Annotated in this window: 44 protein-coding genes and 1 pseudogene (1 of these 45 only partly in view); 28 read left to right on the top strand and 17 right to left on the bottom strand. The window is 41.8% G+C overall.

Features of this window, described 5'->3' with window-relative positions; all coding sequences use genetic code 11:
• Window positions 1-921 (bottom strand): sugar MFS transporter (locus tag C2M30_RS16645; protein WP_442792813.1); only part of this gene is annotated, 921 nt, incomplete at its 3' end.
• Between the two features lie 461 nt (window positions 922-1382).
• Here C2M30_RS16645 and C2M30_RS16650 point away from each other — a divergent pair.
• The 4 genes from C2M30_RS16650 (at window position 1383) to C2M30_RS16665 (ending at window position 10852) form a co-directional block, all read left to right on the top strand.
• Complete coding sequence (locus tag C2M30_RS16650; protein WP_105172506.1) at window positions 1383-4037, top strand: glycoside hydrolase family 16 protein; 2655 nt, start codon at window positions 1383-1385, stop codon at window positions 4035-4037.
• Window positions 4038-4097: 60 nt separating this feature from the next.
• Entirely contained in the window at window positions 4098-7055 is a 2958-nt protein-coding gene (locus C2M30_RS16655) for a TonB-dependent receptor (protein ID WP_105172507.1), read from the top strand.
• 90 nt (window positions 7056-7145) lie between these two features.
• Window positions 7146-9995, top strand: coding sequence for a ligand-binding sensor domain-containing protein (locus C2M30_RS16660; protein WP_105172508.1), 2850 nt, complete (start codon window positions 7146-7148; stop codon window positions 9993-9995).
• Window positions 9992-10852, top strand: a complete 861-nt coding sequence (locus C2M30_RS16665) for a sensor histidine kinase (RefSeq protein ID WP_105172509.1) — start codon at window positions 9992-9994, stop codon at window positions 10850-10852. The genes C2M30_RS16660 and C2M30_RS16665 overlap by 4 nt, the downstream gene beginning before the upstream one ends.
• A gap of 49 nt (window positions 10853-10901) precedes the next feature.
• On the opposite strand, the gene C2M30_RS16670 is transcribed toward C2M30_RS16665, so the two are convergent.
• Together C2M30_RS16670 and C2M30_RS16675 are read right to left on the bottom strand one after the other, a co-directional pair.
• On the bottom strand, window positions 10902-13439 hold the full coding sequence (locus tag C2M30_RS16670; RefSeq protein ID WP_105172510.1) for a glycoside hydrolase family 3 protein: 2538 nt from the start codon (window positions 13437-13439) through the stop codon (window positions 10902-10904).
• The gene (locus tag C2M30_RS16675; protein ID WP_105172511.1) at window positions 13432-14688 is read right to left on the bottom strand and encodes a sugar MFS transporter; all 1257 of its coding nucleotides are present in this window, start codon (window positions 14686-14688) and stop codon (window positions 13432-13434) included. The genes C2M30_RS16670 and C2M30_RS16675 overlap by 8 nt, the downstream gene beginning before the upstream one ends.
• 178 nt (window positions 14689-14866) lie before the next feature.
• Between C2M30_RS16675 and C2M30_RS16680 the strand changes: the two genes are divergently transcribed.
• The 3 genes from C2M30_RS16680 to C2M30_RS16690 are packed head-to-tail and all read left to right on the top strand — an operon-like array spanning window position 14867 to window position 18815.
• Window positions 14867-16207 carry a GH1 family beta-glucosidase gene (locus C2M30_RS16680; protein ID WP_105172512.1) on the top strand — a complete coding sequence of 447 codons (1341 nt, stop codon included), beginning with the start codon at window positions 14867-14869 and terminating at the stop codon, window positions 16205-16207.
• A 42-nt stretch (window positions 16208-16249) separates the two neighbouring features.
• On the top strand, window positions 16250-17260 hold the full coding sequence (locus tag C2M30_RS16685) for a LacI family DNA-binding transcriptional regulator (RefSeq protein ID WP_105172513.1): 1011 nt from the start codon (window positions 16250-16252) through the stop codon (window positions 17258-17260).
• On the top strand, window positions 17250-18815 hold the full coding sequence (locus C2M30_RS16690) for a sugar porter family MFS transporter (protein ID WP_105172514.1): 1566 nt from the start codon (window positions 17250-17252) through the stop codon (window positions 18813-18815). The genes C2M30_RS16685 and C2M30_RS16690 overlap by 11 nt, the downstream gene beginning before the upstream one ends.
• A 4-nt stretch (window positions 18816-18819) precedes the next feature.
• Here C2M30_RS16690 and glsB read toward each other — a convergent pair whose 3' ends face one another.
• The 4 genes from glsB to C2M30_RS16710 all read right to left on the bottom strand — a co-directional run bounded on the left by glsB (window position 18820) and on the right by C2M30_RS16710 (window position 21353).
• Window positions 18820-19737 carry a glutaminase B gene (gene glsB, locus C2M30_RS16695; RefSeq protein ID WP_010558638.1) on the bottom strand — a complete coding sequence of 306 codons (918 nt, stop codon included), beginning with the start codon at window positions 19735-19737 and terminating at the stop codon, window positions 18820-18822.
• Between the two features lie 116 nt (window positions 19738-19853).
• Complete coding sequence (locus C2M30_RS16700) at window positions 19854-20717, bottom strand: DNA alkylation repair protein (RefSeq protein ID WP_105172515.1); 864 nt, start codon at window positions 20715-20717, stop codon at window positions 19854-19856.
• The gene (locus C2M30_RS16705) at window positions 20718-20948 is read right to left on the bottom strand and encodes a hypothetical protein (protein WP_105172516.1); all 231 of its coding nucleotides are present in this window, start codon (window positions 20946-20948) and stop codon (window positions 20718-20720) included.
• Window positions 20949-21032: 84 nt separating this feature from the next.
• The gene (locus tag C2M30_RS16710) at window positions 21033-21353 is read right to left on the bottom strand and encodes a hypothetical protein (protein ID WP_100915660.1); all 321 of its coding nucleotides are present in this window, start codon (window positions 21351-21353) and stop codon (window positions 21033-21035) included.
• A gap of 34 nt (window positions 21354-21387) precedes the next feature.
• Between C2M30_RS16710 and C2M30_RS16715 the strand changes: the two genes are divergently transcribed.
• The 5 genes from C2M30_RS16715 to C2M30_RS16735 all read left to right on the top strand — a co-directional run bounded on the left by C2M30_RS16715 (window position 21388) and on the right by C2M30_RS16735 (window position 25742).
• Window positions 21388-21864, top strand: coding sequence for a GNAT family N-acetyltransferase (locus C2M30_RS16715; protein ID WP_158683513.1), 477 nt, complete (start codon window positions 21388-21390; stop codon window positions 21862-21864).
• On the top strand, window positions 21861-22169 hold the full coding sequence (locus tag C2M30_RS16720) for a putative signal transducing protein (RefSeq protein ID WP_105172518.1): 309 nt from the start codon (window positions 21861-21863) through the stop codon (window positions 22167-22169). The genes C2M30_RS16715 and C2M30_RS16720 overlap by 4 nt, the downstream gene beginning before the upstream one ends.
• Before the next feature lie 288 nt (window positions 22170-22457).
• Complete coding sequence (locus C2M30_RS16725) at window positions 22458-23090, top strand: glycine-rich domain-containing protein (protein ID WP_105172519.1); 633 nt, start codon at window positions 22458-22460, stop codon at window positions 23088-23090.
• 96 nt (window positions 23091-23186) lie between these two features.
• Window positions 23187-24602: a mannose-1-phosphate guanylyltransferase/mannose-6-phosphate isomerase gene (locus C2M30_RS16730; protein WP_105172520.1), complete on the top strand. Its 1416-nt coding sequence runs from the start codon at window positions 23187-23189 to the stop codon at window positions 24600-24602.
• Between the two features lie 546 nt (window positions 24603-25148).
• On the top strand, window positions 25149-25742 hold the full coding sequence (locus C2M30_RS16735; protein WP_105172521.1) for a hypothetical protein: 594 nt from the start codon (window positions 25149-25151) through the stop codon (window positions 25740-25742).
• A gap of 302 nt (window positions 25743-26044) precedes the next feature.
• Here C2M30_RS16735 and fghA read toward each other — a convergent pair whose 3' ends face one another.
• Window positions 26045-26884 carry an S-formylglutathione hydrolase gene (gene fghA, locus C2M30_RS16740; protein WP_105172522.1) on the bottom strand — a complete coding sequence of 280 codons (840 nt, stop codon included), beginning with the start codon at window positions 26882-26884 and terminating at the stop codon, window positions 26045-26047.
• A gap of 66 nt (window positions 26885-26950) precedes the next feature.
• Window positions 26951-28099 carry an S-(hydroxymethyl)glutathione dehydrogenase/class III alcohol dehydrogenase gene (locus C2M30_RS16745; RefSeq protein ID WP_100915655.1) on the bottom strand — a complete coding sequence of 383 codons (1149 nt, stop codon included), beginning with the start codon at window positions 28097-28099 and terminating at the stop codon, window positions 26951-26953.
• A gap of 182 nt (window positions 28100-28281) precedes the next feature.
• Here C2M30_RS16745 and C2M30_RS16750 point away from each other — a divergent pair, with 182 nt between their 5' ends.
• Entirely contained in the window at window positions 28282-29157 is an 876-nt protein-coding gene (locus tag C2M30_RS16750; protein WP_010558648.1) for a LysR family transcriptional regulator, read from the top strand.
• A 54-nt stretch (window positions 29158-29211) separates the two neighbouring features.
• On the opposite strand, the gene C2M30_RS16755 is transcribed toward C2M30_RS16750, so the two are convergent.
• Entirely contained in the window at window positions 29212-29661 is a 450-nt protein-coding gene (locus tag C2M30_RS16755; RefSeq protein ID WP_105172523.1) for an RDD family protein, read from the bottom strand.
• Between the two features lie 457 nt (window positions 29662-30118).
• Here C2M30_RS16755 and C2M30_RS16760 point away from each other — a divergent pair, with 457 nt between their 5' ends.
• The gene (locus C2M30_RS16760) at window positions 30119-32200 is read left to right on the top strand and encodes a S8 family serine peptidase (RefSeq protein WP_105172524.1); all 2082 of its coding nucleotides are present in this window, start codon (window positions 30119-30121) and stop codon (window positions 32198-32200) included.
• A gap of 124 nt (window positions 32201-32324) precedes the next feature.
• Here the strand turns inward: C2M30_RS16760 and C2M30_RS16765 are convergent, their stop codons facing one another.
• Complete coding sequence (locus C2M30_RS16765) at window positions 32325-34331, bottom strand: winged helix-turn-helix domain-containing protein (RefSeq protein ID WP_105172525.1); 2007 nt, start codon at window positions 34329-34331, stop codon at window positions 32325-32327.
• Between the two features lie 117 nt (window positions 34332-34448).
• Between C2M30_RS16765 and C2M30_RS16770 the strand changes: the two genes are divergently transcribed.
• The gene (locus C2M30_RS16770) at window positions 34449-35330 is read left to right on the top strand and encodes an alpha/beta hydrolase family esterase (protein ID WP_105172526.1); all 882 of its coding nucleotides are present in this window, start codon (window positions 34449-34451) and stop codon (window positions 35328-35330) included.
• Window position 35331: 1 nt separating this feature from the next.
• Window positions 35332-36141: a hypothetical protein gene (locus C2M30_RS16775; RefSeq protein ID WP_105172527.1), complete on the top strand. Its 810-nt coding sequence runs from the start codon at window positions 35332-35334 to the stop codon at window positions 36139-36141.
• An 85-nt stretch (window positions 36142-36226) separates the two neighbouring features.
• Here the strand turns inward: C2M30_RS16775 and C2M30_RS16780 are convergent, their stop codons facing one another.
• Window positions 36227-39280, bottom strand: a complete 3054-nt coding sequence (locus C2M30_RS16780) for an efflux RND transporter permease subunit (RefSeq protein ID WP_105172528.1) — start codon at window positions 39278-39280, stop codon at window positions 36227-36229.
• Between the two features lie 11 nt (window positions 39281-39291).
• Window positions 39292-40392: an efflux RND transporter periplasmic adaptor subunit gene (locus C2M30_RS16785; RefSeq protein WP_105172529.1), complete on the bottom strand. Its 1101-nt coding sequence runs from the start codon at window positions 40390-40392 to the stop codon at window positions 39292-39294.
• A gap of 133 nt (window positions 40393-40525) precedes the next feature.
• Between C2M30_RS16785 and C2M30_RS16790 the strand changes: the two genes are divergently transcribed.
• Both C2M30_RS16790 and C2M30_RS16795 read left to right on the top strand, forming a co-directional pair.
• The gene (locus C2M30_RS16790; RefSeq protein WP_158683515.1) at window positions 40526-41149 is read left to right on the top strand and encodes a TetR/AcrR family transcriptional regulator; all 624 of its coding nucleotides are present in this window, start codon (window positions 40526-40528) and stop codon (window positions 41147-41149) included.
• Window positions 41150-41402: 253 nt separating this feature from the next.
• Window positions 41403-41837: a hypothetical protein gene (locus C2M30_RS16795; RefSeq protein WP_105172531.1), complete on the top strand. Its 435-nt coding sequence runs from the start codon at window positions 41403-41405 to the stop codon at window positions 41835-41837.
• Window positions 41838-41844: 7 nt separating this feature from the next.
• Here the strand turns inward: C2M30_RS16795 and norR are convergent.
• Window positions 41845-43430 (bottom strand): annotated as a pseudogene (norR, locus tag C2M30_RS16800) (nitric oxide reductase transcriptional regulator NorR).
• Window positions 43431-43612: 182 nt separating this feature from the next.
• Between norR and C2M30_RS21855 the strand changes: the two are divergent.
• From C2M30_RS21855 to hmpA, 3 genes are read left to right on the top strand one after another with little or no spacing between them, the layout of a single operon-like run.
• Window positions 43613-43897 (top strand): hypothetical protein, encoded by a 285-nt coding sequence (locus tag C2M30_RS21855; protein WP_234004763.1) that lies wholly within the window; start codon window positions 43613-43615, stop codon window positions 43895-43897.
• An 8-nt stretch (window positions 43898-43905) separates the two neighbouring features.
• On the top strand, window positions 43906-45123 hold the full coding sequence (locus C2M30_RS16810) for an NnrS family protein (RefSeq protein ID WP_105172532.1): 1218 nt from the start codon (window positions 43906-43908) through the stop codon (window positions 45121-45123).
• Window positions 45124-45179: 56 nt separating this feature from the next.
• Window positions 45180-46370, top strand: a complete 1191-nt coding sequence (gene hmpA, locus C2M30_RS16815) for an NO-inducible flavohemoprotein (RefSeq protein ID WP_105172533.1) — start codon at window positions 45180-45182, stop codon at window positions 46368-46370.
• Window positions 46371-46472: 102 nt separating this feature from the next.
• On the opposite strand, the gene C2M30_RS16820 is transcribed toward hmpA, so the two are convergent.
• Window positions 46473-47195 (bottom strand): LytR/AlgR family response regulator transcription factor, encoded by a 723-nt coding sequence (locus tag C2M30_RS16820; RefSeq protein ID WP_105172534.1) that lies wholly within the window; start codon window positions 47193-47195, stop codon window positions 46473-46475.
• Window positions 47196-47197: 2 nt separating this feature from the next.
• Window positions 47198-48295, bottom strand: a complete 1098-nt coding sequence (locus tag C2M30_RS16825; RefSeq protein ID WP_105172535.1) for a sensor histidine kinase — start codon at window positions 48293-48295, stop codon at window positions 47198-47200.
• A 242-nt stretch (window positions 48296-48537) separates the two neighbouring features.
• Between C2M30_RS16825 and C2M30_RS16830 the strand changes: the two genes are divergently transcribed.
• From C2M30_RS16830 to C2M30_RS16840, 3 genes are read left to right on the top strand one after another with little or no spacing between them, the layout of a single operon-like run.
• On the top strand, window positions 48538-49521 hold the full coding sequence (locus tag C2M30_RS16830; RefSeq protein ID WP_105172536.1) for an SDR family oxidoreductase: 984 nt from the start codon (window positions 48538-48540) through the stop codon (window positions 49519-49521).
• 18 nt (window positions 49522-49539) lie between these two features.
• Window positions 49540-50883, top strand: a complete 1344-nt coding sequence (locus C2M30_RS16835) for an NTP/NDP exchange transporter (protein ID WP_105172537.1) — start codon at window positions 49540-49542, stop codon at window positions 50881-50883.
• A 33-nt stretch (window positions 50884-50916) separates the two neighbouring features.
• On the top strand, window positions 50917-51708 hold the full coding sequence (locus C2M30_RS16840; protein ID WP_105172538.1) for a class I SAM-dependent methyltransferase: 792 nt from the start codon (window positions 50917-50919) through the stop codon (window positions 51706-51708).
• 123 nt (window positions 51709-51831) lie between these two features.
• Here the strand turns inward: C2M30_RS16840 and C2M30_RS16845 are convergent, their stop codons facing one another.
• Window positions 51832-52674 carry a LysR family transcriptional regulator gene (locus C2M30_RS16845; RefSeq protein WP_040136537.1) on the bottom strand — a complete coding sequence of 281 codons (843 nt, stop codon included), beginning with the start codon at window positions 52672-52674 and terminating at the stop codon, window positions 51832-51834.
• A gap of 141 nt (window positions 52675-52815) precedes the next feature.
• On the opposite strand from C2M30_RS16845, the gene C2M30_RS16850 reads away from it, so the two are divergent.
• The 4 genes from C2M30_RS16850 to gcvP form a co-directional block, all read left to right on the top strand.
• Window positions 52816-53412, top strand: coding sequence for a hypothetical protein (locus C2M30_RS16850; RefSeq protein WP_105172539.1), 597 nt, complete (start codon window positions 52816-52818; stop codon window positions 53410-53412).
• Between the two features lie 250 nt (window positions 53413-53662).
• Entirely contained in the window at window positions 53663-54745 is a 1083-nt protein-coding gene (gene gcvT, locus C2M30_RS16855) for a glycine cleavage system aminomethyltransferase GcvT (protein ID WP_105172540.1), read from the top strand.
• A gap of 52 nt (window positions 54746-54797) precedes the next feature.
• Window positions 54798-55187: a glycine cleavage system protein GcvH gene (gene gcvH / locus C2M30_RS16860; RefSeq protein ID WP_010558681.1), complete on the top strand. Its 390-nt coding sequence runs from the start codon at window positions 54798-54800 to the stop codon at window positions 55185-55187.
• 242 nt (window positions 55188-55429) lie between these two features.
• A protein-coding gene (gene gcvP / locus C2M30_RS16865; RefSeq protein ID WP_105172541.1) for an aminomethyl-transferring glycine dehydrogenase crosses the window boundary here: on the top strand, window positions 55430-57671 show its 5' portion. Its footprint extends 650 nt past the window's final position; only the first 2242 of its 2892 coding nucleotides appear in the window; it begins with the start codon at window positions 55430-55432; the stop codon falls past the right edge of the window.

A 57671-nucleotide genomic window follows, 5' to 3' on the forward strand; every position in this document is an offset into this window, starting at 1 on the left:
CGCATTAAAGGCTAATACTTTTCCACCAGATACTTTTTGCATCACGGCAGCGCCAATAAAGCGACCAACCATAGCACCGCCCCAATAATAAGCGATGTATTTCGCAGCGGTTGCCTCTGTCATCTGGGTTGCACTGGCACTTGAAATGTAATTGATTAAGGTACTGCCAATCGCCACTTCTGCGCCCACATAAACAAAAATACCGATAGCACCAAGCACTAAATGCTTGTGTTGCCATGCCGAGCCTTGAGTAACTTGCTGAGTTTCTTGATTGGTAATTTTAGGTAACTTTAATACTAAAAAGATAAGCGCTAATACTAATAAAGATGCCGCTAAAATTAAATAGGGTAACTGTACAGCGGTACCATCATGACTTTGGTTTGCGCTATCAGCAGAGAAGAAAAGTGCCGCGCCAAATAATGGCGCTACTGTTGTACCTAATGAGTTAAATGCTTGGGTTAAGGTTAAACGAGAAGGCGCTGTTTTAGGGTCACCTAACGCACTGACATAGGGGTTTGCTGATACTTGTAAAATCGTGATACCACTGGCTAATACAAATAAGGCCATTAAGAAAAGCGCATAGATGCCTGAGGTTGCAACAGGGTAAAACAACAAACAGCCCACACAGGCAATGGCTAACCCGGTCACAATGCCTTTTTGATAACCGATTTTCCCGACTAACTTACCGGCAGGTAGCGAGATAATAAAATAGGCACTAAAAAAGCAAAATTGAATAAGCATTGCTTGAGTGTAATTAAGGGTAAAAGCTTCTTTTAGATAGGGAATTAAAATGTCATTAAGACAAGTAATAAAGCCCCACATAAAGAAGAGGCTAGTTAAAGCAACGAGCGCAAACTGAGTGTTTGAGGTGTTGCCAACATCAACCTGAGCGGTTTGATTAATTGGGGTAGGTGAGCTCAATGTTATTTCCTTTAATATGTTGTCAGTTTTTTGTAATTTTTAATATTAAAACGCTAAAGTATACAATATAAAACAAGCTGAAAAGCATTACATACGATTGCATTAATTTTATAAACACAACATATTGATTAAATAGTATTTTATTGTGCTAAATATCATTAAATTACAGGTTCCTTTAATTCCATTTAATTCATCTTTTATAACGTTTGCTCTACTTTTGACCGGAAACTGCTGGTTTTGGGCTAAAAGAACGATGCAATAAATGCATTAAAAAAGAAGCATTGTTTAACTTAATTGTAAAAAAATTTGATCTTTTGTACGCAGTGACTTAATTTAAATGAAAGCGCTTACATTTCCGTGCTTTTATTTTTAATCAAAAATGAAAGCGCTTACATTTGTTTTTACAGAATGTACGACAACTAACTATATTAAAAATAAAATCCTCTATCGGGGCGAAGATCATGAAACACGCAGCGAGACATATAGCTTCCTATGCGTTGGGATTATCGGCAATAGCTTTAACGGGCTGTGGTGATAGTACCAACACGGATACAGATCTTACCAAAGTTGACCCAAGTCAGCCGGTAAGTGATTGGGTAATGGTTTGGAATGATGAATTTGACGGTACCAGTATTGATGCCAATAAATGGCGTCATGAAGTAAATTGTGCCGGTGGTGGCAACAACGAAAAGCAATGTTACACCGACAGTGATGAAAACTCCTTTGTTGCGGATGGCATGTTGCACATAGTGGCAAAACCTGCCCCAGAAGGAAGTGAAAAACCTTATACTTCAGCGCGTTTAAATACGCGCTACAAAGCCGATTTTAAATATGGCCGTTTTGAAATGCGTGCGAAACTCCCTGCTGGGCAAGGTGCATGGCCTGCGTTTTGGATGATGCCAACCGATGAAGTTTATGGTGGTTGGCCGCGCTCGGGCGAAATTGACATTGTTGAGTCGGTTAACCTAAAAGCCAGTACTGCAGAAGGGCAGGCTGAGGCATATGTGCATGGCACACTTCATTACGGTCGAGAATGGCCTAACAATGCAAGTTCAGGCAAAGCCTATTTGCTACCCGATGGTATGAACCCTGCTGACGATTTCCATGACTATGCTATTGAATGGCAAGAAGGTGAAATTCGCTGGTATGTTGATAATTACCTTTACGCAACGCAGCGCCAGTCTGAAGTGCGTTACAACAGTAAAGATGAAGCGGTTGGACTTGCACACAAAGGCTGGTTTACGGAATATTTTGACCAAGTAACCGGTGAGCTAAAAACGTTCTGGACAAGTGCGCCTTACGACCAGCAGTTTTACATGATTTTAAATTTTGCTGTAGGTGGTGATTGGCCAGAAAATGTCAATGAACTTGGTATTGATGAAGCGGCGTTTGCAAACGGCAACACCTTTGAAATTGACTACGTACGTGTGTACGAATGTGCAGCAAATCCGGACACTGGTAAAGGGTGTGAAACGGTGCGCCCAGGTTATGACAAGCTAGATGATGCACTCGTTGAAGGTGCCGCCCCAACACCGACATTACCGCCAGTGGGTGGTAATACAAATGTAATGATCTTTGATGGTGTACTTAACCCTAACTGGCCTGCGTGGGATTGTTGTGGCGGTTCAACACCTAGCATTGTGAGCGATGAAGAGCGCGGTGACGTAATGCAGTTTACGGTGGGCAATCAGCCAACAGTAAATGGTTTTATCTCGCGCGATGAGTTTATTACCGATGCTGAAGGTAAGGCATCACCGTTTGACGCCTCTGGTGTGATTGAAACGGGATCTGTTAGTTTCAAAATGAAAGTGACTAGTGCGCCAAGCAATCCAGATGCAACTTGGATGTTTAAAATTGAAAGTGTTGGTGCAAGCACCGCCTATGAAGTGCCACTTAACACCAGTGTTGAAGGTGTCGACCCAGTGGTTGGCCAATGGCAAGACTACACTTTCCCAATCAGCGTATTGGCTGAGGCGGGAATGGATATTAGTGCGCTAGATGTAATTATGATTTTCCCAGCATGGGGCACAGGTGAAGGCGCTGAATACCTTGTTGACGAAGTACAAATCGGTGCGCCAAGCACGTCACCAGAGTTAGTACTGTTTGCTGATGGTGAAAACCCAGATTGGCCGATGTGGGATTGTTGTGGTGGCTCAACGCCGACTGAAGAACTTGACGACGATGCCCATGGTTTAGTCGCTGAATTTAAAATTGGAGCAAGTCCAACAGTAATGGGCTTTATTACCCGCTCAGCAAATGGCGGCGGCGATAAACCTTTCGATGCATCAATAATTATTGAAAATGGTGTATTGAGCTTTGAAATGAAAGTAGTGGATGCACCGCTAAGCCCAGACGCTTCTTGGGTAATCAAACTAGAATCTGATAATGCAGCCAGTGCAGTTGAATTACCCATTACTGATGCAATTGAAGGCGTGGCGCCAATGACAGGGCAATGGCAAACATACACATTCCCAATTAAAACGTTAGTGTCGAAAGGCCTTGATGTTAGTGCGATTGACGTGGTGATGATTTTCCCTGCGTGGGGCACAGGCGAAGGTGCAACTTACCGTGTTGATAATGCAAAAATTTACGATCCAACAGCAACAAAACCTGCGGGTGATGAACTCACACTATTTATGAATACCGTTGCTGAAAATTGGCGTATTTGGGATTGCTGTGGTGGTTCAACGCCGACAGAGGAACAAGACGATGATGCACACGGCACGGTTGCGCAATATGTAATTGGTGCACAGCCAACGGTGATGGGCTTTTTTGCCGAAGATGGTGTGTATTTTGATGCCTCTAACTTACTTGAAACGGGTGTAGTTCGTTTTGAAATGAAAGTGGTTGATATGCCGGTTAATCCTGACAGTCAGTGGCTTTTCAAAATTGAATCAGGTGATGCATCCACTGCTGTTGAATTGCCACTATCGGCCAGCCTAGAAGGTGAAACACCGCGCACAGGCGAGTGGCAAACGTATACCTTTACGATGCAAGAGCTGTTTAGCCGAGGCTTAGATATTAGTGCTATTGATGTGGTCATGATATTCCCAACGTGGGGAACGGGTGAAGGTGCGGTTTATCGCGTTGATAACGCAGTAATTACAAATCCGTAACGATTATTGGTGGCAAGCGTTTCGCTTGCCTAAAGTCAAATCAAGATAAGTAGAAAGATTATGAAAACAACAAGCTATAAGAAAAGCCAAGTAGCAATGTTAGTGGCTGGCTTACTAGGTACAAGTCTTGCGACGCCAATATACGCAGAGCAATTAGCGCAAAACGAAAATGCGGAAAAAGGCGTTGAAGTTATTGAAGTTAAAGGGATCCGAGGCAGCTTAATTCGTGCAATGGACCTAAAACGCGAAGCGTTTGGTGTAATGGACGCGATCAGCGCTGAAGAAATGGGTAAATTCCCAGATACAAACTTAGCCGAATCACTGCAGCGCATTACCGGCGTATCGGTTAGCCGCTCAAATGGCGAAGGCAGTGAAATTACCGTACGTGGTTTCGGACCGAGCTTTAACTTGGTTACGCTTAACGGCCGTCAAATGCCGGGCACGGGTAACTCGCGTTCATATAAACTTGAAAACCTCGCCGCAGAAGGTGTTAGCACGTTAGAAGTGTATAAAACCGCGCGCGCAGAAAAGCCAACTGGGGGGTTAGGGGCAACGGTAAATATTGTTACCGCTAAACCATTCCAACGCCCAGGACAGCAATTAACCGCAACTGTAAAGGGGATTTACGATAGCTCAAATGAAAACGGTGACGATGTAACACCGGAAATTTCAGGCATTTACAGTAATACTTTCTTTGATGATAGGTTTGGCTTTGGCGTGTCGTTTTCACGTCAAGAGCGTGATTTTCAGCGCCAAGAAGCGAATATCCAAGGCTGGCAAGCTAATGTTGATTTACCAACACTTGAAGAGGGGACGTTTGTTGATCCGCGAGCGTTAGACAGTGAAGGCAACCGCATTGGTAACCACTTCTTTCCAAAAGATATGAATTACAGCATTGCAGATGTAGAACGTGAACGTAGCAATGCACAAGTGACCTTTCAATATGAACCTATCGATGGTTTAGTTGCCACATTGGATTACACCTATACCAATGCCATTACGGCAACCGAAATTGCAGGTTGGGGCATTTGGAATGAGTTTGGCGGCAATATTAACGGCTATGAGTTAGACCAAAATGGTACCGCTGTTTTTGCCGATATCAGTGGTAACGATGGTTCATTTACTGCAAGTAAAGACACCACAGAAGTCGATTCAAAATCAATTGGTTTAAACCTAGTGTGGGAGATCAATGATGATTGGAAAGTGGAGCTTGATTATCACGATTCAAGCAATGAAACCGACAATGGTAAAGACAAAGGGTTAGGTAGCTCTGGTCAAGTTATTCTCGGTTCAGATCAGCTGGTTAATAAAGTATATGACTACCGCACTGGCGATATTCCACATGCAATGATCAACTGGCGAAACGGATCAAACGAATTACTGCCAAGTGAAATAGATTCTAACTTTAGCCAGTTCATTCACTCGCCAGGTAAGTCTGAAATAGAGCAGCTACAACTGCACACTACATGGTTTAATGAAACCTTTGATATTCCACTCGTCACGGTTAAGTTTGGCGGTACATTTACCGACCAGACAATGAGTGGTTCTAATGCGTGGAGTGGTTTGCGAGGTGGCCCAGGCTTTAATCCATCGTTTACTGAAATTTTTCCAGACAGTATGTTTACACGTCATGATACCAGTGATCTATTGGATGAATTTGCTGGTGGTGGCAGTGATTTAAACCCGCATTATTACTACAGTTACGATTTCGATGAAGCGGTTGCACGTCAACTTGCTTATCTAACCGAAGATATTATGGGCGGCGATGTTTACTCAATTGACCCGTATTTTGACGGTATTGATGCACAGGGCGCCGTTACCGAAGAAACCGTGGCATTTTACCTGCAAAGTGATTGGCAGTTTGAGATTGCAAACTATGAAGCGCAGCTTATTGTTGGCGTGCGTTATGAAGATACCGACGTAACCAGCAATGTGCGTCAACGCGTTGAAACCCAAGTGAACTGGGAAAGTGCTTCAGAGTGGATTATGCAGTATGAAGCCGGCGGCAGCGACAATTTCCTTGAGCAAACAGGCGGGTACGATGTATGGCTACCTATGATGGATTTACGTGTAGACCTGACTGATGACTTAGTCACACGTTTTTCTTGGGGTAAAACGATGTCTCGCGCGCCACTTGGTGATTTAGCTGGGGTTCGCTTACTAAGCGGTAGTCCAAAACCAGGTGCTCGCACAGGTTCGCAAGGTAATACTAACTTGTTACCGTTTGAGTCAACAAACTTAGATTTATCACTTGAGTATTACTACGGCGAAGGCAGTTATGCCTCGATCGGCTATTTCAGAAAAGACGTGGATAACTTTATTCAGACCACGATTACCGAAACGACTATCGACGGCTTAAACGATATTTACAATGGTCCACGTTATTTACAGGCGATTGCTGATATTGAAGCCCGTGGTGAGCAAGCAACCAGCACCGCTATTTTTGAGCAAATGTTGGCAAATGGTCACGGTAATTCAGAGGGTAAAATTGAACCAGCTGCAGGCGACCCATTAATTGTGTGGAATATTAGCCAACCAACCAATACCGACAGTAAATCTGTTGATGGTATTGAATTGGCTGTTCAGCACTTAATTGGTGATACCGGCTTCGGTTTAGGCGTAAATGCTACTTTTGTTGATGGTGATGTCGAGTTTGATGTTAACAGCCTAGTGCAGCAGGCGCCGCTTACAGGCTTAAGCGACTCGGCAAACTTCCAAGCGTTTTATGAAAAACATGGCTTGTCGGTGAAACTTACTTATGCATGGCGTGATGCATACTTAATAGGTGTTGGCCAAGCACAAGGTTCATCGGATGCGCCACCGCAATTTGCGAAAGAATTCGGTCAAATTGATATGAGTGTGAACTACGATATTAATGAAGATTTCACAGTGTTCTTTGAAGGTATTAATTTGAACAACGAAACCGAGCAAGGTTATGGTCGATATGAAGAGCAATTCTTATTTGCTCGCCAATATGGTCCACGTTACACCTTTGGTATGCGTTATTCTTTTAACTAGTACTCCCTTGTTGTCAGCAAGCCGCATTTCGATGCGGCTTTTTTGTGGCCAAAATTTGACGGATTTTGTAACGCTAACCATTATTAATTAATGACAAAAATGGTGATTACGCGCCTGCAACGCGCTTCAAAACAAGACCTTTTCGCACACATTGCTGGCGTTACTTTGTTGCTATTAAGTTTACTGCCAACGTTACTAAGCGCTGCGCCAAAACATACGGTAGTATTTGATGATATTGCCCAAGTAATGCAGCAATATGATTTTGACAATGGCCTCAGCCAAGCTTCCGTTACTGCAATCACGCAAGACAAATTTGGTTATATCTGGCTCGGTACGCAATCGGGGCTAAACCGCTTTGATGGTAAGCGTTTTAAGCACTTTTTTCCCGCACAACCACTTTCCAATGAACTCGCTGGTGGGTTTATTACATCGCTTTGTAGTCAAACAAATTATTTATGGGTAGGCACACAAACAGGGTTGTCACGATATCACCTTGAAACCAGTGAATTTGAACGAATAAACATTAATAAAGAAGATGATTCGGTTGAGCGTATTAAAAACCTATCGTGTAACCATGACAGCTTAGTGATCACCACCGATGACGGTGAGTTATATGTATATCAAGCTGAAACAGGGTTGCGGTCCGGCAACGACATTTTTGCAAAATATAATGTTAGCGCAATTCATTTAGCGCAATCGCGATGGTTTGCAGTTACAAACAAGGGTATTGTTACTAAACAAGTTGGTGCAGCGCAAAGTGAGTTATTACTGCCAGGCAACATAGAACAAATCGCGGTAAAAAATAACGCTTTGGTATTAATAGATGATGCACAGCAGGTGTGTTTTTATCAATCGTCACCGTTACAGCAAATGTGGTGCAAATCGTTACCTATTTCTCAGATGGCAGAGGTATTTCAACTCAGTTTACTCGAGCATGATTTACTTATTGCATCAAGCCAAGGCGCTTTTCAGTTATCGTACAAAGGTGAGATTTTACACCACTTTAAGCGCCAACAAGGTAACCAAAAGGGGTTGGCCGAAAACACGATTCTAACCATATTTAAAAGCCAAGAAGGCGACATTTGGCTTGGTACCGAAACTCAAGGTTTGTATCACTATCGTGAGTTAAGTAACGCATTTGGTCATGTTTACAATTTTAAGAACACCGCGCGCAATAGCGATTTTTATGATGTGAGAAGCTTTGAATTTGATGCCAGTGGTACCTTGTGGATTGGTACTTCTAAGGGCATTTATTTATATTCAAATCAGCGCTTTTTTGCCGCCGAAAGTATTTATCCATCGCTTAAAACGTTTAACACTACCTTCATTACCGACTTAACCATTTTTAACGACAATGTGTGGATTACTAGTCGCGGTGCGGGCTTGGCCAAGTTTGATTTAACCACAGGGCAAACGTGGCTAGTAAAACCTAAAATAAACAACCAAGAAGTCGAAAGCTTTAACTCCGTAATTAGTTTTAAAGGCGAGCTCGTTTTTAGCTCTCGTAGCCAAGGTTTGCTCACGTTTAACCCCAACACCAAGCAGTTTAGCCATTTTATTAAAAATAACGAAAATGCGCCTGAGCATGCAACAGGGCTATACACCGATGGGGAACATTTATGGTTCGGCAGTATTGGCATGGGGTTATTTAAATTTGATGGGAAAACGTTAGTTTCGATGAATCAAACACATGGCTTAAGTTCCGATCTAGTTTTTATGATCGAAAAAGATGCGCAAAACCGCATATGGGCTGCTACCGATAAGGGCCTGAGTATTGTAAATCAAGATATGACGTTAGCGCGCATTGTTGAGCGTAAACATGGTCTTGCCAATAATGCCATTTGGGCACTTGTAAAAGACAATAATGGCAATTTTTGGGCAGGAACCAGTGGCGGGTTAAGCCATATTCAAAGTGATGATTTTACGATTCGTAATTATTTACGCAATGATGGCATTCAATCAAACGAATTTAATTTTAATGCGGCATTAAAAACCCAAGACGGTCGCTTATTTCTAGGCGGAGCAAACGGCTTTAATCAGTTTTATCCAAATGCAATTGAAAGCGCCCGTAAAAAACCAAATGTGCAATTAAGCTCAATTAAGGTACTTGAAAATGAGCTCACGCCGATTAACGCCAAAGAGCTTTCTACTGTACCAGAGCTGACGCAATCCCTTACACTCAAAGCCAAGCAAAACATTCTCTCGCTTGCGTATTCATCAACAAGTTTAGCGTCTGATCGCCTCTCTCATCTCTACTATCGCGTGATTGGCTTAAGCGATAAATGGATCAAACTCGAACAAGGACGTAATCAAATTGATTTAATTAATCTCACGCCGGGTGATTACACAATAGAAGCCTATTTGGTTGACCGGTTTAATAATGCCTCTGCTGCACACCAACTAAAACTAACTATCGTGCCGCCGTGGTGGGCATCGAATGTTGCGAAAATAAGTTACCTGCTTTTTGCATTGTTAATTGGCTCCTTAATTGTGTATTCACGGGTTAAACGTTATCGCCAAGTGCTCAGTGATAACAACAAAATGAAGCAATTGAACGAACGTTTTGAAATAAGCCTTTGGGCCAGCGGTGATGATTTATGGGATTGGCATATTGCCAACAATACCATTCACCGTTTTAGTGTGAATAGCCAACTTGATTTTGGTGAGTTAACAGATGCCGTGCTGTTAGATGAGTTATATCGTTACGTGCATCCAAAAGACTGTATTTTACTGGAAGATAAGTTAGAGCGATGTATTTCGGGTGAAATTGATAGCTACGAAATAGCCATTCGAGTTAAAGAAAAATCAGGTAAATTTCGCTGGGTACGTGATAGAGGAAAAGTCGTAAGCAGAAACAGTGCAGGTGTTGCTGAGCGCATTGCAGGCGGAATTCAAGACATTCAAAAGTTAAAAGAAAATGAGCTCGCCCTTGAAAATTGAATCAGTCGTTAGAAGAGAAAGTGCAAGAGCGTACAGTGCAACTTGAACAAAATAACCAGCAATTGCTGCAAACCTTAGATGAGCTTGAAAAAATGCAGCAAGACTTAATTGAAAGCGAAAAAATGGCGTCGCTGGGTAATTTAGTGGCTGGTGTTGCCCATGAGATTAACACGCCACTTGGTATTGCCATTACCGGTGTATCATCAAATCAAGAAAGCATTGAACTGATCGAATCACAACTGACCAATAAAACCCTAAATCAGGCGACGCTAATAAACGAAATTGCAAAACAGCGCGAAGTTTACCAATTGGTGCAACGCAATTTAGAGCGCGCCGAAGCGCTGATCGCTAACTTTAAACAAGTGGCGGTTGATCAGTCTTCAGAGCAAATGCGCGAAGTACATGTACGTGAATACCTTGAACAATTGCGTACATCGTTAGCACCACTGACTAAAGGAAAAGATATCACTGTATCGATTGCATGCCCCGAGAGTTTAGTCGTGGAAACCTATCCCGGCGCATGGTATCAAGTGATGTCTAATCTTATACAAAATTCGGTAACACATGGTTTTGAAGGTCTAAACAAAGGCAATATTGCGATTTCCATAACACTTAATAACGGCAAGCTTGTAGTACTGTATCAAGACGATGGTAAAGGTGTTTCAGAAGAAGTGCGAGAGCGTATGTTTGAACCTTTTGTTACCACTAAGCGTAATCAAGGTGGCAGTGGCTTGGGAATGCACATCGTTTATAACTTAGTAACTCAGTTACTTAATGGCGAAATCACTAGCCGACGCGTTGAAAACCAAGGCGCGGTATTTGAAATTGAATGTTTTGTGAATGTAATTAGTGAATAAAGCCCCTTTCATGTCAATTGAAAAGGGCTTTAATGTGGGGGCAGTTAACTTACTGACACATTTGTATTGCAGGTGTCTCTGATTGTGTAATCTTAATGTTAGCAAGTGATAGCGTTAGTGCATTCGATGAACCAATTTCGAACGGTACAACTAGTTGATTAAACTTAATGCCTTGCTGAGTAAAGCACGCTAAATCAACGGAAAGGCTATGCCATTGACCATCTGCTTTAGCGCTTAGCAAGTGAGTAATATCCATTTTGCTATGGCAGCTTCCTGGTACATCTGCGGTGCCTTCACAATTCATGGTTAGCCACACATCTTTAATGTTTTGGTTATCAAGTTTTATATCAAACACAAGCTGTGCTGTATCTGATACTAAATTGCTTAAGTCTTCACGGAAGTGGCTTTTACTGGCAAAGCGAAGACCAGCAGGTTGCTCGCCACTGATTGAAATTTTGCGCGCATCTTCTTGAATTACTTTATCAATGGTACGGTAATTAATACCGTCAAGATTCAAAGTGCTTGAGGTGATTTGTTCGCTATGGTCGCCTGAGAACAACCATGCTTGCCATGGCTTTTTCACTTCACCCTCAAGAATAGACACACTCTTTACATCGCCCGCTTTACGCTCAAATTGCTCAGGTAAGTCGTTTGGTAGAGTCGTATTTGATTTTGATGTTAATCCATAACCGTAGGCAAATAACGGTTTTTCATCGGTGGTTTTATAAAAATCAATGTGCTGATTTGGGTTCATAGGCCAGCTAAATGGCAGTTTGCCCTTAAAATCAACATTCACGCTGTTATTTGCTTTACGAAGTAGCACATCGGCAATCGCCGCACCTTCTGAGCCAGGTAGCCATGCTGCAACAAACGCAGTTGAGGCATTGAATTCAGCATTAACCCACATTGGGCGGCCGCTAATAAACACAGCTACAACTGGGATATCCGCAGCTTTAAATTTGTTAAGTAAGGCAAGATCGCGTTTTTCCCCAGCTTGATACTCAAGGGTTGCGCGGTCACCATGGCCTTCGGCATAAGGCTCTTCACCAAATACCACAATCGCAACATCTGGCTTCTCTGAGTAACTGCCATCAAGGCTGTAATCGAGTATACCGCCTGCGGCAGTTACTTGGCTGCGTAAGCCATCCAGAATTGATGAACCACCTGGAAAATCACTATTTTGGTTATTCGTTCCTTGCCATGTGATTGTCCAGCCGCCTGATTGTTTGCCAATATTATCGGCTGCATCACCTGCCACTAAAATGCGCTGTTTAGGTGATAACGGTAAGAGTTGCTGGTTGTTTTTCAGCAATACTAGCGATTCACGCACTGCTTGTGCAGCTACGTCACGATGCGCTTTTTGGCCAATTAACTCTGTTTTACCTGAAAGTGCTCTGTCTTTTGGGCGTGGCTTATCAAATAAACCCGCGCGGAATTTTACGCGTAAAATACGGCGCACGGCGTCATCAACACGCGATTGTGCAATTTTGCCAGCGTTTACTTGTGCAATGGTATTTGCCATTAATGCTTTCCAATCAGAAGGCACCATAAAAATATCAAGGCCGGCATTAATTGATTGTGCGCAACTTTCATTGCTACAACCTGCCACTTGCCCATGACCATTCCAGTCGCCCACTATAAAGCCATCAAAGCCCATTTTTTCTTTGAGTACATTGGTGAGTAGGTATTTATTCCCATGCACTTTTTTGCCATGCCAGCTGTTAAATGATGCCATTACAGATTGCGCACCAACATTTAAACCGCCAACATAGCCCTGTGCGTGAATATCAAGTAAGTCTTGTTCAGACGATAGGTTATCGCCTTGGTCGTCACCATCAACCGTGCCACCATCACCGACAAAGTGTTTTACGGTACTAATTACACGTTCATTGCCTAAAAAGTCTTTACCCACTTCGCCTTGTAAGCCTTTTACCACTGATGCTGCGTAACTTTTCACAAGCGCTGGATCTTCAGAGTAGCTTTCATAAGTACGGCCCCAGCGGTCGTCTTGCACAACGGCAACGGTTGGTGCAAACACCCAATCAATACCGGTTACCATCACTTCTTTTGCTGTGATTGCCGCGATTTGCTCCATCAACTTTGGGTTATTTGCTGCACCTAAACCAATATTGTGTGGAAATAACGTTGCCCCAATTACATTGTTATGGCCGTGCACTGCGTCTGTGCCCCACATAGTCGGGATCGTAGACCCATCGAGTGAGTCGTCAATTGAGGCCATATACATATCGTCTGCGAGCTTAATCCAGTCTTCTGGTGTAGCGTGTTTATCGCCATTAGGGAACGAACCGCCCCCATTTAGATAAGAGCCAAAACCATAACGGCGCATATCTTCAACGGTGATATTGCGGATTTCAGGTTGGATCATCTGTGCGATTTTTTGCTCTAGCGTCATTTGCGCTAGCAGCGCATCAATTTTACTCTCAAGCGCTGCATCGTATTTCACAGGGCTTGTGATTTTTGGCCAAATATCGTTTTTAGTGTTTGTTGGTTTGGCATTATCATTGCCCGACATACAGCCGCTCAACGCCAAACAAAGTGCTGAGAGCGAAAATAGCTGTTTATTCATTGTTTTGTCCTTGAGTAGTTGATGGCACATGTCCTTTCACACCGTAGAATACGATAAATACGTAACATACAGCAGGAATAATAAATGAGAGCGTAAGACCAATCGTATCAGCGGCCATACCTTGGAACACAGGAATAATGGCGCCGCCCACGATGGCTAAACATAAAATCCCTGAACCTTGTGAGGTGTGCTCTTTTAAGTTGTTAATCGCAAGACTAAAAATAGTTGGGAACATAATTGAGTTACATAAACCCACAGCGAGCATGGTCCACATGGCAATTGGGCCAGAACTTAACATTGATACCACAATCAATACGATAGCAAGGGCTGCGTTAAAGGCCAGCACTTTACCACCAGATATTTTTTGCATTACGGCAGCACCAATAAAGCGACCAACCATAGCACCACCCCAATAATAAGCGATGTATTTAGCAGCGGTTGCCTCTGTCATCTGGGTTGCACTGGCACTTGAAATGTAATTGATTAAGGTACTGCCAATCGCTACTTCTGCGCCTACATAAACAAAAATACCGATAGCACCGAGCACTAAATGCTTGTGTTGCCACGCAGAGCCTTGAGTAACTTGAGGGGTTTCTTGATTTGCGATTTTAGGTAACTTTAATACTAAAAAGATAAGCGCTAATACCAATAATGACGCAGCTAAAATTAAATAAGGTAACTGTACAGCGGTACCATCATGACTTTGATTAGCGCTATCAGCAGAGAAGAAAAGTGCAGCCCCAAATAATGGCGCTACTGTGGTACCTAATGAATTAAATGCCTGCGTTAAGGTTAAACGAGAAGGCGCTGTTTTAGGGTCACCTAACGCACTGACATAGGGGTTTGCAGAGACCTGCAAAATCGTAATACCACTGGCTAATACAAATAAGGCCATTAAGAAAAGCGCATAGATGCCTGAGGTTGCCACAGGGTAAAACAACAAACAGCCTACACAGGCAATGGCTAACCCGGTCACAATGCCTTTTTGATAACCGATTTTCCCGACTAACTTACCGGCAGGTAGCGAGATAATAAAATAAGCACTAAAAAAGCAAAATTGAATAAGCATTGCTTGAGTGTAATTAAGGGTAAAAGCTTCTTTTAGGTAGGGAATTAAAATGTCATTAAGACAAGTAATAAAGCCCCACATAAAGAAGAGGCTAGTTAAAGCAACGAGTGCAAACTGAGTGTTTGAGGTGTTGCTAGCCTCGACTTGCATAGTCTGATTTATTGGATTGGGTGAGCTCACGATGATCTCCAGTTGATTTTTTTGTTGTAAGCGCTTACATTTAAATCATGTAAGCGCTTACATTTATAGTTTGATAATTGCAGAAAGCATTTAAAATATCAAATATAAATCAGGTTTTGATTCGCTTTTAGGTAAGTGCTAACAAGTAAAATAGCCATAAAACAAGGTGTTAAATACCATGAAGCATTTTCGCTTAGCCACAACGAGTAATATGATGCAGCCAGATTTCATTTTTGGTGTGGCAACATCGTCGTATCAAATTGAAGGTGCTCGAAATACTCGATTAAAGGCAAACTGGGATTCCTTTTGCGAAAAAGATGGCGTGATTGCAGATAGCAGTAATGGTGATGTAAGTTGCGAACATATTGCGCACTGGCAACAGGATGTTGCAATAATGGACGATATTGGTGTCGATGCATATCGCTTATCATTGTCATGGTGTCGCGTTATGTTGGAAGACGGTACGGTAAATCTTGAGGGTGTTAAGTTTTATATCAACTTGTTTCAAGCGTTAAAAGCACACGGTATTAAGATTTTTGTTACCTTTTATCACTGGGATTTACCAGATTACCTTGATAGCCAAGGGGGTTGGTTAAATCGTCAAACTGCTTACGAATTTGCCAATTATGTAGAAACAATCACCCCTTACATTTCACCGTATGTTGATTCTTTTGCAACCTTAAACGAACCTTTTTGTTCAGCGTATTTAGGCTATGAACTAGGCATTCATGCGCCTGGGCATACCAGCCAAAAGGCCGGTAAAATTGCTGCGCACAATTTACTGTTAGCACATGGCTTAGCGATGGAAGTATTAAACCGTTTAAGCCCAAGTACTGAAAACGGCATTGTGCTTAATTTCTCGCCGTGTTACCCATTAACCAATTCAGACCAAGATGCACTTGCCTGTCGTCACGCCGATGAGTATTTAAACTTGTGGTATTTAACGCCGCTACTTGAAGGGCGATATCCAGATATTGCTGACTTATTGCCAGATGATGTAAAACCAGAAATTGCCGAAGGCGATATGGCAATTATTGCTCGACCGCTCGATTTTATAGGTATTAACTACTACACCCGCAAGGTGTACCAGGCGGGAAACAATGTGCTGTTTAAAGAAGTAAATACAAATGAATACGCAAAAACAGCAATGGGCTGGGAAGTTGTACCAAGTGCTTTTTTTGATTTACTGACTGACTTAAATAAACGCTTTGAATTACCAAATATTTATATCACTGAGAATGGCGCGGCGTTTGATGATGACATTTTGGATGGTGAAGTGAATGACTTGGCACGTATTGATTACATTGACGAACATTTATTGGCGGTTGAACAAGCAATTCAGCATGGGGTGCCAATAAAAGGCTATTTTGTGTGGAGTTTATTAGATAACTTTGAGTGGTCAGAAGGGTATACTAAGCGCTTTGGCATAGTGCATGTTGATTATAAAACGCAAAAACGCACATTAAAGCAAAGCGCACTTGCGTACAAAGCACTAATAAACGCTAGAAATTCAAACTAATAACCATTAAATTTATTGAATGTAGACACAGTTTTCTTTTTTATGGCAACTATTTACGAAGTATCAAAAGCCGCTGGCGTATCATTAGCGACCGTTTCACGAGTGATTAACGGTAACGCCCGAGTGAGCGAGCGCACAAAAGAAAAAGTGCACAAAGCAATGGACGCGCTTGGCTATAAACCTAATGCGATTGCACAGTCACTCGCCTCTAATCGCACCAATAGTGTAGGATTATTGGTGTCAGAGCTGCATGGTTCATTTTTTGGCGACATGATGAGCTCAATTGAATCTATGTTGCGTGATGCCGGAAAACATGTGGTGATCACCGCAGGTCACAGTGAAGCTGAAAAAGAAAAACAAGCTATTGAGTTTTTGATTAGCCGTCGTTGTGACGCTTTAATTTTAAACGCCGAGGCAGTATCTGAAGACTATTTAAAATCGTTACTCGATAATAATATCGAGATCATTTTGATCAACCGCGATATCGAATCTTTGCAAGAGCGTTGCATTGTACTTGATAACCAATTAGGTGGTTACTTAGCGACCAAAGCGGCAATTGAACAAGGGCATACTGAAATCGCCTACATCAGCGGTCCTCATTTTAAAGAAGATGCACAGCAACGTTTAGCTGGCCATAAACAAGCACTAAAAGAGGCTAATATCTCATTTGATAGTGACTTATGTTTTGAAGGTGGTTATCACGAATCGGAAGGGCAAGAAGGGTTTAACGTGCTGCGCTCGGCCAATGATTCGTTTACCGCACTGGTTTGTGCAAATGATGAAATGGCGTCTGGCGCAATGACGGCTGCCCGTGAAAATGGGCTAAGTATTCCTGAAGACTTATCGATTATTGGCTTCGACAATGTGTTATTTGCCCGTTATTTATATCCAAAACTGACCACAGTAGACAACCCGATTGCAAAAATGGGTGAAATGGCAGCGAATTGGGTACTTAGTAATATTTATCAGCAAAAAATTAATACAGAAATCACACGTTTGTTTAAGCCTGAATTAGTGGTTCGCGACTCGCTTGGAGCTGTGCGTGCTGGCTAATCGGATCTCTCCCTCAGCCAAGTTTGCGCTTATTGCGTCGTTTGGTGGGTTTGTATTTGGTTTTGATGCCTCGGTTATCTCCGGTGCAATTGGCTTTATTTCAGAGCAATTTTCTCTCGATGAATGGCAACAAGGGTTAGTGGTGAGTGCGCCCACATTAGGTGCGATTATTGCCAGTTTTTTTGCCGCGTTTTTAAGTGACCATTTTGGCCGCCGGAATACCTTAATTGCGGTGGCCTTGTTATATATTGTTTCCGCATATTTTTCTGCAATCGCCAGTGATTTTGAAAGCTTAGTACTGGCGCGTTTTATTGGTGGTTTAGCGTTTTGTTCTCTGCTTATCACGCCCATGTATATCGCTGAGATTAGTTTGGCGAAATCGCGCGGTAGGTTAGTGTCTATCAACCAATTGAATATTGTAATTGGTTTATCGGTGTCGTATTTTTCAAATTACTTTTTACTGCAACTGGGTCATTCAGAAGGTAACACGTTAACGCTTTTTGGTACGCAGGCTGAAACTTGGCGCTGGATGTTAGCATTAGAATTAGTGCCAGCGACAGTGTGGTTTTTCGCATTATTTTTGCTGCCAAAAAGCCCGCGTTGGTTAGTGCTTAAAAATCATCAAGCCGATGCAAAAGCGGTACTTAATCGGTTATTTTCTAAAATGGAAGTGGATGCGCAGCTACAAGAAATTAGCGTAATTGAACACCAACAAAGCGCGTTTTTTACCCGTTTAAAAGGGCTTTTCACAAGTAAGGTGCGACTGGCTTTGTTAATGGGAATTACCCTAGCGATTGCACAGCAGATATCAGGCATAAACGTTATCTTTTTTTATGCGCCGGTGATTTTTGAGCAAAGTGGTATCGGCACCGATGCCGCGTTTTTACAAGCAAGCTGGATCGGTGCGATTAATGTGCTATTTACCCTTGTTGCGCTGATCACCATTGACCAATTTGGGCGAAAGCCATTACTAACCGTTGGTTTGGTGGGAGTATGTGTCAGTATGTTTATTTGCAGTTATGGTTTTAAACAGGCAACGTATCAAATTAATGATAAAGATGTCGTTGCGTTAGTGACAACTCACCAAAACCTAAAACTCTCAAATTTGTCACCTCTTTTATCTAAAATCTATACATCTGACATTGCGTTTAAAAATGCAGTTATCGAAGCGATTGGTGAGCAGCAATATAGGCAAGTGGGCAGTGAATTGTTAATGCGCGCGACTGACATCAATGCAGGTCTTGTGCTTTTTGGTATAACGGCCTTTGTAGCATCGTTTGCGATGTCGTTAGGTCCTGTGATGTGGGTGTTCTTTTCTGAGGTATTTCCGAGCGAATTGCGCAGTATCGGTATTTCGCTGTTGGCACTCATTAATGGGTTTGTGAGCTTTTTAGTGCAGCTGGTTTTCCCGTGGGAGCTGGCAACCTTAGGGGCGGCAACCACATTTTTAATTTATGGTGTGTTTGCTCTGTTTGCACTGCTACTCATTATGCGCTTTTTACCCGAGACAAAAGGCCAGCCGTTAGAGTATTTGAGCCAGCCAAAAGAGCGTTAATCGCTTAGAAAAGCTGTATTTCCATTTCTTTCGCAAATAGTTCTAGGGCATGTAAGCCGGCTACCGAGTTACCATATTGGTTTAATTCAGGTGACCAAACAACCACAGTGTAGCGCTCAGGCACTACGGCTAAAATCGCACCACCGACACCTGATTTACCTGGCATACCAATACGATAAGCGAAATCTCCCGCAGCATCATACAAACCACTAGTAAACATTAAAGAGTTCATTTGTGAATTTTGCTTACGTGAAATAAAGGTCTCTTTTGTGGTTTGTGAAACCCCTTTATTGGCTAAAAAGCTAAAGGTTTTAGCCAGTTCTACTACGTTCATTTCGATGGCGCAGTATTTACAGTAATTACTAAGCACAGCGTCTACATCGTTATCAAAGTTATTAAATGACTTCATTAAGTTTGCCATTGCCGCATTACGAAAGCGATGCTTAAACTCTGATTTTGAAACCGATTTATTAAAGTTAATTTTGCTATTGCCTGAAAGCTGACGCACCGTTTCTAAATAATGATGCAGTGGGGCACTTACTCGTGATTGCAGTGCGTCACAAACAGCAAGCGCTCCTGCATTGATAAATGGATTGCGCGGTACGCCGTTTTCCATCTCAAGCTGAATTAGCGAGTTAAACGCGGTGCCAGATGGCTCTTTTCCAACACGCTGCCACAGTGATTCGCCATAACGTTGTAGCGCGAGCGAAAGGGTTAATACTTTTGAAATAGACTGAATGCTAAAGCGTGTTTTGGCATCACCAGTAGTGTAGATTTCACCATCGACAGTGAGCACCGCCATAGCAAATTGCTGAGGCTTAATTTTGGCAAGTTCAGGAATGTAATTTGCAACTTGGCCTTGACCAAACAAGCTTCGACATTCTGAATTTATAGTGTTAAGCAGCGACGTAATCTGATCCATTGTAAAACCTCTAACTCTGGCATTAAGCTCATCACTATAAAGGAGTTTAGCGAGTTGTCACCAACGAAAAGAACTTATTTGAACCAATTAATATAGCTAATGAGCAAAGGTGCGTGTTATTTAGCGGCAATTCTTAGTGTCAGTGCGCGAGCATGGTCTTTTTTGGCATAATAGCGAACAGCATGACGAATAAGCCATTTGAGCTCAGTGTTAGCTGAACCTACCCAAGAATCAAGCAGATCGAAAACCAGCTCCGGATGGTCTTTGGCAATATCTCCTAAACTATTGGCTACGCTGCGCCTAACGTACAAGCTGGCGTCGTCTTTTAAATGGCACAAGAAGGGTAAAATGGGCGTTGGATCGCTAATAATCGCAGGTAATCGTTTTCCCCAAGGTAGTTTTGGCCGAGTACCTTCTGACACTAAACGGCGAATATGTCGGTTGCTATCAAATTGCCATTCATTCAGGGTTTCAAGGGTACGCGCTTGTTGCGTTATTAAAAAAGGCCGAATGCAAAACTCAGCGCTAAAACGTTGAGTAAGCTGATATTGCGCTTGCATTGATACATCGAACGGGTCGCTTCCATCATTGTATTTTGCATCTAAGCCGTAGTTTGCGATGTAAAAGCTAAAAGGTAAGTAATAAAAGCCCGCCAGTCCGAATTCTTCTGAGTTTTCGTCAGCATCAATCAAGGTACGTAATAAAATATCAATCGCAGTTTGGTAATGTGCGGGAAGGTATTGATGCAATGTGGCTGCGATAAATTGGCCTTTTGCCATTAATGCCAAATCACTCGGTGCTAAACGACAGGCTTCAACAAACTGCGTGCTATTAAATTTGTCATAGACTAGTTCGATATTGCGCGCCAGAAAGCAAATGGCGTTATCATTTAGTAGGTCGGCTAACGAGCTGCCTTTTGCGATAGCGCGCGGCGCACTGGGAATGCTCGCTGTAGTAAATGATGGCAGTTGTACTGACATTTAAGGTTGTTCGCTATCGCTTTCTTTTTGGTCGTTTTTTAGTGCTAATTTAAACGCTAAAATAACCAATGCAAACATTAAAAACGGCAGTGCTGCAAGACTGTATTCTGCCCACGCTTTATCGTAAAAAATGGGTTTCATAATAAAGTGTCCGGCAATTACCAAAACGATGGCAACCAGTAGTATTGGAATTGTGATTAATTCGCTTTTAATTTGTCCCTTGCTTCGCATAAGAACACTTTGTAAGTTATGAATAATCCGTAGTTTATCTGCTTTTTTGTTAAAACAATATAATGTAAATCAAGTTTGTGGTGTTCACTTTATAAGTGAATACATTTTTTTGATTGACGCAGGTGAAATTCCACCCATCATGTCATCGTTAGTTAGCGCAAAAAGAAAGTCGTCGATTTCATTGGTATCGATTGCTGTTTGATTGATTAGTACGGTAGCCCACAGTGTTAAATCATCGTCATCAATTTGCGCTGAGATATATAAATTAAGTGCATGTTTTAGATGTTGTTTATAAACTTTTAGCGGCAAGATTTGTTGCTGTGTTTGTTGAGCAAGTACACGATATGCATTATTAATATCGCTGCCGTAAGTAATGAGTTGATTTAATGCTTGCTCGTAGGTCATTTCACTTTCTTAAATGGATAAAGGAATCGTTAAATTGCAACAGACAGTCATAATTAGAAAAGCCGAACATCAAGATGTTACAGCGGTGCTTAATGTACGAAAACAAGCAATTTTGGCTGGCTGTAAAGATGCGTATGATAGCACACAACTTGATTTGTGGACCGGCGTTAGCGCCGATAAAGTGATCACCGACATGATTGTAAATTCATTTTATGTGTCAGAAATGGGCAACGAAATTGTTGGCACTGGTAAAGTAGACCTTACGACAGGACAAATCGATGGCATTTTTGTTTTGCCGTCGCATTTTGGTTTGGGATTAGCGCGCGCTATGTTGACTTTTTTAGAGCAAAAAGCAAAAGCGCACGGTTTAACAACGCTATTTCTTGACGCCACACTAAATGCGGTAAATGCTTACAGTGCCTATGGTTTTATTGCTGATACGCCACGCAACTATGAATCGCCAACCGGTGCAGTGCTGCGTTGTGTGCCAATGCAAAAGGAAATTAAATGACACTTGTATACACCCATGAAAATTTGACCTTAGTGGTTAATGTAAGTACTGCATTGCAAAATGCCGGTATTAAAACGCAAATTAAAAATCAGTATGCAGCGGGTGGGCGTGGCGAAATTCCTTGTTTTGAGACTTGGCCCGAGGTTTGGGTAGCGTCAAAGTTTCAAGTGAAGCAAGCGAAAGAGATAGTGGCGCAGATCACGTTAGAGAGTACACAACCTGATTGGCAATGTACTCACTGTACCGAGCTAAACGGGGCAGCATTTGATTTTTGTTGGCACTGTGATAGCCCTAAACCACACTAAGTTTATTGCCATCTATGATCGCCTAGCGATACCGCTTACGTGATTGTTACACTACGCTAAACACATTTCACATACAGCGACACAAATAGCGCATTCCGCGCTGTATAAGTGTGAACGCTTCAAAAATACCACTTTGTAATATTTTAACTTATTGAATATTAACAATAAATTCAATTGTAATTAGCTCTTTACAATTAAAAGTAAAATAGTTGTTACTTTTTATGTAAATTAGGTTAATAATATAAGTACTATATCTTTCGTAGTTTTAAAAAAGCAGTTTGAGGCATTATGTCTGCATTTATTATTATTTGTATGTTGCTTAGTATTATCAGTACCTTATATTTTGCGATTGGTTCTAAAAGTAGTCAGCAAAAATATATTGAGCATGTTGAATTTCCAAGCGCAATTAAGCAAACATTGCGTGCAAAGTACAGTTTGCTTTCTGATGAGCAATGTGAACTAGTATTAGCGAATTTACGCGAGTATTTTTTGATTTGTCATATGGCAAAAGGGCAGCCAGTTGCAATGCCATCAAAAGCGGTTGATCTTGCGTGGCATGCGTTCATATTACACACGCGAGAGTATAAAACATTCTGTAAAAAAGCATTCGGTCGATTTTTACATCACACACCTATATCGGCATCGACAAATAGCCAAGACGTTGATGCAAGCTTACAGCGTGCGTGGCAATATTCTTGTCAACGCCACTTTATTGATTATTCAACTCCAGAAAAACTGCCATTTTTGTTTGCGCTTGATGAGATGCTCGCTATTGAAAATGGTTATTGCTACTCGTTAGATGATTCACCGCAAGCTGGAAAAATCAATGTATTGTTACTAACTAATCGTGTTACATCTTCGCAGCAACCGAATGTGCAAACCCCACACATAATAAGTTGTGGCGGGTATGCAAGTAGTTAGCCTATTTAAAGTGTTTTTACTGATTTGAAGGTGACTCTTTACCCTGAGAGCTGCTAGAATCTCTCCCTTTATTGTCTTTTCATCGTAATAGTTAACATGATTATACCGGTCATTATTGCTGGTGGTTCAGGTACTCGTCTGTGGCCACTTTCTCGGGCTGATTACCCTAAACAGTTTTTAAATTTAACTAACGAATTCAGCTTGTTAGAAAATACGCTAGATCGAGTATTATCAAAAGAGTATGCTGCGCCGCTTATAATATGTAATCAATCCCATCGATTTTTAGTGGCTGAACAGGTTAGACACTTGGCTATTGAAAATGCCCAAATACTGTTAGAGCCAGAAAGCAAAAGCACTGCGCCAGCAATAGCTTTGGCTGCTTTTCATGCTTTAAAAAGCCACAAAGACCCTTACTTATTAGTGTTATCAGCTGACCATAGTCTTGATGATAAAGACGTATTTAATACTGCGGTAAACCATGCATTAAATGTAGCAAAAAAAGATTACTTAGTCTCATTGGGAGTACCAGCGACGACACCAGAGACTGGTTATGGGTATATTGAACCAGGAAATAGTATTGAACAATCACATGGATTTGTAATCAGCAATTTTATCGAAAAACCGAATATCGAAGTGGCGCAAACATATGTTGACTCAGGCAGATATATGTTTAACACGGGCATATTTTTATTTAGGGCTAGTTTATACCTTGAAGAGCTGAATAAGTTCCATCCTTGTATTTATACTGGTTGTAAAAATGCTGCTCAGAATACGATAAGTGATCTAGATTTTATAAGAGTAAAGACTGATGCTTTTTCGATGTTGCCGAGTCAATCTATTGATTACGCTGTGATGGAAAAAACAAAATGTGCTGCTGTAGTGCCATTATCGTGTTCTTGGTCGGATATAGGCAGTTATAATACGCTTTGGAATGAAAGCAAAAAATGTAAGCAAGGTAATGTTATTAAGGGGGATGTGGTTGCCGAAAAAACGCGAGATTCACTAATTATTGCGGAAAATAAACTTGTCGCAACTCTGGGCGTTGAAGATTTGGTTATTGTTGATACAAAAGATGCGCTATTGGTATCTAGTAGAGAGCAAGCTCAAGATGTTAAACAGATTGTTGCTAGACTATTTCAGGAGAATAGACTGGAGCATAGTTCACACCGAGAAGTCTATCGGCCTTGGGGCAAGTACGATACAGTAGATGTGGGTGACAACTTTTTGGTTAAACGTGTGACAGTAAAGCCAGGAGGTCAGCTTTCATTGCAAAAACATCAATTCCGAGCGGAACATTGGATCGTTGTTAAGGGAGTAGCTAAAACTAAAATTAATGGAATTGAACGTTTGGTTTCAGAAAATGAATCAATTTACATTCCAATTGGTGCGACACATCGTCTTGAGAATTCAACTGATGTAGATTTAGAGCTGATAGAGGTTCAAACAGGTGATTATTTAAGTGAAGACGATATTATAAGACTTTCAGACAAATATAATCGTGTTGAAAATTAAGTTTTAACCGTGAAATAGTTATTATGAAAATGGTTAAAATAGCATTGCTTGCATTAGATGATTCACCGCAAGCTGGGAAAATCAATGTATTGTCACTAACTAATAGTGTTACATCTTCGCAGCAACCGAATGTGCAAACCTCACACATAATAAGTTGTGGCGGGTATGCAAGTAGTTAGAAACCGCCAACTAAAGCTCAGTTTGACGTATTGAAACTGAGTTTTGGGCCTTTACACTATAATTTTAAATCTACTTATCGCCTCTGACTTGAGCATATACAGATTCGATTTTCAAACGATTGATGCTCAACCACCGCGCTCAATATTTGCCGCTCGCTTTTGTTAAACGTCATTCGCAAGTGATACAATATCGCCACTTTCATTTCTCTTAACGCAATAAAGTAGTTGTTTATATTATGATAGATACGGTTAGTCCGGCCTTGTTGGTGGTGTTTATTCTGGCGTTTTTCAGTTGGTATATTGCGTTTGTATTGTTTACCACTCGCGTAAAATACAACAAAAGTCAAAAACCTAAAGAGCAGTAGCTGTGTACGAATCATTTGTTGATTGGTATTGGTCTATATTCGGTGTTGGCGAAAATAATGTTGCGTTTGGCAGCCAAATTGCGGCCCTGTATTCTTGGTTAATGTTACTTGCTGCGGGCTTAACCTATTTAAAATACCTTAAACAGCAAGTGCCTAAATTTGTGTGTTTTGCATTTGCTATTGTTGCATTGTCATATTCATCAACTGACTTGTTAATGGCCGGTGTAAATGACTTTTATCGATATTTTGATGAAGGCGATAGTTTTCGTGCCATTGCGGTAAGCTATACGTTACTCGATAGTTTAACCGCCATTTTAGTGATGTTAGTGGTGCAGCGCATGTGCAAACAAGCCAACCCTTTTTTGGATGCTGTCGATGTTATGGTGATGATATTGCTCTATAACGGCGCAGCTCATTTCTTGGTAAATGGATATTACATGGTAGTTGAACAAGGCAGTGTCGATTGGATTGCCATGCTATATTCGGCAACCATTATCATTACTGACGGTGTGTTGGTTCTGGTGATGTTTTTCCCAGCGCTGGGGTGTTGGCTCAAAAAGATTTCACTGCGTACGCAATTAAAAAGTGCAAGTTAGCTTGCACTTTTTAGGGTCTGTTGACCTTTCAAGTTCGTTTTTGCAGCAGTTTGATTGGGTTTTATACAAGGCAAAGGCTGCATTGCATAGTTATTCTATGTGAGCCAGCCGATAACACAGTAGAAAAGCCAATCAAGCGCTGCCGAATGGTTCTTTTGAGCGCACTTTTCTCATTGTTGCTCGATATTCGCTTAGATTACTAGGCCACACATCGAGCGCCGCGATAAAAGTACGCTCAAAAAGAACAAAAATAGAACAGCAAAGATCAACAGACCCTAGTCATTACGTTTTAAACAAAATATCTACGCCTTTAGATATTTGCTGTGAAACGCAATATGTTCGTCAATAAAGCTTTGAATAAAAAAGTAACTGTGATCGTATCCTGCTTGCATACGAAGTTCTATTTCACTATCGCTTTGCTTCGCAGCAGCAATTAGGTTTTCAGGCTTTAGTTGCTCTTGCAAAAAGTTATCAGCATCACCTTGATCAACCAGTATAGGTAATCTTGATTGAGCACTTGCCAATAGTTCAGATGCGTCGTACTCGCGCCAAGACTCTTTATTCGAGCCTAAATATTGTGTAAACGCTTTTTGTCCCCAAGGGCAATTCATTGGGTTTGTAATGGGACTAAACGCTGAGATAGAGCGGTACTGTTCTTGGTTTTTAAGGCCAATAGTTAATGCGCCATGTCCACCCATGCTGTGGCCTGAAATCGATTTTGTTTGAGTCACCGGAAAGTGCTGTTCCACTAACGCGGGTAGCTCTTTCACAATATAGTCATACATTTTGTAATGACTTGCCCACGGCGTTTGTGTCGCATTGAGATAAAACCCAGCGCCTTTACCTAGATCGTAGCCTTCATCGTCGGCAACATCGTCACCTCGGGGGCTGGTGTCGGGAGCAACAATTGCAATGCCAAGTTCAGCAGCTTTTTTAAATGCACCCGCCTTTTGCATAAAGTTTTCATCTGTACAGGTTAAACCAGATAACCAATAAAGAACGGGAACGGGGCTTTCTGCTGATGCATTTGGCGGTAAAAATAGGGCAAATCGCATGTCGCAATTTAAGCTGATAGATTTGTGGCTGTATTGTTTATGCCAACCGCCACAGACTTTGGCTTTACTTATCACTTCTAATGACATGTTGTTTCCTTTTAAAAGCGCCTAACATTTGTCAGGCGCTTTAACTAAAATTGCGGTGAGTTTAAGCTACTTATCCATATGCACTACAGAGCGAATGCTTTCGCCTTTGTGCATTAGCTCAAACGCCTCGTTAATCTCATTAAGTGACATGGTATGCGTAATAAACTCTTGTAGGCCAAAGTCACCAGCAAGGTACTGCTCAACAATGCCAGGTAATTCTGAACGACCTTTCACGCCACCAAATGCAGAGCCACGCCATACGCGACCTGTAACAAGTTGGAATGGACGCGTAGAAATTTCTTGTCCTGCACCGGCAACACCAATAATCACTGATTCACCCCAACCTTTGTGACAGCATTCAAGTGCTTGGCGCATTACGTTTACATTGCCGATACACTCAAAAGAGTAGTCAACACCGCCGTCAGTCATTTCAACAATTACTTCTTGAATTGGCTTATCAAAGTTTTGTGGGTTGATCACATCGGTAGCACCAAGTTGCTTTGCTAAATCAAACTTTGATTCATTGATATCGATACCAATAATGCGACTTGCACCAGCCATGCGAGCACCAATAATTGCCGATAAACCAATACCGCCTAGACCAAAAATCGCCACGGTATCGCCTTTTTCAACTTTTGCAGTATTAAGCACTGCACCCATACCGGTCGTTACACCGCAGCCTAGTAAACACACTTCTTCTAGTGGCGCTTCTTTGTTTACTTTTGCAAGAGAAATCTCTGGCAGTACTGTGAACTCAGAGAAAGTTGAGCAACCCATGTAGTGGTAAATTGGCTCGCCATTAAGTGAAAAACGAGTCGTACCGTCTGGCATTAAGCCTTTACCTTGTGTTTCACGTACTGCTTGGCAGAGGTTTGTTTTACCCGATTTACAGAACTTACATTCGCCACATTCAGCGGTGTAAAGGGGGATTACATGATCGCCTACTGAAACGCTTGTTACGCCTTCGCCAACCATTTCAACAATACCACCACCTTCATGGCCTAAAATTGATGGGAAGATACCTTCAGGATCATCACCTGAAAGTGTAAATGCATCAGTGTGACAAACACCCGTTGCAATGATGCGAATAAGTACTTCACCTTTTTTTGGCAATTGCACATCCACTTCTTCCATTTTTAATGGTTCGCCTGCTGCCCAAGCTACCGCAGCTTTTGATTTTATTGATGTTTGGCCTGGTTTAAGATCTAACGCCATAATATGTTTCCCATATGTGATTAAAACTGCCTGACTAGTGTGAGCTATAAAGGCTAGTTCATTTGCTACTTTGTTGGTAACTAGTTTATTTATTTCTTATTAAAAGATAATCACCCTAAATTGAAAATTATTATTTCATATATGTAATAATGTAATCAGAATAGCGAAGAGATTAAAAAAGAATGGATTGGACTGGGGTAAGTGAATTTGTTGCGGTGGCAGAAACACAAAGTTTCACCGCGGCAGCAGATAAACTAGGCAGCTCTGTGGTTAATGTGAGCCGCAAAGTTAAAGCACTAGAGCAACGCCTAGGCGTTAAACTATTGCAACGGACAACGCGCAAGGTGTCACTCACCGAAATGGGGCAGCAATATTATTATGACTGTAAGCCGCTGGTGGAAGGCTTAGCGCTGGCAGAGCTTAATGTGAGTAATATTCAGCACGGTATTAGTGGGCAAATTCGCGTTACTGCTCCGGTTACCTTTGGTGAGCGCTATATTGCGCCGCTGGTGAATGAATTTTTAGCGTTGCATGGGCAAATTGAAGTCGACTTAGTGTTAACCAACCAAAAACTCGATTTAATCGATAGCAGTATCGATGTTGCTATTCGTTTAGGTCACTTAAACGATTCAAACCTTATTGCAAAAAAGCTTGCAACACGACAAATGTTTGTTTGTGCAAGCCCTGATTATATTGCAACCCATGGCGAGCCACATACTTTATCTGAGCTTGCTATGCATCAATGCTTGGTTGGCAGCAATCAATATTGGCGGTTTTTACAACAAGGAAAGGGGCGTAATATTCGCGTAAACGGGCGATTAAAGTGTAACTCAGGCGTGAGTTTATTAGATGCTGCAATAAGTGGCTTAGGGCTTGCTCAACTGCCTGATTATTACGTTGGCGACGCATTAGCGCGGGGCGATTTGGTTGAAGTATTACCGAGTTATCGCGATAAAGAAGAAGGGATTTGGGCGCTTTATGGTCATAATCGGGCGCTGCCTTCTAAGCTCGATTTATTTATTCGCTTTTTACAGCAGCATATAAAAAAGCCCGCTTAACGCGGGCCAAGATTAGGAAGTCTTTTTATGTTTAACTTTATTTAAATCATTCTACTAGGCGTGTTTTATAACCACAGTACCGGCAAGTAAGTCATGCCATGCTCGGTTCTTCTCATCAATGGCTGCCCAAATAAAGCCTAAACCAAGCGGTAACGCCGAAACATAGTAACCAACATAACGAATAATGCTTTGCACTACGGTTGGTTTCGCGCCCGTTTCGGCATCAACTACTTTGCTGTCTACTGCCATTTTTCCTGGGGTTGCTGCTTTATATACCCAAAACATTACGGTAAGTATAAAAGGCAGTACTTCGTGATTCATAAACTCTTTAAAGTCGAAGAAGTTTAGTGGCGTCCATGGCAAATAATCATCGAAGAAGGTAAAAGCGAATGCGGCAATTACCAGTGAAAAAAGTAATCCATCTAAAATAAGTGCGGCAAAGCGTCTAAAAAAACCGGCGTATTCAATACGGGGTTGAACTGTTTGATAATCTGAATATGTCATGGCGACCTCTGTATGCTTCCTGTTGATGGGGTCATACTAGTCGGTCAGTTATTTTGTATTGCTGAAAAATGAATAACGGCGAATTTAAATTGCGAACGGCAAAATACGTGTTTTGATCAATCGTTGATAACTTAAACTGTACGTTCACTTGATTATTAATAGATTATTTTTGTACCTAAAAAGTGTTTGAAAGATGATTTTGCTATATCCAAAGTAACAATAAATTTACATTTAAAGTGAGTAGAGTTTTTGCTCTTCGGTTTAAACCCTTTAATCGGTACAAATAAACCCTGTCTCACCTTGTAAAGTCAGTTTTACGTGCCAGCTTTTGTATTTATTTTCATTTGTTTACATTAATAATTAAAATTGACAACGCTGTCTTTTTTCTGCTTTTTTGAGTGTTGTAAATGGTTTGTTAACTATTTGCATGACTTCACAACAACAAAAGGCAAACGTTATGAAAGCAAAATTTAATAAAACAACACAGGCTTTATTACTTTGCAGTACCTTCGCAGGCACAGCACTTGCGGCGGATAAAGTGTCACTTGATACCGATAGTTCAGAGCGATTTATCGTTACCCTTAAATCTGATTCACTGAAAATGGGTTTACCGGTTACAGCAGATGCACAGCAACAACAGGCTTTTAAGCTTAATAAACTGCAATCATTAGCTAGCAGTGTTACGTCTCAGGCAATTCATGTATTACCTAGCACTAATTCGGTAGCACTTAAATTAACTCAAGCTGAGCGAGAGCAATTATTGAATCGCAGTGATGTGCAATCGGTCGAGGTTGATCCAAAACGCTATTTACTTGCAGAAAGCACACCTTACGGTATTGGTATGGTGCAGGCGGATCAGCTAAGTGACAACCTCACAGGTAATCGCAAAGTGTGTATTATGGATACTGGTTATCAACTGGGTCATCCAGACTTACCATCAAACGGCATCACAGGTAATGATGGTTATGGCAGTAATGATACTGGTAACTGGTATAACGATGGTAACGGCCATGGTACGCATGTTGCGGGCACTATTGCGGCAATTGGCGGAAATGGGCAAGGCGTCGTTGGGGTAAATCCTTCTAATCAGTTAGGCCTTCATATTGTTAAAGTGTTTAACGACCAAGGACGCTGGGCTTATGGTTCTGATTTAATTCGTGCGATTGAGCAATGTCAGCAAGCGGGCGCCAATGTGACCAGTATGAGTTTAGGTGGTTCGGGTCAATCAAGTGCTGAGCGCCAAGCTTTTGCAAACAGTTATGCGCAAGGTATGTTGCATATTGCAGCAGCAGGTAACGACGGAAATAGTTCGATGAGTTATCCTGCATCGTACGATGCAGTGGTATCGGTTGCTGCGGTGAATAGCGGTGAAAGTAAAGCATCGTTCTCACAATATAACAGCCAAGTAGAAATTGCTGCGCCAGGTGTGAGTGTGAATTCAACATGGATCAACAGTGGCTACAAAAGCATTAGCGGTACATCAATGGCTACGCCACATGTATCAGGTGTGGCAGCATTAGTATGGAGCCACTTTCCAAACTGTTCTAACCAGCAAATTCGCGACGCGTTAAATACAACGGCAAAAGATAAAGGTGCAGCAGGACGCGATACCTCTTTTGGCCATGGTATTGTACAAGCCAAAGCGGCGTATGATTATTTAGCAAGTAGCAGTTGTGGCGGCGGTACAGGAGATGCAAAGCCTGTCGCTAATTTTGCGGTACAAGTTTCTGGTAACACTGCACAATTTAGTGACAGCTCAACTGATGACAAAGGCATAACCAGTTACGCATGGGAGTTTGGTGACGGCGCGACTAGCAGCAGCCAAAATCCTAGTCATACTTACAGCACGTTTGGCGATTACACCGTAAGCCTCACGGTTACCGATACTAAAGGTCAAACTAATCGTAAATCAAGCATCGTCACAATCAGTGATGGTTCAAGCGGTGGATGTAACGGACTAGCGAATTGGTCGGCGTCAAAAGCGTATAAAGTGGGCGATAAAGTGGCTTATCAAAGCAATCAATACGAAGCAACTTGGTGGTCAACAGGGGCGCAGCCAGATGTATATACTAATGTTTGGAAAAACACAGGCAAATGCAGTGGCGATGGCAACGCAAATCAAGCGCCTGTTTCAAACTTTACGTTTAGTGCAACTGGATTAACGGTAGCGTTTAGCCAAACCGCTACAGACGATAAAGGCGTTGTAAGTTATACATGGGACTTTGGTGACGGCACAACTAGTAACGCTACCAACCCGAGCCATAGTTATGCGCAAGCGGGCAGTTATACCGTAAGTTTAACGGTTGCTGATAGTGAAGGGTTAAGTCACTCAAAAAGCCAATCAGTAGTTGTAAGCAGTGATACTGGCGCAGGTTGTAACGGTGTGGTTGCATGGAGTGCCGGCACAGTGTTTCTAACTGGAGAGCAAGCATCTTACAATGGTCGTTTGTACTCAGCTAAATGGTGGACCCAAGGTGCAAATCCAGAACAAAACTCAGGCCCTTGGGATGTATGGCAAGATGAAGGTGCATGTAACTAACCTAAACCCATATTTAACCTAAACTTGGGGAGAGAAGTTAACTAACACTATATGATCCCGAGGTGAGGTTATCCATACCAAGCCCATTCTCAAATGGCGTAAGGCAACCATCTGGTTGCCTTTTTTAGTGCTTGCTTTCGCTTATATCAATCTGCCAAATTTGGCTGATTTGGTTATCCAGTAATGTGCAAAAAAACTGCTGATTGACGTTAGACTGACGACATAAATTACGACCATATTTTGCCAATGAGTTGATGCTAGTCGTTTGCTTTGACGCTAAATTTAGGCGTTTATAACCAAGGCTAGTGCGATAAACAATGCTGTTGTTCACATACTGCCAATCGCGCCACTGTAATAGTGCAAAATCTTTAACTAACACCCTTTCTTCATTTGTTAAAAGAGAAAGTGCGAATAAGCCATCTTGACTAAACTTGCTGTAATAAAGGGTATTTTCAGCAAAGTAGAAACTGTAGCCGCCTTTAAAGGTAATTTGTTTGGCTTGGCTTGATGCCGAATCGAGTTGCCATATATTCCACTCTTGATTTTGCTCAGCACTCACAAACAGTTGGTTGTCAGCATTAAAACCAACAAAGTGAATAGTATCAAATGTGTGATTTATCTTTTGCCATTGTGATTTTGTCATATCGTAGCGATAAATTTGTTCGTTAATATTGGCAACAAGCGCAGTTGCGTCAAATGACCATGCGATATTACCGACATACTCAATGGTATTGTCAAAACTAAGTGTTTTGCTGGTGTGTTTGTCAGCCAGTTTTATGCTCAACTTACCGTTGAGTGCTTCAACGTAAACGAGTTGGTCGTTAGTAGGGGATGGTGCAAATTGTAAAATGCTGGCTTGGCGTTTGGTAATGGCTTGAGGCGCTTGATTATCGGTAATGTGATAAAGGTTTGAGATTACGGCGTAGTGCTCGGCAAACAGCACGTCTTTACTTGCAAAAATTCGGTTAAAGGTATCAGAGTAATCTAGCTGGGTTAGTGTGTTTTGCTCGCGATTAAACTGATATAGCCCATCTTTTGCAGAAATAAGCAGAATATCATTAAACCAGCTTAAGGATTGCACGTGATCAATTAAGGGTACTTCAAAGAGTGACTTAGAATCATTTAGCGTTTTAATCACTAAACTATCGGGTTTATCTGCATGGTAATTTATGTAAGCAAGTTGATTGTTGCTGATAGCAAATATGCGGTGCCCCAAACTGTTTCCGCTATTGTCGGGAAAGCTCAATTGTTGCTGGCGAGCGGTACGAATATTAAACGCCATTAATTTATAAGGTGCTGAGGCACTTTCTCGATAGGCATAAACTAAACGATTATTGCTATCGAGCGCCATATTGGTTACAACGCTGGTACCACACGAAAGTAATTGAGTTATCTGCCGCGTACTTAAATTAAATTCAACAATGTTGCATTGCCGGTCAGTTAAATTAGAAAGCCTTGCCAAATATAGAAAATCGCCGTTAGCGATTACATCGGTGTAATAGAAATTATCGTTTACAAGGGGCGTTAAGCTTCCGTTTTGTTCTAGCTTTACTACCTTACTGATTGCAGCGTTATTGCTTTTATGCAGGGCGTAAAGTGTTTGTGAAGTCTCGTCAAAATAAGGGTTAAACGTCATGCCTAATTGTTCTGTCAGCACGTGACGATTCGTTAATTTGAGCTGGTGATTAGTTTTACTAAAAAAAGTAATCATCGACAAAATGATAAGCACGATCATCGCTATTAAGCCAATTAGCCACTTATTTTTGCGTGTAGTCGGGTGCTGCTTAACTTCATTGTCTGGTGAAGTTGAAGTTAATGCACTGGGTGTGACTGCAAAGCGATATCCCACTTTGCTTACCGTTACAATATAAATCGGTTTTGTGGGTTCAGGCTCAATTAATTTTCTGAGCTGACTAATTGCGCGATTTACAGCCGCATCACTCACCACTCGGCCTTGCCAAACATGTTCAATCAGTTCGTCGCGCGATAAGGCTCGTTGGCTATTACGGCAGAAAAAAATCAGTAACTCAAATAACTTCGGCTCGCATTCAGTCACCTTTCCATTGATGGTTAGGGTATTTGTTTGCGTATTAACTTGAATAGCATCGAAGCTAAATGAACCTTCTATCATTATGATTTTAATAGTTATTATAATTTCATTATCAAATTATCATAACTTAATTAAGCAACAATAACAGCTTTTACATAATTTTAAGGCGGTCTTTGAACTTCAGATTGAGATAAAATAATGAGAAAAATTACAAAAATCGCAGTGCTAGCAAGTTGCTTAATTTCGGGTTGTGGTGGCAGTAGTAAAACAACAACACCTGTTAGTGAAAATAACACAAATGGTCCTAGCTTATGTGCTGCACAAACGATTCCAGATGGTGCAGCATGTGTTGGTGTCGATGGCCGCCAGAATTTAATTTTTGGCGATATCAACAAAGAGTACAAAGGGCTAATTATTACCTTACATGGCGCGCCGGGATATATGGCAAAAGTAGCCGGTATTTTTGATGCAAATATGCTTGAAGAAAAAGGGTACTTAGTAATTAGTCCAAATGGCAATGGCAGCGCATGGCAGTGGGATAGCAATACAGATGCTAACATCGGTGATGATAGCAATTACATCGCCAATTTAATTGATTACGCCCATGCCAATTATACAGTTGAAGGCGATAAAGCACGTATCTTCGGTTATTCTGCTGGTGGTTTTATGGCTTACACCTTAGCGTGTCACATTCCTGAAAAACTAAGCGGTGTGGTAGCACTAGCTGGGCAATTTAGAGGTGATTTTAACGCTTGCAGCACACAAACCCCTGTCGCTATTCATCACTTGCATAGTCCGAGCGATAAAGATGTACCAATGAGCGGCCGAGAGTACGGAAAAATTGCCAGTGTAGATGCGACACTTACACACTGGCTAAAAATAAATGGCTGCGAAGATCAGTTTTTACAAGCTGCTGATCCCGCTGTGACTGCAACGAGTGCTGGTACGTTAACCTTGTCTTGGCAAGGCTGTGTATCGCCAGTAGTGCTTTCAAAATTGGATGGGGTTGCTCATGAATCAGATTATTTATCAGATGCGCTTTTCGAAATCTACCAATCAAGTATGGCATTGGAGAACTAACATGCGTGCATTATTTGGGTTAATGTTTTCATGTGCATTGGTTGCATGTTCAGATTCAGCAAAAACACTCAATGACATTAGTAAAACAATTGATGATATAAACTGGCAACTTAAGCCTAAATACAACGGTGAAGTTCCTAACAATCAAAGTGCTAATTCGTACCGTGTTGCAATAACGGGCAATAGCCATGTTGCAGGGCTAGGCGCTGAGATTAATAAGGTGATTACTCAGTTAACACCCCAAAAGCAGGCTGTATCTGAGACTATTGGTAGTGGTTTTTTAGATGATAGCATTCGAAGTAGCATTGCAACTCAAGCGCTAGAAAACGGCAACTGGACGCACCTTATTTTGCAAGGGCAAAAATATTCGCAATCACGTACGACAACGTATTCAACGACGGCGGCAGAAAAATGGATAGCCAATGCAAAGGAGCTTAATGTGATGCCGATATTATTTCCTGAGCACCCGCAGCGTGGCGATACAACAGAAGCGCAATATGTTTATACTTTGCATTCAAATATTGTTGCGAAACAGGCGAGCTGCCTTGCGCCAGTCGGCCTTGTTTGGGATAGTGTTTTGCAGTTAATGCCTAACCTTAGGCTGCATGCCAGTGATGGCAATCACGCTGCGCCATTGGGTAAATATTTAACGGCGTTAGTGTTTGCTGAAGTGATCACCGGACAGCGAGTCGATTCGGTGATTTTAACGCCAGTAAATGGTGTGCGCGCTGACGAGCAACTCCTTATGGCGCAGGTCGTGTCGGAAGTAATTTATCAACTTCCTCCGTGTCCTTTTTCTGAATCCTCATAGAATTAGCGCATACGCTGATATCTCTAGCAGCAAAGCACAAGGTTCGCGCTAAGCAAACCCTTGTGCTTTTTTATATGCGTTAGTCCTACTTTTTAACGCGGTAGAACCCAGCATAAAGCGCGGGTACCACGCCTAAGGTTAAAACCGTGCCTACGCCTAAACCAAAGGCAATTACACAGGCCATACCGTAAAACAGCGGATCTTTACCAATAATAAGTGGCAGTAATCCCATCATGGTAGTGATGGTGGTCATCGCAATTGGGCGAAGTCGCGTTAAGCATGCATCAATAATGGCTTGATACTCGCTTTTACCTTCAGCTTGTTCAATTGCAATGCGATCGATTAATACAATGGCGTTATTGATAATAATACCCGCAAGGCTGTAAAGGCCAAGTGTTACCATAAAGCCAAAGGGCGCTTGCATTAATAATAAACCTATCACCGCACCAATAAATGAAAGCGGAATAGTAAGTGAAATCACCATGGCTTTTCTAAATGAATTAAACTGCGCGACCAATAAAATAATAATAAAGCCAAGTACCATCGGCATATTGGCGCTAAGCGCTTTTTGCCCTGCCTTTGACTCTTTAATTACACCGTCGTATTCAATGGTGTGATTAACTGGTAAGTCGTGTTTAAGCAGCTGAATTTGCTCATCGACAAGGGCTTTAAAATCTTCCGCAGAAAGCTTAGTGTTGCGCGCTTCAATGCTAATGGTGCGGAACATATCTTCATGATGAATAATCGAAAACTGATTAATCGGCTCAAAGTCAGCAACTTGAAAAAGCGGTACGGCACGGCCAGACTTTTCAGAATAAATATTTAACGTACGCAATCTATCTAGGCTATTTCGCTCGTTTTCACCGGCGCGCAGCACAATTGGAATAATTTCATCCTGATCGCGGAAGTTAGTAATTACACCGCCGCTAAAGTAGCTTTCTAGAGCTTGTGCGATTTCGCTTGAGGTAAGCCCAGCACGTTTTGCACGGTGCTGGTCTACTTTAACCGAGATTTTAGTAATCAAATTTTCCCAATCGGTACGCACGTTCAATGAGTTTGGCGCGGCATTTAAAACAGCCATAACTTCTTGTGCTTTTTGGTAAATGACTTCTTTATCTGGGCCTTTTACCTGCACTTTTAAAATAGACGAATCCGACGGCCCTAAGAACATTTTGCGCACACGTGCTGACACATTAGGAAAGCGTGCTTCAATTTGCGTATCAAGTTCTAATACCCGCGTTGCTATATCTGTTTCTGGCGTTACATTAAGTACAATAAAGCCTTTATTTTCAGCTGGATCTTCCGGGTTAAGCGAGAGTACAAAACGCGGGCCGCTAAAACCAACATAGCCTGAGAAGCTTTCAATATAGTCAAACTGCTCTTTGTTATTAAACCAAGTGAAAATCTCTTGCATTTGGCGATTAGTTTCGCGTGATGACGTCCCGCGAGGTAAATCAATGTTGACGAGTACTTGGGTACGATCTGAATTTGGAAAAAACTGTTTAGCAACAAATTTCATTGATGCGCCAGCACCAATAAATAGCACAAACATCGCCGCCATAAACAGGGCTTTGTGTTTTAACACCCAATGCAAAAACTGCTCATATTTCCCATAGTAGCTGGTTAGTTTGCCAAACTCATTGCTATCGCTGCTGGTTTTTTTTGGCACTTTAATAAAGTAGTAACTTAAAATTGGCGTTACTGTCAGCGCTAATACCCAACTGCTTAGCAAGGTAATTAAAATCACCAATGAAATTGAACGGGTGTATTCGCCCGCAACATGCTCTGCCAGCATCAGTGGTAAAAAGAATAAAATGGTAGTGGCTGACGAACTAAGTAGTGGAATTGCCAACTCTTTACAGCCTTGCACCATGGCATTGTAGCGATCGATGCCTTGTTCTAAACGGCGTTTAAAATCTTCGGCAATAACAATGCCGTTATCCACCAATAAACCAAGCGAAATGATAAGAGTCGCCAAGCTCATGCGCTCAAGCTTAATGCCGCTGTATTGCATAATGGCAAGGGTTACTAGCATAACGAGTGGAACAATAGCACCCACAATTAAGCCGGTGCGCAGCCCTAAGAAAAGAATTACCACCACAAGCACTATCGCCAGTGTTTGCAGTACATTAATTGATACGCCTTTCACGGTTTTTTCAACTTGGTCGGCCTGATAGGTAGCAATATCGAGTTGATAACCAATGGGTAATGTGTGTTCAATTTCCGCAATTTTGGCTTTAAAGCGCGGTGCAAATTCTAAGATGTTGTATTCAGGCAGCATCGCATTAGCGAAGAAAATGGCTGGTTTACCATTAAAATACGCCAGTTTATCAGGTGGGTCGATAAAGCCTTTTTTAATCGTGACAATGTCTTTAAGGGCGATAAAATCCTCGGTTCCGGGAATGGTAATATAGGTATTTTCAATGTCTGGAATACTATTAAAATTACCCGTTGGCTCAATAATAAAACTGCGGCTTCCAGTATCAACTCGACCACCTGATTGCACTATATTTTGCTTTTGCAGCTCGCTGATAAGCGCCAGTGGCGAAATGCCAAGCTGTGCCAATTTGGCGTTTGACGCTTCAAGGTAAATACGCTCGGATTTGGCGCCTAAAATCTCAATTTTTTTAGTGCCTTCAACACCGTAAAGGGTGTCACGAATATGCTGCGCAATATCGTACATTTCGGCCATATCAAAGCCATCGGCAGTAAGCGCAAGGGTGATCACTGATACATCACCAAACTCATCATTTACATACGATGGTAACGTGCCTTGTGGCAGTTTACCTTGCGCATTATTCACCTTGTTGCGTAAGTCTTGCCAGATATTGTCGAGGTTAAAGTATCGGTCATAAATTTTTACGTGAATAGTCGAAAGTCCAGTAGAAGATGACGACTTAATCTCTTTTACTTCCGGAATTTTGCGAATTTCTTCTTCTAATTTTCGCGTGATCAATTGCTCAACACGGTCAGGCGCCATGCCCGGAAATTGTGTGCTAACAATGGCTTCACGAATAGTTATAGTAGGATCTTCCTGTGCTGGCAGGGTGAAGTAGGCAAAAATGCCGTTTAGCATTAATAGCGCCACCACAAGTAATACGGGTTTTTTATAATTAAACGCCAAAGCGGTGATATTCATTTTCCCGCTCCTTAGTTAAAACGCTGCACGGCATTATCAAGCAGCGATACTTTTTGCCCATCGCGCAAAAACGCAATACCTGCTGTAGCAATGATTTCGTCATCTTTTAACCCGTTTGAGATAATCACTTGGTTATTAATAACGTTTTCGGTTTGCACAAAGCGCTTTTCCAATAGTTGCGTGTTAGGGTCAAACACAAAGACAAATGCCTTTTGCTTGATGTCGGCGCCAAGGGCACTTACTGGAATACGAATACTTGGGCCGGTATAACCAGTGCGGCCAACGCCTTGATAAACGAATTCCACTTCGGCGGTCATACCGGCGCGCAACACAGAGTTTTCTTCATCTAAAATTACTGTAACAGGGAACGCATTAGCAGATTCTGCGCGTGTGCCTTTTTCTGAAATATGCCCTTTCATAGAAAGTTGTGGCATTACAGGGTAGGTTACTTTTAAGGTCATATCACTGTTTAAGTCATGGATTATGCTCTCAGGCACCATTACACGTACTTCAAAGCCGTGTTGGCCTTCAATTTCAAATACGGATTGGCCAGCGGCAACTTGCTGCGAGGGTTCAATTAAACGCTTGGTGATAACACCATCGTAAGGTGCCAGTAACTCACTGTCTTGCACGTTTTTGCGCGCAATATTGAGCTGAGCATTGGTAACATCCACAGCACTTTTGGCAGATTCAAACGCTGATTTTGAATTATCAAAACCTGATTTTGATACTAAACCTTGTTCGCTCAGTGTTTTGTAACGCTCATATTCATTTTGCGCTTCTTGAAGCGTCGCTTCGGCTTGTTTTACCTGCGCTGACGCAGATTCAAAACTTAGCTGAAATGTGAGTTGGTTAAGCTTGGCAAGAGGTTGGCCTTTACTCACTGTATCACCTAATTTTACAAACACCTTTTCAACTTTACCGTTTACTTCAAAGCTTAAGTTGGCATTTTCAACGGGGGCAACAATGCCCGAAAGCGTGCGCACTTGTTCAAAGTTTGAGGTTTTTACCGCTGTCCATGCGATTGGGCGGATAGGAGGTTCAGAGTGTTCGATTTCTTTTGAACAGCCAACAAGCGTGATAATACACGCAACAACGTAAAGTAAACGCATAACGGTTCCTGTAAAAGGTGCTAATTTTATAAGCACAAATTGAGTAAATTAATTTGGTACTATGCAGTACCAAATATTTTGGTACCATGTAGTACCAAAGTCAACCATGTTTTTACAATTAATAGGTACAGTCTTGAGTTTAGAACAAATTTTAAATGCAAAACCGTTATCAGAGCGCGGTAAAAAAATCCTCGCGGTAGCACAAACGCTATTTTTAGAACATGGTTACGACAATACCTCGCTTGACATGATTATTAGCGAATCGGGCGGCTCAAGGCGCAATATTTACAGTGAGTTTGGTAATAAAGAAAAGCTACTGCTTGCTGTTATTCGTGAAAAAGCCGAAGTGCAAGTGGGCACTTTGCTTAATATCGATTACGACTTGCCGCCGCAACAAGCGCTTAGTCAGGTGTGTTATGGTTTCGCTCAAGGCTTTTTATCAGAGACTATGGTGAAATTGTTCCGCTTAGTGACCAATATTGTGCCCAAGCTGCCGGAAGTAGGTGAATTGATTTATCACTTTGGTCCGTTACGAGGCAGTATTCCGCTGGCGAAATATTTAACCCATTTGCACCAGCAAAATATGCTTGATGTAGACGACGCCGAATTTGCCGCAAAGTTATTAATCGAAATGGTTAAAGGACGTTTACATATCAAAACCGTATTACTGCCAAGTGAGGAAATTAGCGAAGACGAAGTGCGAGAGCACGTAGACAAAGCCGTCGCCCGCTTTTTAAAAGCGTATAAAGCGGAATAAATAGTTAAATATGTTAGATAACTGAACCGGCTCGATAGATCGCATAATTATTTAGTGAAACTGTTACTCATGTTTTTAGCCGCCATTTAGCTTTTTATTTACGCTCTGACATACTGGATGAAAGTGGATTGGCGCTAGATAATAGTTGCAGCTAGCGAGTTTTATCGCTAATTATAAAACACTAATCTAAAGTGCATTTGACACCAATTATTAAAAAGCAAATATATTTAAAGTTCAGATTTTAAGTGCAATTATGAAACAAAAAAAACGGATATTTTTATTACTAATACTGCAGCTGTTCTTATCGTGGTTATCACTAAGTAAAGATTTGACTTTTATCGATTATGAAAATTATCGATTTAACGAAAGAGCGACACTTGATAACGTTTTAGAATACGCAATTTTATTGCCATTAATGATGGTAGGGTGTTCATTAGTTAGTGGTGTTTTTGCTTTATGTTTTAATAAAAAAAATATATTCGACTTCGTTAGTAAATGCGCTTTTTTTGCAGTTTCAGCGGCCACTATTTCGGGGCTTTTATATCTTAGTTATAGGGTAATTATGTATGGCCCACAAAAAGAGGGCTTGATGATCATTTTATTTTTCCCAATAGTCGGCTCTATAGTATTTGCTGTGAGTATTGTTTTATCTTCAATATTCTTTTTTGTTAAAAAGAAACATACCTGAAATAACCTCAGATAATCTGTTTTGTCACACTAATACCTAACCGCTTTGCAAGGCGGGTTAAATTAGCGCGGTCGGTGTTAAGTTCTCGTGCGGCGGCTGACCAATTACCATTATGGTTAGACAAGGTATTTCGTATCATTTCACTTTGAAAACGCTCTGTGGCTTGTTTTAAACTTTCATCGGGTTTTAGCAAGAATTGTTGCGTTTGAATTGAGTTTGCCTTTTGCTTTTCGTTATTCGCCACCTCAATTGTCAGTTCTCTGACTAATTCACCGCAATCAATCGGGTTAATTATTACAATGGGAGATTGGGCATTTACCGATGCTTTAAGTGCTGCGCGACTGATCACATGTTCTAGTTCGCGCACATTGCCCGGCCAGTGATAGGCATTTAAATAGGGTAGAACGTCTTTGGCTATTTTAAGCTGTTGCAAGCCAAGTTTGCGGCGCGATTGCTCAACAAAATAGCCTGCCAATAGGGCGATATCACCATTACGAGCGCGCAGTGGTGGAATGTTAACGGGGTAAACGCTTAATCGGTGAAATAAATCGGCGCGAAAGTTGCCGTTAGTTACTTCGTCTGCCAAATCTCGGTTGGTTGCGGCGATAACCCGCACATCAACATAATGAATATCATCTTGGCCAACAGGTTGTATTTCATTGGATTGCAGTGCGCGTAGTAGTTTACTTTGCGCTGCGAGTGGCAGTTCGCCCACTTCATCTAAAAATAGAGTGCCGCCATCGGCTAACACAAATTTACCTGCGCGATTTTTATCGGCACCGGTAAAGGCGCCTTTCACATGGCCAAATAATTCGCTTTCAATCAAGTTTTCAGGCAGAGCGGCGCAGTTTACATACACCAAAGGTTTATCGGCGCGGCTTGATTGTAAGTGTAAGCGCCGTGCAATAAGTCTTTACCTACGCCTGTTTCACCTTGAATAAGCACGCTAAAAGGCGATGCAGCGACCAAATTAACCTCTTGTTTAAGCTTTACCATGGCTTGGCTGTCGCCAATTAATTCGTTGCCATCACGGGCGATGGCTTCTTGACTAAGCTCCGCCATTAGTAAATGCGAGCGTGAATTACGCTGTTCTAATTCATCGAGTGTGAGTGCAATTTTTAAGGTGGCTGCAGCGATGGCTGCTAAGGCATCAAGCTTGTCTTGGCCTAAATCGTCAAAGGCGTTCGGCTTTAATGAGTCAAAGGTCAAAATGCCAATTAAACGTTCGGCAAAATAAAGTGGTAAACCCATACAAGCGTGAATAGGTAAATCACCGGGGTGATCAGCAACTAGCCCATCATATGGGTCGGGTAAGGGGCTGGATGATGCAAAACGCACAGGCCCTTTTGCTTCACAAATTGCAGCAAAACGTGGGTGCTCGCTAATAACAAAACGCCTGCCGAGTGTGTCGGGTGTAAGCCCTTTAATCGCCAGTGGCTTTAATACCTCGCCACGCATAGCCAACAGTGCAATGGCCTCGCACTCAATTACCGTCGCAAGGGTTTGTAACAGTTGTTCAAATCTGTCTTGATTATCGAGACTGGTCACTTGCGCTTTTGCAAATTCCACTAAGGTAAAAGAGTTAATTGCCATACAAAACCACCCACAAACACATTTGTGTCATTATGACTTATTTTTGCAGTGTGTCAAATTGACTTGTTTGTTGGTGTTTAAAAGCACTTATTTTAATTAACTATCTGATTAATATTAATAAATTAATTTTGGCATTGTTGCTGCTATATCAAGCGGAATTTAAATGAAATTAAGGCTTAATTATGCAGCAAGTTGTTAATGAGACTGCTTTTATCAATCACGAGCGTGCGCTAACGCGACCAAATAAAAACGTGTTTGGTTTTACTAAGCAAGTGGGTAATTGGTTAATGTTAGTTCCTGTTAGTTTGTTTATTAGTTGTTTGCTAATCAGTTACCCATTTGCTGAGTATTTTTCAATGCCTCAGCAAATCGCCGCCCATATTGGCACTATGGTGTTTCCTGCATTATTTAAGATTGGTTATGTTGTACGCTGCATTGGGCAACATGGCTTAGGCCTTCGCGTGTAGGTGGTTAGATGTTAAATATTCAAGAACCGCACGCGCAAGATAACGAGGCTGTTGGCACATTCTCAGAACATGCCTTTTTTCAATTGGCATTTCGCTCAAGCTTTATTTTAGGGGCAATCGCATCAATCTTAGCCATGATAATGTGGCTTGGCTTTTTAAATGCGTGGTGGCAGTTAAATCCAACAGGCTTAACCCCAACTGTGTGGCATTTACACGAAATGTTATTTGGCTTTGGTGCCACCATTGCAACAGGGTTTGTATTAACCGCGGTGCAAACATGGACTGGCAGGCCAAGTATACAGGGGGCACCCTTGATTGCTTTGGTTGGCCTTTGGCTCATTATACGCGCGCTGTTTTTTGTTAATTCAACGGCAAGTGTCATTTTAGCTACCGTGCTGCAAAGTATTTGGTGGATATGCATTATCGCTGTGTATGCATACATAGTTTTGCTTGCCAAAAATCGTCGTAACTACTTATTTATCCCTTTATTTACGGTGATGGCGCTACTTGAAATGGTGCTACTGGTAAGTGAACTCACTATAGATACCGCACAGGCACTGCATATTGGCCGTACTATGGTGCTGATGTTTGGCATTTTAATGGGTATTGTGGGTGGGCGTGTTATTCCATTTTTCACCCGTAACGGTGCCAAGCTTAAAGAAGTGTCGCATCCGTCTTTGCTTGATACGCTGTTATTGGTTGTTTCCTTACTCGGCACTTTAGTATTTTTTAGCCATTTTTATATTTCCCTGCCGTTATCGCCTGCGTATTTAATGATTGCTGCAGGCTGCTTGCACCTTGCAAAGCTGGGTTTTTGGCAAAGTAATAAAACGCTCGGTATCTCTCTTTTATGGTCATTACATTTAGCGTACGGCGCACTTGGTCTTGGCCTTATTTTACTTGGTACGAGCTATTTTACGCCGCTTATTCCTTTTAGTTCTGGGCTTCATGTGATCACTGTAGGCGCCATGGGACTGATGATTTTATCTATGATGAGTCGCGTTTCGCTTGGCCATACAGGGCGAGTATTAATACCCAAAGTGATTATGGGTAAAGCTTTTTTACTGCTTTTTCTTGTAGCCGTTACACGCGCATTACTACCTGCAATCGGGCTTGCCCATTTGGCATGGCAAGTGAGTGCGGTTGGCTGGATTATCGCGTTTGCAATTTTTGTTTGGGTGTATTTCCCAATATTAATCGCCCCTCGCCAAGATAGTTTTCGTTAATTCCTAATTTTTTATTTCTTATTTCTAACAACACGTTGCAACACACGAGGTATTACATGTTACAACAACGTCATATTGATATTATTAAAAGTTTAGTGCCATTACTTTCTGAGACAGGGCCTGCGCTAACAGCTCACTTTTATGAAAGGTTGTTTTTTCATCAGCCTGAACTTAAACATATCTTTAATATGAGCAATCAAGCGTCGGGCAGGCAAAAGGCTGCTTTATTTGAAGCTATCGCGGCGTATGCGCAGCATATTGATAATGTGGGCGCACTAAAAAGTGCGGTTGAGCGCATTGCTCATAAACACACAAGCTTTAATATTCAACCCGAAATGTACCAAATAGTAGGTCATCACCTAACCGAAACCCTACGGGAATTAACGGGTGAACTATTTACAGCTGAAGTCGAAGAAGCATGGACTGCCGCATATGACTTTTTAGCGTCTGTGTTTATTCAACGCGAAGGAGAACTTTATGAAAACCGCGCAAAAAGCCAAGGTGGTTGGCGCGATAGCCGCCCATTTGTAGTAAGTGAAAAAATCAAAGAATCTGAATTGGTTACAAGCTTTGTGCTTACGCCACAAGACGGCAATGATGTGATTGGTTATGTGCCAGGGCAATATTTAGGTATTTCAGTCTCACCAAGTAATTACGACTTTACCGAAATTCGTCAATATTCATTATCAAACAAGCCTAATGGGCAAAGCTACCGTATTTCGGTAAAACGCGAAAAAGGCGAACCAGACGGCCTTGTTTCAAACTACTTACATGATGAAATTAACTGTGGCGATACCCTTAATGTGTTTGCCCCAGCTGGTGATTTCTTCTTTCAAGACAAGCAATCACCGGTCGTACTTATTTCAGCAGGGGTGGGTGTTACGCCAATGCAGTCAATGTTTGAGTATTTATCGGCAGTAAATTACAACGAAGATGTATTTTATCTGCATGCCTGCAGCACAAATAAACAGCACTCATTTAAACAGCGTACCAATGAGCTTGCTACGTTAAATAACTGGCAAACGTACACTTGGTATGAATCGCAGGAGCCGCAGACGGATAATTCAGCTAATAGCTTTAGCGGTTTAATGAACTTAGATAATGTGAACTTACCATTTAGCCTAGGTAATTTTTATCTGTGTGGGCCTGTTGCCTTTATGCGATTCGTGAAAAAGCAATTATTGGATATGGGGGTAGCGGCTGAGCGTATTCACTACGAAGTGTTTGGCCCGCATGCGGAGCTGTAAAGCTTAGCGAGGCAAACAATTCAGTCTAAATTAATTACCTTTAAAAGCGGATTGCCTTAAATAAAAGTGTGTTGTTACTTGATAAAAGTAGCCGCGCACTTTTTATGCAAGCTTATTGTGTAATTTTTCTCGGTATTGCTCGCCAATTGGAATTTCAATCTCACTCAGCTCTAAATACTGATGTGCATAAGCGCTGATTTGGTCTACATTCACAATAAACGAGCGGTGCACACGGGCAAAGTTTTCGGGCAATTGGCTTTCAAACGCGCTCATACTGCTTTTGATAATATGACTGCCATCACACAGGAAGATTTTTATATAATCTTTTAACCCTTCTATATACAAAACGTTTTCAAACACAATGCGAACTTGCTTACGGTTTTCACGCACAAACATTGCATTTGGCGTTTGTTGCGTAGGCATATTTGGTTCAGTGTGATGTGTGTTAGTTATGCGCTGCTTAAACTTTTCTATGGCTTTAAAAAAGCGTGAAAATACAATGGGTTTTAATAGGTAATCCACAGCATCTAGCTCAAACCCTTCAATGGCATAGTCGCGATACGCGGTAGTAAAAATCACATAGGGTCTATGCGCCAGATTTTGATAAAAATCAGTGCCTTTTAACACCGGCATTTCAATGTCTAAAAACAATAAATCCACGCTTTGGTTTTGCAAGAGTTGATGCGCTTCAATGGCGCTGCTGCAGCTGGCAACGAGTTCAAATTCAGCAAACTGCGATAAGTGCATTTCAATCAGTTCGCGGCCAAGCGCTTCATCATCGACAATGATGCAGCGATAGCGTTGTTGTTGAGTTTGCTTTGCCATACTTACTTTGTTTCCATGTTAAGTGTGAGGGTAGCCAAATAACAATCTTTTGTTTGATCAATGGTCAGTGAAAATGCGTTAGGGTAGAGCATTTCAAGTTGCTTGGTCATATTGGTTAAGCCCACACTGGGCGAATCGTTACTGGTTTCACTGTGCTCAGGTATTGAGTTCTTAACCTCAAAGGTGATTGCATCACGATTTGAGGTTAACACTATGTCGACAAACGCGATATTAAGCTCATTATTGGTGCTGTGTTTACAGGCGTTTTCTACCAAGTTTAATAACAGCAAAGGCGCGATGGTATGGGGATGATTTATCTTGCTAGAAAAGCTCACCTTGAGCGTGTCTGACTTACGAATGCACTCTAAATCAAGGTAGTTTTGAATAAGTGTAATTTCACTATTAAGCGATACATAGCGCTCGTTACAGCGATATACCACGTAATCTAAAATATCAGCCAGCTTTTCAATTACCAGCGGTGTTTGGTCGGATTTTTTCAGTGCCAATAAATACAAATTGTTAAGCGTATTAAAAATAAAATGCGGGTTTAGCTGGTTTTTTAAAGCGGCTAATTCGGCTAAGTTTTTCTGCTCTTTTAATTCCAAAATATAACTTTGCTTTTTGTAAAACTGCCTTGCCATTAATACCGCAGTTGGGAAAAACAGTTGCGGCATTTTCGAAAAAATAATGTATTTCAATGCCCAAAAGCTAAATAAACGATACTGAATACCTTGGTCCTGCGTAACATACAGCAAATTTTGATAGGTCTCTGGGTAACTCGGTTCAATATAAAAATAACGAACTACAATCACCCAGTAAGCACCAATTAAAAGTACACCTAATAACGCGACGATAAAAAGAGGCGTTTTGTCTTTATCAAGTAACTTAGGCACTAAAAACTTTAAGCTTACAAATGCAACTACAGCTTGCGCAAACACAATACTGCCAATGGTCTCTATTATTTCTTTAAATGATGCGTAGTTTTCCCAGTGCGGCCCCATATTCAGTAAAAACACCAATATCCAAAACGCTAATAGCCAAATACGTGTGCTGTTATTCGTTGTTATGGAGTTGCTTGCTTTATTTAACTTATTCAACATCTTAGTTTGGCAGCTCTGAATCTTATGGGGTATCGCTTTCACTATATCTCAATACTAAATCAAAGGGCTAGTGTGTAGACAAACGCATCGTTACTGTCGACGAAAACAGCTTTTCTATCGCTTTTTATCAAAACGCCTATATCACCAATTTAATCGCTGATCGTAAGTGGTTAGTCGAGTAAATAAATACGCACTAGAAAACCCATAACACTGAGTCTTACTTTTAATAGCAGGACATTATTATGCGTTTATTCATCACCCTTTTTATTTTAACCACACACATCGCGTTTGCTGATGACAGACAAGCCGCCCTTGAGGCATCACATGCAAAAGCTGCAGCCATGCAAAACCAAAAAGCCATTTTGGTTACTGGCGCAAGTTCAGGCATTGGCCGAACAATTACTGAAACGTTAGCAAGCCAAGGACACTTTGTATTTGCTGGCGCACGAAAGCAAAAAGACATAGATGTATTGAACCAATTTACAAATGTGCAAGCAATACGGCTAGATGTAACTATTCAGTCAGATATCGATGCAGCAGTAAACACAGTTAAAGCGTCGGGCAAGCAGCTTCATGGCCTTGTTAATAATGCAGGGGTTGCGGTGTTTGGCCCATTAATTGAAATCCCCGAGCGCGACATTCATTTTCAAGACAACGTAAATGTAATGGGGCCATATCGAATCACCAAGGCATTTGCGCCATTAATTATCGAAAACAAAGGGCGCATTGCCAATATCGGTTCTATTTCAGGGTTGATGTCGAGCACCATGTTTGGCCCTTACAGCATGACAAAACACGCCATCGAAGCGTTTAGTGAAGCGTTGTCATCAGAAATGCGTAAGTTTGGTGTGAAAGTCAGTGTTATAGCGCCTGGAAATTACAATTCCAATATTATGAAAAACCTGAAACGTCGCTTGGAAAAACAAGGGCATCATTTTGCCAATTCTCGCTATCAGGATGAATATAAACGTTTTGCCAAATTTACTAACCCTGATCGTAGCCGTTTTAAAGCGCCCGATGATGTTGCCAATGCGGTTGTGAAAGCCCTATTCGATGAAACGCCCCATTTGCGCTACCTAGTGGTGCCCAACGAGCAAGAGGCTATGTTGCCAATTAAAAACACGCTCAAAAAAGTAGCAGAGCTCAATGCCTCACATGCGTTTACGTTCGATAAAAAACAGATGTTGGAGTGGCTGTCGCACGAAATCGACAAAGCAAATCAGTAGCGTGTAAGGAGTGATAGGATGACCAGCCAAACACGTAAATTGAGTATTTCAGGTTTATTAAACACCTTATCGCAGGTTAAATCGAACGAGCAAACCGCCACACTTGCGGCATTTATTATGGCGTTTATTTTAATGGCAGCGTATTTTGTGCTGCGTCCAGTGCGAGACGCCCTTGCCAGCGATTGGAGCGACAGCGAGGTGAGTTTTTTATGGAATATGCAGTTTGTTATTAGCTTAGTGATTGTTTCGGTTTATGGCTTTGCGATTGATAAGCTTAAGTTTAAGTACATAGTGCCAACCGTTTATAGCTTATTTGCGGGCAGTTTTATCGCGTTTTATTTGTTAATGCCGCTGTTTTCCTCCGCTGTTTTGATTGAAAAGGCCTTTTATGTGTGGGTGAGCGCATTTAGCTTATTTCATATTTCGGTGTTTTGGAGTTTTATGTCCGACACCTTTAATCAAAAACAAAGTACACGTTTATTTCCCATAATCGCAGCTGGCGCGAGTGCTGGGGCGATTATTGGCCCGTCTATTCCGTCACTTTTTGGCAGTGTATTGGATGAAGGGCAGCTTATGTTAATCGCCGCATCGGCTTTAATGCTGGTGGTGCCTCTGACCTTATATATTTACCGTTTAAAGCATACGCAACTTCTCAATACGCAGCATAGCTTTGATGCATCAACATCATCATTGGCGCAAGGCTGGGCAAGCGGGTTTAAATCACTCGTTTCAAATCCAAAACTGTTAGGCATTGCCGCATTTATTTTGCTCTATGTATTTATCGGCTCATTTATTTACTTTGAACAAAAGCAATTACTGGCACCTTTTCCGCGGGCAGAGCGCACACAAATATTGGCAAGCATTGATTGGTTTGTGAATGTGCTGACCTTTGTTATGGCATTTTTTGTCTCTGGGCGTTTGGTTAAAAAAGCGGGGCTAGGCTTGTCTTTGGCGCTAGTGCCACTTTTGTTAATGGCTGGTTTATTGATTTTGGCATTTGCGCCAAGTGTGATGGTGATTTTGCTGATTCAAATTGTGCGCCGTGCAGGTAACTACTCACTTACCCGTCCTGCAAGAGAAATGCTGTTTACTCAAGTAACGGTAGATGAACGCTTTAAAGCAAAACCGGTAATTGATGTAGCCGTTTATCGCGGCGGCGATGCCCTAAGTGGCATGTTATTCGCGGGGTTAACAGATGGCTTAGGACTTGGACTATTTGCAGTTTCATTGGTGGGGGCGTGTATCGCATCACTTTGGGCATTTTTTGGTTTTTTGCTCGGAAGAGGGTATGCGAACCCACATTTATCAAAAACAGAGAATGCTGAATTATCACCATTAGCTACAAGCCGTTCAAATGCTTAAAGAGTGTGAACCAAAAAATTTTAAGGATAAAAGATGCACGTTAAATACCCTATGCTGATGATGGTTTGTGTGAGCTTTTCATGTATTGCTTATGAACCGCTCTCACTCACTCGATTACAAACATTGTTAACTGAGCCTAATCGCTCAGATGTTGATAAACAGCACGATGCAAATAGAAAGCCAGCCCAAATAATGCGTTTTGCAGGCGTTGCCAGCGGGCAGAGCATACTTGATATTTACGCTGGTGGCGGTTGGTACAGCGAACTTTTCGCCCGAGCTGTGGGCGAACAAGGTAAAGTCTATGCCCATAACGATACGCTTACTTGGCGCTTTGGCAAAAAAGAGATGTTGGCGCGCTCTAAGCGCCAAACGCTAAAAAATATGATGCGCTTTGACCAAGTCGCAATAAAAGAGATTCCGCTGCCTTCGTCAAGCATTGATATTGCGTTTATGGGCATTAACTATCACGACTTATTTTTCACTCATCGAAATCGCAATGGTGAACGGCAAATTATGCGCGATAAGATTGTGGATTATCGAGAGGCCTTTAGCCATATAAAAAACTTACTTAAACCAGAAGGCGTGCTGATCATTATTGATCATCATGCCAAGGCGGGTTCGGGTTATGAAGCGGCCAATAACTTACACAGAATTGACGCAAATATAGTGAAATATCAGCTGCAATCACTGGGATTTGTTTTAAAAGAAGAAGCCTTTTATTTGCAAAACCCAAGCGATGATTTGGAACAATCGGTATTCGCGAAAGGCATTCGAGGTAAAACCAGTCGTTTTATTTTAAAGTTTGGTAAAGAAGGGCAACATTAGCGTTGGCAACAGTGTTTATTTAATAGTGGTTATTAAAAGTGCATATACAAAAGTAATGCCGTACATCAGCATTACTTTTACTTTTTATAAGGTGAGTACTTATTCGATTAAAGTAACTAGCCGTTACTTTAATCGCAACTGAATAAACTCAGCGAGTTTATCAACTGCGTGCGACTCTTCGCTTTGTTTGATTAGGCTAATGCCTACTTCGCCAAGTTCAGGCAGTTGGCTGGTGGATTTGGCCCAGTTTAAGTCGTTTGGTACCGTGTGTTTGGCAAGTACCGTAATGCCTAGGTTTTCTTTAAGGGCAGCGCTAATGCCAGCAAGGTCGGCATTGGTATACACAATACGCCATTTTAATCCTGCTTTTTCCAGTGCTTCAATGGCGCGGCGGCGATAAATACAGCCTTCTTCAGCGGCAATCAGGTTAACCACTTCGGTATTAATGTTATTTACATCACCTACCCAAACTAACTCATCATCCATAAAAATAGGGTACTTAGACTGCTCAGGGCCTTCCAGTAGTGCCAATATTAAATCGTATTGTTCGCGGTTATCGCTATGGCGTAGCTTTTTGCTGAGCTCTGACTTTACCTCTAAGGCAACATCAGGGTAGAGGCTTACAAAATCGCCAATAATTGCAGGCAATACCGTTGCTGCAAATTCGCTTGGAATACCTAAACGCACTTTCCCTGCTAATACTTCAGAGCTAAAGGTTTGCAAAATAGTGTCGTTTACTTGAAGCAGTTGCTTTGCTAGCGGCAGTAAAATCTCCCCGTGCTGGTTAAGTACTTGGCGCTGGCCTTGCTTTTTAAACAGCTTATTACCTAATAACTCTTCTAAACGCTTAATCTGCAAACTTACTGCAGGTTGCGATAAACCAAGCAATTCACCGGCTTTGGCAAAACCGCCAACCTCAACCACTGTGATCAAGGTGCGCAAGCTATCGGTTGGGATATTTTTCATAAAGCACTCCACACATTACATTTTGAAATTTATTTTTGTTTAATGATTAGTATTATTTATCAATTTATAAAAAAATACAATTTGATTGTTGCAAGGTGGCCTAACATAATTTTGATTGTTAATTTTCACTGGAGATTGGGCATGACAATACAAGTGCCTCAGCTATTTGGTAGCCATCAAAATGCATACACGGGCGCAAACGAATTTGCGCAAATGAACGACCGCACCATTATTGATGTGACGGGCAGCGCTGCGTTACCGTATTTACAAACACTTATTTCCAGTGATGTACGCCATTTAACTGTGCCGGGAATGGGGCTTCGTTGCACAGCAAAAGTAAATGGCAATGAGATTGCGCTTGAGCTTTACTACTTTACTGAACTGGCGTTTCGTATTTTTGTTGATAACGATATTGCACCGGCTTTAGTTGCTGCGTTAAGTGAAGGGGAAGAGTCGCACGATATTGATGTGATCACCCGTAATGACTTACGCATATTAGCAATACGCGGAGATAATGCGTTTAAAACTCTGTTAAGTGAATTTTCATTAACCGCAGGTATTATTTTAACCGGTGAGCAACAGCGATACGCGCGCCAAGCGGGTAATGTGTTTTTAACGGCAACCCATTTAGAAAGCCACAAGGGCTACGAGCTAGTCGCAAAAAGCGACGAACTGGTTAAATGGCAAAGTCGATTTAATGCACTAGGCTTTAGCGAACAAACAGAATTACTAGTTTAAGCAAAGGCTTAACAAACTTAATGGCGGTTAGATTGACCGCTATTTTATATTTAGCGTTGTAATCAATTTAATAAATAAAAATTATTGAAATAAATTAATTACATAATGCGTAAAACTTATAACTTTTCTGGGTGCGAAAGCCATATTGTTTCGGTATAATCGCCGCCCATGTTATTCCCTCAACCGGACAATTGTCCTGTTGAAGCCACGCCGCACCTTGTGCGGGTAGATTTGAAAGTGTAGGAATATTATGACTTCAAAAACTGTATTACACGCCAAGCATCTTGAAGCGGGTGCAAAAATGGTTGATTTCCACGGCTGGGAAATGCCAATCAACTATGGTTCACAAATCGAAGAGCACCACGCTGTTCGTCAAGACGCAGGTATGTTCGACGTGTCACACATGACAATCGTTGACGTTAAAGGCGAAGATGCAAAACCTTTCTTACGTAAACTAGTAGCAAACGATGTAGAAAAACTACAAGTTGCTGGTAAAGCGTTATACACAGGTATGCTTAACGCCGAAGGCGGTGTAATTGACGACCTTATCATTTATTTCTTCACTGAGACTGAGTACCGCCTAGTGGTTAACTCAGCAACACGTGAAAAAGATTTAGCACACATTGGTGCAGTTGCAGCTGACTATAAAGTAGAAGTTACTGAGCGCCCAGAGTATGCAATGATTGCCGTACAAGGCCCGAATGCAAAAGCAAAAACGGCAACAATTCTTGACGAAAATCAACAAGCTGCCGTTGAAGGTATGAAACCATTCTTTGGTGTGCAAGCGGGTGATTTATTTATCGCAACAACTGGCTATACTGGTGAAGACGGTTATGAAATCGTAGTTCATAACGACGGTGCAGAAGCGTTATGGCAAGCACTTTTAGACGCAGGTGTACGCCCAGCAGGCCTTGGTGCACGTGACACGCTACGTTTGGAAGCAGGTATGAACCTATACGGCCAAGACATGGACGAAACGGTATCACCACTTGCAGCGAACATGGCTTGGACACTGGCTTGGGAACCTGAAGATCGTGACTTTATTGGTCGTGACGTGGTTGCTAAGCAGCGCGAAGAGAAAAGTACAGACAAACTAGTTGGTTTAGTGCTTGAAGAAAAAGGCGTACTACGCGCTGGTCTTAAAGTAATTGTTGACGGTGGCGAAGGTGTGATTACTTCTGGTACATTCTCACCTACACTAGGTCACAGTATTGCCCTTGCGCGTGTGCCACGCTCAACTGGCGACACTGCACAAGTTGAAATGCGTAAAAAGCACGTTGACGTAAAAGTTGTAAAACCTTGCTTTGTACGCAATGGTAAATCAGTAATCTAAATCGATATGGGGTGTCGTAATACCCCTTTTAACAACCGAAGGATTTATAAGAATGAGCAATATCCCTGCCGATTTAAAATATGCATCTTCACACGAATGGGTTCGCGCTGAAGGTAATGGTGTTTACTCTGTAGGTATCTCTGAGCACGCACAAGAGCTATTAGGTGATATGGTTTTCGTTGACCTACCAGACGTAGACGACGAAGTAGATGCAGGTGAAGACTGTGCAGTTGCAGAATCTGTAAAAGCAGCGTCTGATATTTACGCACCAATCTCAGGTACTATCGTTGAAATCAACGAAGAACTAGAAGATTCTCCAGAAACAGTTAACTCTGACCCATACGGCGACGGTTGGTTATTCAAAATCAAAGCGTCTGACGAGTCAGAACTTGATAACCTACTAGACGCAGAAGGTTACGAAAATTCGATCGACGAAGACTAATTCTTCGTACAAAGAATTACAGTGAAAAGCTCCAATTTTGGAGCTTTTCATGTTTTTACACTCAGTAAATATTTAAATCTTTTATTTAAAGATAAAAATTTTAAATATTTATTAAATTTTTGATTAGTAAAACCAATCATTCATACCGTTTATAAAGGTTTGTTTGAGCGGTTGTCTAACCTTACTGAGCACACAGTATTGTTAGCTAGTCGTGTATGTAAATGCCATAGGAAGTTAGACACATGTCAAACGTAAAATCGCTTGAACAACTTGAGCAAAAGCAAGATTTTATCCGCCGCCATATCGGTCCGGACGCAAACCAGATGTCAGCAATGCTAGCTGAGCTGGGCGTATCAAGTGTTGAAGAGCTTATGAACGAAACCGTGCCTGCAAGTATTCGTTTAGAGCAAGGTCTTAGCATTGGTGAAAGCCGCACTGAAGTTGAAACGCTTAGCTACTTAAAATCAGTAGCAAGCAAAAATAAGATTTTTAAATCTTATATTGGTCAGGGCTACCACCCAACGCACACACCTAACGTAATTTTACGTAACGTGTTAGAAAACCCAGGTTGGTACACAGCGTACACGCCATACCAGCCAGAAATCGCACAAGGTCGTTTAGAATCACTGCTTAACTTCCAAACGCTTTCAATGGATTTAACAGGTCTTGACCTTGCATCTGCGTCACTACTTGACGAAGCAACTGCTGCTGCAGAAGCAATGGCACTTGCAAAGCGCGTATCGAAAGCGAAAAAAGCAAACATCTTCTTTATTGCAGAAGACGTACACGCGCAAACAATCGACGTTGTAGCAACACGTGCAGAACAGTTTGGTTTTGAAGTAGTTGTTGGCCCTGCAGCAGATGCAGTAAACCACGAAATCTTTGGTGCGCTTTTCCAATACCCAAGCACAACGGGTGAAGTTGTTGACGTACAAGGCCTAATCGCTGACGTACAAGACAAAAAAGCAATTGCCTGTGTGGCAGCAGACATCATGTCACTAGTACTGCTTAAAGCACCAGGTAAACTAGGTGCTGACGTAGTATTAGGTTCTGCACAGCGTTTTGGTGTACCTATGGGTTACGGTGGTCCTCACGCGGCATTCTTCGCAACACGCGATAAGTACAAGCGTTCACTGCCTGGCCGTATTATTGGTGTTTCTAAAGACCGTTTAGGTAACGATGCACTACGTATGGCAATGCAAACTCGTGAGCAGCACATCCGCCGCGAAAAAGCGAACTCAAACATCTGTACTGCACAGGTGTTACTTGCAAACATGGCTGCGTTCTACGCGGTTTACCACGGTGCAGAAGGCTTACGCACAATCGCATCACGCATTAACCGTTTCGCAAGCATTTTAGCAACAGGCTTAAAAGCAAAAGGCGTTACGCTTAAGCACGATACTTGGTTTGACACCATCACAGTAACGAGCAACAAAGATGAAGTTGTTGCACGTGCAGAAGCAGCAGAGATTAACTTTGCTAAAAACCACGACGGTGAATTCTCAATTTCAGTTAACGAAACTACAACACGTGAAGACGTAGCTGAATTATTCGATATCATCCTTGGCGCAGGCCACGGCCTTGACGTTGCAGCACTTGATGCACAAGTAACAGCTGACAACATCACAGGTATTCCAGCTAGCCTAGTACGTGACGACGAATTCTTAACGCACCCTAATTTCAACAGCTACCACAGCGAAACTGAAATGCTGCGTTATATCAAGCGCCTAGAAAACAAAGACTTAGCGCTTAACCACTCAATGATCTCGCTTGGTTCATGTACTATGAAACTAAACGCGACAGCTGAGATGATCCCAATCACTTGGCCTGAGTTTGCAAACCTTCACCCATTCTGCCCGCTAGACCAAGCAGAAGGTTACCAAGTAATGATTAACGAGTTACACGACTGGTTAGTAAACATTACAGGTTACGATGCCGTATCACTTCAGCCTAACTCAGGTGCACAAGGTGAATACGCAGGCCTTATCGCGATTCGTAAATACCACGAATCACGTGGCGAAGGTCACCGTAATGTGTGCTTAATTCCAAGCTCTGCGCACGGTACTAACCCTGCATCTGCACAAATGGCAAGCATGAAAGTTGTGGTTGTTGAGTGTGATAAGCAAGGTAACGTTGACGTTGCTGACCTTAAAGCAAAAGCAGAAGAAGTTTCAGAAAACCTATCTTGTATCATGATCACGTACCCGTCTACCCACGGTGTATTTGAAGATACAATTAAAGAGATTTGTGACATCGTTCACCAGCACGGCGGCCAAGTTTACATGGACGGCGCGAACATGAACGCACAGGTTGGCGTAACTAGCCCTGGCTTTATCGGTTCTGACGTGTCGCACCTTAACCTACACAAAACATTCTGTATTCCACACGGTGGCGGTGGCCCAGGTGTTGGTCCAATCGGTGTTAAATCGCACCTTGCACCATTTATGCCTAACCACAGCGTTATTAACGTACCGGGTACAACTG

Source organism: Pseudoalteromonas sp. T1lg24, from assembly GCF_002964745.1.
Lineage (GTDB): Bacteria > Pseudomonadota > Gammaproteobacteria > Enterobacterales > Alteromonadaceae > Pseudoalteromonas > Pseudoalteromonas spongiae.

Bases quoted from the DNA above. Each gene is read 5' to 3' on its own strand.
- C2M30_RS16650 (WP_105172506.1), top strand. From the start codon at position 1,383: ATGAAACACGCAGCGAGACATATAGCTTCCTATGCGTTGGGATTATCG.
- C2M30_RS16655 (WP_105172507.1), top strand. From the start codon at position 4,098: ATGAAAACAACAAGCTATAAGAAAAGCCAAGTAGCAATGTTAGTGGCT.
- C2M30_RS16660 (WP_105172508.1), top strand. From the start codon at position 7,146: ATGACAAAAATGGTGATTACGCGCCTGCAACGCGCTTCAAAACAAGAC.
- C2M30_RS16670 (WP_105172510.1), bottom strand. From the start codon at position 13,439: ATGAATAAACAGCTATTTTCGCTCTCAGCACTTTGTTTGGCGTTGAGC.
- C2M30_RS16680 (WP_105172512.1), top strand. From the start codon at position 14,867: ATGAAGCATTTTCGCTTAGCCACAACGAGTAATATGATGCAGCCAGAT.
- C2M30_RS16685 (WP_105172513.1), top strand. From the start codon at position 16,250: ATGGCAACTATTTACGAAGTATCAAAAGCCGCTGGCGTATCATTAGCG.
- glsB (WP_010558638.1), bottom strand. From the start codon at position 19,737: ATGGATCAGATTACGTCGCTGCTTAACACTATAAATTCAGAATGTCGA.
- C2M30_RS16700 (WP_105172515.1), bottom strand. From the start codon at position 20,717: ATGTCAGTACAACTGCCATCATTTACTACAGCGAGCATTCCCAGTGCG.
- C2M30_RS16705 (WP_105172516.1), bottom strand. From the start codon at position 20,948: ATGCGAAGCAAGGGACAAATTAAAAGCGAATTAATCACAATTCCAATA.
- C2M30_RS16710 (WP_100915660.1), bottom strand. From the start codon at position 21,353: ATGACCTACGAGCAAGCATTAAATCAACTCATTACTTACGGCAGCGAT.
- C2M30_RS16720 (WP_105172518.1), top strand. From the start codon at position 21,861: ATGACACTTGTATACACCCATGAAAATTTGACCTTAGTGGTTAATGTA.
- C2M30_RS16725 (WP_105172519.1), top strand. From the start codon at position 22,458: ATGTCTGCATTTATTATTATTTGTATGTTGCTTAGTATTATCAGTACC.
- C2M30_RS16730 (WP_105172520.1), top strand. From the start codon at position 23,187: ATGATTATACCGGTCATTATTGCTGGTGGTTCAGGTACTCGTCTGTGG.
- fghA (WP_105172522.1), bottom strand. From the start codon at position 26,884: ATGTCATTAGAAGTGATAAGTAAAGCCAAAGTCTGTGGCGGTTGGCAT.
- C2M30_RS16745 (WP_100915655.1), bottom strand. From the start codon at position 28,099: ATGGCGTTAGATCTTAAACCAGGCCAAACATCAATAAAATCAAAAGCT.
- C2M30_RS16750 (WP_010558648.1), top strand. From the start codon at position 28,282: ATGGATTGGACTGGGGTAAGTGAATTTGTTGCGGTGGCAGAAACACAA.
- C2M30_RS16755 (WP_105172523.1), bottom strand. From the start codon at position 29,661: ATGACATATTCAGATTATCAAACAGTTCAACCCCGTATTGAATACGCC.
- C2M30_RS16760 (WP_105172524.1), top strand. From the start codon at position 30,119: ATGAAAGCAAAATTTAATAAAACAACACAGGCTTTATTACTTTGCAGT.
- C2M30_RS16765 (WP_105172525.1), bottom strand. From the start codon at position 34,331: ATGATAGAAGGTTCATTTAGCTTCGATGCTATTCAAGTTAATACGCAA.
- C2M30_RS16770 (WP_105172526.1), top strand. From the start codon at position 34,449: ATGAGAAAAATTACAAAAATCGCAGTGCTAGCAAGTTGCTTAATTTCG.
- C2M30_RS16775 (WP_105172527.1), top strand. From the start codon at position 35,332: ATGCGTGCATTATTTGGGTTAATGTTTTCATGTGCATTGGTTGCATGT.
- C2M30_RS16780 (WP_105172528.1), bottom strand. From the start codon at position 39,280: ATGAATATCACCGCTTTGGCGTTTAATTATAAAAAACCCGTATTACTT.
- C2M30_RS16785 (WP_105172529.1), bottom strand. From the start codon at position 40,392: ATGCGTTTACTTTACGTTGTTGCGTGTATTATCACGCTTGTTGGCTGT.
- C2M30_RS16795 (WP_105172531.1), top strand. From the start codon at position 41,403: ATGAAACAAAAAAAACGGATATTTTTATTACTAATACTGCAGCTGTTC.
- C2M30_RS21855 (WP_234004763.1), top strand. From the start codon at position 43,613: ATGCAGCAAGTTGTTAATGAGACTGCTTTTATCAATCACGAGCGTGCG.
- C2M30_RS16810 (WP_105172532.1), top strand. From the start codon at position 43,906: ATGTTAAATATTCAAGAACCGCACGCGCAAGATAACGAGGCTGTTGGC.
- hmpA (WP_105172533.1), top strand. From the start codon at position 45,180: ATGTTACAACAACGTCATATTGATATTATTAAAAGTTTAGTGCCATTA.
- C2M30_RS16820 (WP_105172534.1), bottom strand. From the start codon at position 47,195: ATGGCAAAGCAAACTCAACAACAACGCTATCGCTGCATCATTGTCGAT.
- C2M30_RS16825 (WP_105172535.1), bottom strand. From the start codon at position 48,295: ATGTTGAATAAGTTAAATAAAGCAAGCAACTCCATAACAACGAATAAC.
- C2M30_RS16830 (WP_105172536.1), top strand. From the start codon at position 48,538: ATGCGTTTATTCATCACCCTTTTTATTTTAACCACACACATCGCGTTT.
- C2M30_RS16835 (WP_105172537.1), top strand. From the start codon at position 49,540: ATGACCAGCCAAACACGTAAATTGAGTATTTCAGGTTTATTAAACACC.
- C2M30_RS16840 (WP_105172538.1), top strand. From the start codon at position 50,917: ATGCACGTTAAATACCCTATGCTGATGATGGTTTGTGTGAGCTTTTCA.
- C2M30_RS16845 (WP_040136537.1), bottom strand. From the start codon at position 52,674: ATGAAAAATATCCCAACCGATAGCTTGCGCACCTTGATCACAGTGGTT.
- C2M30_RS16850 (WP_105172539.1), top strand. From the start codon at position 52,816: ATGACAATACAAGTGCCTCAGCTATTTGGTAGCCATCAAAATGCATAC.
- gcvT (WP_105172540.1), top strand. From the start codon at position 53,663: ATGACTTCAAAAACTGTATTACACGCCAAGCATCTTGAAGCGGGTGCA.
- gcvH (WP_010558681.1), top strand. From the start codon at position 54,798: ATGAGCAATATCCCTGCCGATTTAAAATATGCATCTTCACACGAATGG.